This is a genomic window from Paenibacillus sp. Y660 (assembly GCF_057221575.1).
Window position 1 is genome coordinate 69,463 of the sequence record NZ_JBXBBJ010000011.1, and the last position, 57,671, is coordinate 127,133.

At 45.9% G+C, this 57,671-nt stretch carries 58 protein-coding genes and 3 pseudogenes (2 of these 61 only partly in view); 12 read left to right on the top strand and 49 right to left on the bottom strand.

What is annotated here, in order from left to right; genetic code table 11:
* Positions 1 to 991 carry the 5' portion of a tetratricopeptide repeat protein gene (locus AC2TDN_RS14665; RefSeq protein WP_484688509.1) on the bottom strand. It extends 545 nt beyond the left edge of the window, so only the first 991 of its 1,536 coding nucleotides appear in the window; its start codon is at positions 989 to 991; its stop codon lies off the left edge, out of view.
* Positions 992 to 1,241: 250 nt separating this feature from the next.
* On the opposite strand from AC2TDN_RS14665, the gene AC2TDN_RS14670 reads away from it, so the two are divergent.
* The 4 genes from AC2TDN_RS14670 to AC2TDN_RS14685 are packed head-to-tail and all read left to right on the top strand — an operon-like array spanning position 1,242 to position 3,909.
* Entirely contained in the window at positions 1,242 to 2,168 is a 927-nt protein-coding gene (locus tag AC2TDN_RS14670; protein ID WP_484688510.1) for an ABC transporter ATP-binding protein, read from the top strand.
* On the top strand, positions 2,165 to 2,911 hold the full coding sequence (locus tag AC2TDN_RS14675) for an ABC transporter permease (protein WP_484688511.1): 747 nt from the start codon (positions 2,165 to 2,167) through the stop codon (positions 2,909 to 2,911). The genes AC2TDN_RS14670 and AC2TDN_RS14675 overlap by 4 nt, the downstream gene beginning before the upstream one ends.
* Before the next feature lie 34 nt (positions 2,912 to 2,945).
* Positions 2,946 to 3,545: a hypothetical protein gene (locus tag AC2TDN_RS14680; protein WP_484688512.1), complete on the top strand. Its 600-nt coding sequence runs from the start codon at positions 2,946 to 2,948 to the stop codon at positions 3,543 to 3,545.
* Positions 3,538 to 3,909: a winged helix-turn-helix domain-containing protein gene (locus AC2TDN_RS14685; RefSeq protein ID WP_484688513.1), complete on the top strand. Its 372-nt coding sequence runs from the start codon at positions 3,538 to 3,540 to the stop codon at positions 3,907 to 3,909. The genes AC2TDN_RS14680 and AC2TDN_RS14685 overlap by 8 nt, the downstream gene beginning before the upstream one ends.
* A gap of 28 nt (positions 3,910 to 3,937) precedes the next feature.
* Here the strand turns inward: AC2TDN_RS14685 and AC2TDN_RS14690 are convergent, their stop codons facing one another.
* Positions 3,938 to 5,494, bottom strand: a complete 1,557-nt coding sequence (locus tag AC2TDN_RS14690; protein ID WP_482068756.1) for an ABC-F family ATP-binding cassette domain-containing protein — start codon at positions 5,492 to 5,494, stop codon at positions 3,938 to 3,940.
* Positions 5,495 to 5,865: 371 nt separating this feature from the next.
* Here AC2TDN_RS14690 and AC2TDN_RS14695 point away from each other — a divergent pair, with 371 nt between their 5' ends.
* A complete protein-coding gene (locus tag AC2TDN_RS14695) occupies positions 5,866 to 6,315 on the top strand; it encodes a YdeI/OmpD-associated family protein (RefSeq protein WP_484688514.1) in 450 nt (149 codons plus the stop codon).
* 140 nt (positions 6,316 to 6,455) lie between these two features.
* Here AC2TDN_RS14695 and AC2TDN_RS14700 read toward each other — a convergent pair whose 3' ends face one another.
* The 7 genes and pseudogenes from AC2TDN_RS14700 to AC2TDN_RS14730 all read right to left on the bottom strand — a co-directional run bounded on the left by AC2TDN_RS14700 (position 6,456) and on the right by AC2TDN_RS14730 (position 10,255).
* Entirely contained in the window at positions 6,456 to 7,001 is a 546-nt protein-coding gene (locus tag AC2TDN_RS14700; RefSeq protein ID WP_484688515.1) for a GNAT family N-acetyltransferase, read from the bottom strand.
* Between the two features lie 146 nt (positions 7,002 to 7,147).
* Positions 7,148 to 7,480, bottom strand: a complete 333-nt coding sequence (locus tag AC2TDN_RS14705; RefSeq protein WP_484688516.1) for a hypothetical protein — start codon at positions 7,478 to 7,480, stop codon at positions 7,148 to 7,150.
* A 148-nt stretch (positions 7,481 to 7,628) separates the two neighbouring features.
* Positions 7,629 to 7,879, bottom strand: a pseudogene (locus AC2TDN_RS14710) (HAD hydrolase family protein); the annotation flags it as partial.
* Positions 7,880 to 7,923: 44 nt separating this feature from the next.
* Complete coding sequence (locus AC2TDN_RS14715) at positions 7,924 to 8,244, bottom strand: hypothetical protein (protein WP_484688517.1); 321 nt, start codon at positions 8,242 to 8,244, stop codon at positions 7,924 to 7,926.
* Between the two features lie 270 nt (positions 8,245 to 8,514).
* On the bottom strand, positions 8,515 to 9,303 hold the full coding sequence (locus AC2TDN_RS14720) for an arylamine N-acetyltransferase family protein (protein ID WP_484688518.1): 789 nt from the start codon (positions 9,301 to 9,303) through the stop codon (positions 8,515 to 8,517).
* A gap of 31 nt (positions 9,304 to 9,334) precedes the next feature.
* Positions 9,335 to 9,657: pseudogene (locus tag AC2TDN_RS14725) on the bottom strand (histidine phosphatase family protein).
* Positions 9,658 to 9,838: 181 nt separating this feature from the next.
* Positions 9,839 to 10,255, bottom strand: coding sequence for a hypothetical protein (locus AC2TDN_RS14730; protein WP_484688519.1), 417 nt, complete (start codon positions 10,253 to 10,255; stop codon positions 9,839 to 9,841).
* Positions 10,256 to 10,693: 438 nt separating this feature from the next.
* Between AC2TDN_RS14730 and AC2TDN_RS14735 the strand changes: the two genes are divergently transcribed.
* The 3 genes from AC2TDN_RS14735 (at position 10,694) to AC2TDN_RS14745 (ending at position 12,166) form a co-directional block, all read left to right on the top strand.
* Positions 10,694 to 10,885: a DUF2568 domain-containing protein gene (locus AC2TDN_RS14735; protein ID WP_484688520.1), complete on the top strand. Its 192-nt coding sequence runs from the start codon at positions 10,694 to 10,696 to the stop codon at positions 10,883 to 10,885.
* A 45-nt stretch (positions 10,886 to 10,930) separates the two neighbouring features.
* Positions 10,931 to 11,437, top strand: coding sequence for a metallophosphoesterase family protein (locus AC2TDN_RS14740; protein ID WP_484688521.1), 507 nt, complete (start codon positions 10,931 to 10,933; stop codon positions 11,435 to 11,437).
* Positions 11,438 to 11,671: 234 nt separating this feature from the next.
* A complete protein-coding gene (locus tag AC2TDN_RS14745; protein ID WP_484688522.1) occupies positions 11,672 to 12,166 on the top strand; it encodes a DinB family protein in 495 nt (164 codons plus the stop codon).
* Between the two features lie 115 nt (positions 12,167 to 12,281).
* On the opposite strand, the gene AC2TDN_RS14750 is transcribed toward AC2TDN_RS14745, so the two are convergent.
* The 6 genes from AC2TDN_RS14750 to AC2TDN_RS14775 form a co-directional block, all read right to left on the bottom strand.
* Positions 12,282 to 12,587 carry a GNAT family N-acetyltransferase gene (locus AC2TDN_RS14750; protein ID WP_484688523.1) on the bottom strand — a complete coding sequence of 102 codons (306 nt, stop codon included), beginning with the start codon at positions 12,585 to 12,587 and terminating at the stop codon, positions 12,282 to 12,284.
* 583 nt (positions 12,588 to 13,170) lie between these two features.
* Positions 13,171 to 13,518 (bottom strand): hypothetical protein, encoded by a 348-nt coding sequence (locus AC2TDN_RS14755; protein ID WP_484688524.1) that lies wholly within the window; start codon positions 13,516 to 13,518, stop codon positions 13,171 to 13,173.
* 58 nt (positions 13,519 to 13,576) lie between these two features.
* Positions 13,577 to 13,828, bottom strand: a complete 252-nt coding sequence (locus tag AC2TDN_RS14760) for a hypothetical protein (RefSeq protein ID WP_484688525.1) — start codon at positions 13,826 to 13,828, stop codon at positions 13,577 to 13,579.
* Positions 13,829 to 14,197: 369 nt separating this feature from the next.
* Positions 14,198 to 14,611, bottom strand: coding sequence for a hypothetical protein (locus tag AC2TDN_RS14765; protein WP_484688526.1), 414 nt, complete (start codon positions 14,609 to 14,611; stop codon positions 14,198 to 14,200).
* 71 nt (positions 14,612 to 14,682) lie between these two features.
* On the bottom strand, positions 14,683 to 15,117 hold the full coding sequence (locus AC2TDN_RS14770) for an NUDIX hydrolase (RefSeq protein WP_484688527.1): 435 nt from the start codon (positions 15,115 to 15,117) through the stop codon (positions 14,683 to 14,685).
* A gap of 281 nt (positions 15,118 to 15,398) precedes the next feature.
* A complete protein-coding gene (locus tag AC2TDN_RS14775) occupies positions 15,399 to 15,863 on the bottom strand; it encodes a VOC family protein (protein WP_484688528.1) in 465 nt (154 codons plus the stop codon).
* Positions 15,864 to 16,037: 174 nt separating this feature from the next.
* Here AC2TDN_RS14775 and AC2TDN_RS14780 point away from each other — a divergent pair.
* Positions 16,038 to 16,944 (top strand): annotated as a pseudogene (locus AC2TDN_RS14780) (helix-turn-helix transcriptional regulator).
* Between the two features lie 209 nt (positions 16,945 to 17,153).
* Here AC2TDN_RS14780 and AC2TDN_RS14785 read toward each other — a convergent pair.
* Together AC2TDN_RS14785 and AC2TDN_RS14790 are read right to left on the bottom strand one after the other, a co-directional pair.
* Positions 17,154 to 17,657: a hypothetical protein gene (locus tag AC2TDN_RS14785; RefSeq protein ID WP_484688529.1), complete on the bottom strand. Its 504-nt coding sequence runs from the start codon at positions 17,655 to 17,657 to the stop codon at positions 17,154 to 17,156.
* Positions 17,658 to 18,014: 357 nt separating this feature from the next.
* Positions 18,015 to 18,902: an alpha/beta fold hydrolase gene (locus AC2TDN_RS14790; RefSeq protein WP_484688530.1), complete on the bottom strand. Its 888-nt coding sequence runs from the start codon at positions 18,900 to 18,902 to the stop codon at positions 18,015 to 18,017.
* A 288-nt stretch (positions 18,903 to 19,190) separates the two neighbouring features.
* Between AC2TDN_RS14790 and AC2TDN_RS14795 the strand changes: the two genes are divergently transcribed.
* Positions 19,191 to 20,042, top strand: coding sequence for an Rpn family recombination-promoting nuclease/putative transposase (locus AC2TDN_RS14795; RefSeq protein WP_484688531.1), 852 nt, complete (start codon positions 19,191 to 19,193; stop codon positions 20,040 to 20,042).
* Positions 20,043 to 20,403: 361 nt separating this feature from the next.
* On the opposite strand, the gene AC2TDN_RS14800 is transcribed toward AC2TDN_RS14795, so the two are convergent.
* The 16 genes from AC2TDN_RS14800 to AC2TDN_RS14875 all read right to left on the bottom strand — a co-directional run bounded on the left by AC2TDN_RS14800 (position 20,404) and on the right by AC2TDN_RS14875 (position 36,917).
* The gene (locus tag AC2TDN_RS14800) at positions 20,404 to 20,916 is read right to left on the bottom strand and encodes a C40 family peptidase (RefSeq protein WP_484688532.1); all 513 of its coding nucleotides are present in this window, start codon (positions 20,914 to 20,916) and stop codon (positions 20,404 to 20,406) included.
* A gap of 418 nt (positions 20,917 to 21,334) precedes the next feature.
* Complete coding sequence (locus AC2TDN_RS14805; protein ID WP_484688533.1) at positions 21,335 to 22,408, bottom strand: Fe(3+) ABC transporter substrate-binding protein; 1,074 nt, start codon at positions 22,406 to 22,408, stop codon at positions 21,335 to 21,337.
* Positions 22,409 to 22,444: 36 nt separating this feature from the next.
* Positions 22,445 to 23,857: a HAMP domain-containing sensor histidine kinase gene (locus AC2TDN_RS14810; RefSeq protein ID WP_484688534.1), complete on the bottom strand. Its 1,413-nt coding sequence runs from the start codon at positions 23,855 to 23,857 to the stop codon at positions 22,445 to 22,447.
* Positions 23,858 to 23,859: 2 nt separating this feature from the next.
* Positions 23,860 to 24,549 (bottom strand): response regulator transcription factor, encoded by a 690-nt coding sequence (locus AC2TDN_RS14815; RefSeq protein ID WP_484688535.1) that lies wholly within the window; start codon positions 24,547 to 24,549, stop codon positions 23,860 to 23,862.
* A 131-nt stretch (positions 24,550 to 24,680) separates the two neighbouring features.
* Positions 24,681 to 25,445: a Rossmann-fold NAD(P)-binding domain-containing protein gene (locus AC2TDN_RS14820; RefSeq protein ID WP_484688536.1), complete on the bottom strand. Its 765-nt coding sequence runs from the start codon at positions 25,443 to 25,445 to the stop codon at positions 24,681 to 24,683.
* Between the two features lie 14 nt (positions 25,446 to 25,459).
* On the bottom strand, positions 25,460 to 26,374 hold the full coding sequence (locus AC2TDN_RS14825; RefSeq protein WP_484688537.1) for an FTR1 family iron permease: 915 nt from the start codon (positions 26,372 to 26,374) through the stop codon (positions 25,460 to 25,462).
* Positions 26,375 to 26,461: 87 nt separating this feature from the next.
* Entirely contained in the window at positions 26,462 to 27,943 is a 1,482-nt protein-coding gene (locus AC2TDN_RS14830; protein ID WP_484688538.1) for a stalk domain-containing protein, read from the bottom strand.
* 27 nt (positions 27,944 to 27,970) lie between these two features.
* The gene (locus AC2TDN_RS14835) at positions 27,971 to 29,071 is read right to left on the bottom strand and encodes a hypothetical protein (RefSeq protein WP_484688539.1); all 1,101 of its coding nucleotides are present in this window, start codon (positions 29,069 to 29,071) and stop codon (positions 27,971 to 27,973) included.
* Positions 29,072 to 29,091: 20 nt separating this feature from the next.
* The gene (locus AC2TDN_RS14840; RefSeq protein WP_484688540.1) at positions 29,092 to 30,657 is read right to left on the bottom strand and encodes a nucleoporin-interacting protein; all 1,566 of its coding nucleotides are present in this window, start codon (positions 30,655 to 30,657) and stop codon (positions 29,092 to 29,094) included.
* Between the two features lie 25 nt (positions 30,658 to 30,682).
* Positions 30,683 to 31,456, bottom strand: coding sequence for a glycosyltransferase family 2 protein (locus AC2TDN_RS14845; protein ID WP_484688541.1), 774 nt, complete (start codon positions 31,454 to 31,456; stop codon positions 30,683 to 30,685).
* A 59-nt stretch (positions 31,457 to 31,515) separates the two neighbouring features.
* Positions 31,516 to 32,988, bottom strand: a complete 1,473-nt coding sequence (locus AC2TDN_RS14850) for an alkaline phosphatase family protein (protein WP_482068868.1) — start codon at positions 32,986 to 32,988, stop codon at positions 31,516 to 31,518.
* Entirely contained in the window at positions 32,988 to 33,950 is a 963-nt protein-coding gene (locus AC2TDN_RS14855) for a lysylphosphatidylglycerol synthase transmembrane domain-containing protein (RefSeq protein WP_484688542.1), read from the bottom strand. Before AC2TDN_RS14855 ends, AC2TDN_RS14850 begins: the two co-directional genes overlap by 1 nt.
* On the bottom strand, positions 33,947 to 34,309 hold the full coding sequence (locus AC2TDN_RS14860; protein WP_484688543.1) for a MarR family transcriptional regulator: 363 nt from the start codon (positions 34,307 to 34,309) through the stop codon (positions 33,947 to 33,949). The genes AC2TDN_RS14855 and AC2TDN_RS14860 overlap by 4 nt, the downstream gene beginning before the upstream one ends.
* Positions 34,310 to 34,638: 329 nt before the next feature.
* On the bottom strand, positions 34,639 to 35,742 hold the full coding sequence (locus tag AC2TDN_RS14865) for a PAS domain-containing sensor histidine kinase (protein WP_484688544.1): 1,104 nt from the start codon (positions 35,740 to 35,742) through the stop codon (positions 34,639 to 34,641).
* A complete protein-coding gene (locus AC2TDN_RS14870) occupies positions 35,735 to 36,388 on the bottom strand; it encodes a response regulator (protein WP_482068889.1) in 654 nt (217 codons plus the stop codon). Before AC2TDN_RS14870 ends, AC2TDN_RS14865 begins: the two co-directional genes overlap by 8 nt.
* A gap of 82 nt (positions 36,389 to 36,470) precedes the next feature.
* Positions 36,471 to 36,917: a GAF domain-containing protein gene (locus tag AC2TDN_RS14875; RefSeq protein ID WP_484688545.1), complete on the bottom strand. Its 447-nt coding sequence runs from the start codon at positions 36,915 to 36,917 to the stop codon at positions 36,471 to 36,473.
* 360 nt (positions 36,918 to 37,277) lie between these two features.
* On the opposite strand from AC2TDN_RS14875, the gene AC2TDN_RS14880 reads away from it, so the two are divergent.
* Positions 37,278 to 37,955, top strand: coding sequence for a Crp/Fnr family transcriptional regulator (locus AC2TDN_RS14880; protein ID WP_484688581.1), 678 nt, complete (start codon positions 37,278 to 37,280; stop codon positions 37,953 to 37,955).
* A gap of 82 nt (positions 37,956 to 38,037) precedes the next feature.
* Here AC2TDN_RS14880 and nirD read toward each other — a convergent pair whose 3' ends face one another.
* From nirD to mobA, 8 genes are all read right to left on the bottom strand, one after another.
* Entirely contained in the window at positions 38,038 to 38,391 is a 354-nt protein-coding gene (gene nirD, locus AC2TDN_RS14885; protein WP_484688546.1) for a nitrite reductase small subunit NirD, read from the bottom strand.
* A gap of 13 nt (positions 38,392 to 38,404) precedes the next feature.
* Positions 38,405 to 40,846 (bottom strand): nitrite reductase large subunit NirB, encoded by a 2,442-nt coding sequence (nirB, locus tag AC2TDN_RS14890; protein ID WP_484688547.1) that lies wholly within the window; start codon positions 40,844 to 40,846, stop codon positions 38,405 to 38,407.
* A 197-nt stretch (positions 40,847 to 41,043) separates the two neighbouring features.
* Positions 41,044 to 42,072, bottom strand: a complete 1,029-nt coding sequence (gene moaA, locus AC2TDN_RS14895; RefSeq protein ID WP_484688548.1) for a GTP 3',8-cyclase MoaA — start codon at positions 42,070 to 42,072, stop codon at positions 41,044 to 41,046.
* 16 nt (positions 42,073 to 42,088) lie between these two features.
* Entirely contained in the window at positions 42,089 to 43,366 is a 1,278-nt protein-coding gene (locus tag AC2TDN_RS14900; protein WP_484688549.1) for a molybdopterin molybdotransferase MoeA, read from the bottom strand.
* Between the two features lie 136 nt (positions 43,367 to 43,502).
* The gene (gene pflA / locus AC2TDN_RS14905; RefSeq protein WP_484688550.1) at positions 43,503 to 44,246 is read right to left on the bottom strand and encodes a pyruvate formate-lyase-activating protein; all 744 of its coding nucleotides are present in this window, start codon (positions 44,244 to 44,246) and stop codon (positions 43,503 to 43,505) included.
* 24 nt (positions 44,247 to 44,270) lie between these two features.
* Positions 44,271 to 46,526 (bottom strand): formate C-acetyltransferase, encoded by a 2,256-nt coding sequence (gene pflB / locus AC2TDN_RS14910; protein ID WP_484688551.1) that lies wholly within the window; start codon positions 46,524 to 46,526, stop codon positions 44,271 to 44,273.
* A 27-nt stretch (positions 46,527 to 46,553) separates the two neighbouring features.
* Positions 46,554 to 49,163, bottom strand: coding sequence for a bifunctional acetaldehyde-CoA/alcohol dehydrogenase (adhE, locus tag AC2TDN_RS14915; RefSeq protein ID WP_482068858.1), 2,610 nt, complete (start codon positions 49,161 to 49,163; stop codon positions 46,554 to 46,556).
* 250 nt (positions 49,164 to 49,413) lie between these two features.
* Positions 49,414 to 50,019: a molybdenum cofactor guanylyltransferase gene (gene mobA / locus AC2TDN_RS14920; protein WP_482068857.1), complete on the bottom strand. Its 606-nt coding sequence runs from the start codon at positions 50,017 to 50,019 to the stop codon at positions 49,414 to 49,416.
* 180 nt (positions 50,020 to 50,199) lie between these two features.
* Here mobA and AC2TDN_RS14925 point away from each other — a divergent pair, with 180 nt between their 5' ends.
* Positions 50,200 to 50,919, top strand: coding sequence for a Crp/Fnr family transcriptional regulator (locus AC2TDN_RS14925; protein WP_484688552.1), 720 nt, complete (start codon positions 50,200 to 50,202; stop codon positions 50,917 to 50,919).
* A gap of 94 nt (positions 50,920 to 51,013) precedes the next feature.
* Here AC2TDN_RS14925 and AC2TDN_RS14930 read toward each other — a convergent pair whose 3' ends face one another.
* The 8 genes from AC2TDN_RS14930 to AC2TDN_RS14965 all read right to left on the bottom strand — a co-directional run.
* The gene (locus tag AC2TDN_RS14930) at positions 51,014 to 52,513 is read right to left on the bottom strand and encodes a nitrate/nitrite transporter (RefSeq protein WP_482068855.1); all 1,500 of its coding nucleotides are present in this window, start codon (positions 52,511 to 52,513) and stop codon (positions 51,014 to 51,016) included.
* 265 nt (positions 52,514 to 52,778) lie between these two features.
* The gene (locus AC2TDN_RS14935) at positions 52,779 to 53,090 is read right to left on the bottom strand and encodes a hypothetical protein (protein WP_482068854.1); all 312 of its coding nucleotides are present in this window, start codon (positions 53,088 to 53,090) and stop codon (positions 52,779 to 52,781) included.
* 21 nt (positions 53,091 to 53,111) lie between these two features.
* Positions 53,112 to 53,441, bottom strand: coding sequence for a hypothetical protein (locus AC2TDN_RS14940; protein ID WP_482068853.1), 330 nt, complete (start codon positions 53,439 to 53,441; stop codon positions 53,112 to 53,114).
* Positions 53,438 to 53,626, bottom strand: coding sequence for a hypothetical protein (locus tag AC2TDN_RS14945; protein WP_482068852.1), 189 nt, complete (start codon positions 53,624 to 53,626; stop codon positions 53,438 to 53,440). The genes AC2TDN_RS14940 and AC2TDN_RS14945 overlap by 4 nt, the downstream gene beginning before the upstream one ends.
* The gene (locus AC2TDN_RS14950; RefSeq protein ID WP_484688553.1) at positions 53,616 to 54,149 is read right to left on the bottom strand and encodes a QcrA and Rieske domain-containing protein; all 534 of its coding nucleotides are present in this window, start codon (positions 54,147 to 54,149) and stop codon (positions 53,616 to 53,618) included. Before AC2TDN_RS14950 ends, AC2TDN_RS14945 begins: the two co-directional genes overlap by 11 nt.
* 13 nt (positions 54,150 to 54,162) lie before the next feature.
* Positions 54,163 to 54,726 (bottom strand): 4Fe-4S dicluster domain-containing protein, encoded by a 564-nt coding sequence (locus AC2TDN_RS14955; RefSeq protein ID WP_482068850.1) that lies wholly within the window; start codon positions 54,724 to 54,726, stop codon positions 54,163 to 54,165.
* On the bottom strand, positions 54,723 to 56,897 hold the full coding sequence (locus AC2TDN_RS14960; protein WP_482068849.1) for a molybdopterin oxidoreductase family protein: 2,175 nt from the start codon (positions 56,895 to 56,897) through the stop codon (positions 54,723 to 54,725). Before AC2TDN_RS14960 ends, AC2TDN_RS14955 begins: the two co-directional genes overlap by 4 nt.
* On the bottom strand, positions 56,884 to 57,671 hold the 3' portion of the coding sequence (locus AC2TDN_RS14965) for a hypothetical protein (RefSeq protein ID WP_484688554.1). It continues 253 nt past the right edge of the window; only the last 788 of its 1,041 coding nucleotides appear in the window; the start codon falls outside the window, past its right edge — the gene reads right to left on this strand; the stop codon is at positions 56,884 to 56,886. The genes AC2TDN_RS14960 and AC2TDN_RS14965 overlap by 14 nt, the downstream gene beginning before the upstream one ends.

Consider the following 57,671-nt stretch of genomic DNA (forward strand, 5'->3'; position numbering starts at 1 on the left):
TCAAGTTTTTATAATGATGCTCGGTAAAATGGGACCAAGCTCCCTTTTGCTGAAAAGCATGCTGGATCGCATGATAATTAGCCGTCAATGAGAAGCTGCCGTGATGAATGAGCTTAGGCGGCTCGGCAAACGCCCAATTGTCCAAGCGATGGTCTCCTTTGTCCGCGGTAAGCAGCACAAAGCCCTCCTGCGATAACTGGCCAAGCCGCTCCAAACAGTTCAGCCCAATCTCCGGGAAGAGAATGTGCGAATCCTCAAGCTTATGCTTATACAGCTCGATCACATCCAGGTAAGGATACGAATTCTGCTCATATTCAGCGGCTCTGCGGTAATGATATTCGGGCTCCATTCTCTCCAGCATATTCGTAACAGCAGTTGCGTCCGCCTCATCAGGCAACGTCAAGGAAACTCTGCATTCAAAAATGCTGCCTTCATCCACATAAAGCAATTCCTGCGGGATGCTGTCAAAAAAGTAGTTGGCGATAATCAGCAATGGCTGCTTCAAGCCAGCTTGCCTTATTGTGTCGCCTGATTGCGTCAAATGCAGCTCCGCATCATGCACCGCATCAAACTTAGCGAAATCCAGCATCCCTTGCTGAATGAAGGGCTGCAGGCTTGGATGCTGCTGCCAATAGGCTACATTTTTGACTGGCAAATCACTCATCACATACCGGTATGGCGGAAGCGCAATGGCTGCATAATCGATCAGTTCGCCCAACTCCTTCAGCACTTGGAAGGCTAAGCGGCCCGAGCCCGCTCCAAGCTCAAGGATCGTCAACGGCTCCGCTTCGCTGCCCAGCCTTGCTCTATCCTGAAGAAATCCAAATATCATTTCCGCGTACGCCGTTGCAATGACTGGGTTATTTGTAATGTATTGCGGTACTTCCTCGTTCTGCCATGCCTCGATGCCCTGTTCTTCGAAATAAGCACGCTGCAGCTCCCAAATAGGCGCTTCACTAAAACGGTAAATCGGCTGATCGCTATTATTCATTCTAATAAACCTACTTTGCTCTATGTAATAAAAGGATTTAATCGATGCCCTATCAAGTATGCTAGGTCTAATCCACCAGATTTAAACCTAGCATCTGAAAGCAGCGTTGTCTATACACATCATTTATTGGCTAGCTTATCCGATTTGTCATCGCCCAATTTCAAATACAGTTATTGACAACCATTTCAATTCAGATCACTCTGGATTACAGAGTAATCTGAATGAATATGTTTTTGAGAGGAATGAAGCCATGCAAGCCGTAATTCAGCTTGATCAAGTATGCAAGCAGTATGGAACTACAGTTGCTGTCGATCATATAACGATGCAAGTGAATAAGGGAGAAATCTTTGGCATCGTAGGTCCCAATGGTGCTGGAAAAACAACATTAATCGAAATTCTCGAAGGCTTGCGAAATGCAGACAGCGGCGTTGCAACGGTATTAGGCAAGGACATCCGCAAGCATGCTCAGGAGATCAAGCAGCGAATTGGCGTGCTGCTGCAATCCACCGCCATTCCGGAGAAGGCGAAGATCAAAGAAGTGCTGCACATGTTCGGGTCGCTATACAAGAAAACCGCCGATCCTAGTGAGATTGCAGCCTTTCTCGGTCTTGAGGATAAGCAGAACGCCTACATCAAATCGCTGTCCGGCGGGTGGAAGCAGCGCGTGTCGCTGGCACTCGCGTTAATCAATGATCCGGAAATTATTTTTCTCGACGAGCCCAGCATGGGCTTGGACCCGAATGCCCGCAGCGAGATGTGGGAAATGATTCATCGGCTTAAGAAGCAAGGACGAACGATTGTCGTAACGACCCACTACATGGAGGAAGCTGAATATTTGTGCGACCGGATTGCGGTAATCAGCCGCGGGCGGCTGGTCGCTCTCGATACGCCTCAGAAGCTAATCTCCATGCTGGGCGGTACGAAGCGCATCAGCTTCAAGAATCCCGGCACTTCGGGCGAATCGCGCTTTGCGAAGCTGGCGCATGTCACCCATGTCGAATACGGAGCTGATATGATCAAGCTGCATTCGAGCCATATCGATGAGACGCTAAAGCAGCTTTTCCACTTGGCTGCACAGGAAAATTGGATGGTTAGCGGGCTCCGGCTCGAGGATGCATCAATGAACGATGTCTTTACCGAAATGACCCTGCAAGGCAAGAAGGAGGCTGCGCGATGAATGCTCTAATTCGGCTTATTGCTTTTGATTTCCGCTTGTATTTGCGCGATTGGCTGACGATATTTTGGATGCTTGTCTATCCGATTCTGATGCTGCTTATCTTTGGTTCCGTATTCGGCAACCAGCCAGGAGCGCTGGAAGGCGCTACATTCATTGATTCCTATATTCCCGCGTTATGCGCGATGAATGTTATCTCTGTATCCGTATTCACGTTAAATATTAATATGATTACACAACGGGAGAGCGGTATTTTGCGAAGATACCGGGTTAGCCCTATCCGCTCAGGAGCGGTCCTGCTGTCCCATTCCATTCAGGGCATCATTCTTGTACTTGCAGGTGCGGTCGAAATTATCGTCATTGCCAGTTTAGTTTGGGATATTCAGTTCTCTGTATCATCGCTGCTCATGCTCTTTGCTTGCCTGTTGTTTGGTTGTCTCAGCTTCTTTCCACTTGGGTTTGCCTTGTCGGGACTTACCAATACGCCTGGAGCTGCCAGCGGTTTGGCAATGGCCGTATTCTTCCCTTCCCTCTTTCTATCCGGAATTGCAATGCCAGTCGATATTTTGCCAACGTTCATGCAGAGAGTAAGCGACTGGCTGCCCATGTCCTATTTCGTTGAGCTTGCCCGCGGGTTGTGGCTGGGAGAGTCAATCGCTTCGTTTGGGCTTGCCACTACGATCATGGCTGGATTCGCCGTTGTTTGCTGGGTGCTGGCGTTCTTCCTTTTCAGATGGGAGAAATAAGGATAAAATGGTTTTAGGTTAAGGAGTGGTTGGGTTGAAAAAGGAACAAGACTTGGCGCATGCCACAGAGTCTCTGCAGGCTTTGCGCGACATTGATTTCATTAAGCAAATCATTACACGGAACGAGAAGAAAATGGATTATTCCCCGCCCTACTTGTTCATTTGGGGCACTTTCCTGATGCTCGGGATGATCGGCATGCATTTCGACAGCGCAACATGGCCGATGTGGTATTGGCCGATTGGCTCGGTCCTCGGCAGCGTTCTTTCCGCCGTTACCGGCATTCGGCAATCTCGTCATTTGACTAAAAAGGCAGGTGGCGGCACGAACGGATGGATGTTTGGGCTGCCTTTCCTTGTAATGATGGTCGCCGGCTTTTTTATGATGGCAACGGGAATGGTGAAGGCCGAATATATCCCTCTATTCTGGTTCATGCTCGTAGGGATTCTCTATGTGTCCATGGGGGCGCTCTTGGGAAAAGGGCCCGTGATGATCGGCATTTGGTTTATTGTGCTAGCCGCTGCGACAAGGCTCTTTTTTCTCGACTATCAGTTTATGGTTCTAGGACTGCTGGGCGGCGGGAGTCTTGTCTTAGCAGGGGTATTGCTTCAGCGCCGGAGAGGGCGTCATGAGTGACAATCTGCTGGATGCCATCGACGATACGATACATGCCAAAGCTCGCTTAGGCATTATGAGCATGCTTATGGTACACGGCGAATGCGACTTCAGCTTCCTGCGCGGTGAACTGAGCCTGACCGAAGGAAATCTGGGCAATCATATCCGCGTGCTGGAGGAAGCCGCCTATATTCAGGTGGAAAAGACGTTCGCCGGCAGGCGGCCCAAGACGATCTGCTCCCCCACGCAGCTTGGGCTAGACATGTTCCAGCAATATATTGAGGGATTGGAAAAAATCATTCAATGGCGCGCTCCACAAAGAAAGACCCCGAGCAGCAAGCGTGACGCACAAACCAAAAAAAGCCTATCTGACCCTAACGGTTAGATAGGCTTTTTTGACATTGCAGGACGAATTAAAATACTTTTGTCGTCCATGACTCACAGTTCCAAGTATCTGTAACGACATCGCGATAAAATTCCGGTTCATGGGAAATGAGCAGAATGCTGCCTTTGTACGCCTTAAGGGCGCGCTTCAGCTCGTCCTTCGCATCCACGTCCAAGTGGTTGGTCGGCTCATCGAGCACTAGCAGATTCGTCTCGCTGTTGATCAGTTTGCAGAGGCGCACCTTAGCCTTCTCGCCACCGCTTAGGACAGCGATTTTGCTCTCGATATGCTTGGTCGTGAGTCCGCACTTCGCTAGTGCCGCACGCACTTCAAACTGCGATAAGGAAGGGAACTCCTTCCATACTTCCTCGATGCAAGTATTGTAATTGGCATCCTTTATTTCCTGTTGGAAATAGCCGACCTGTTGGTGCTCCCCGCGTTGAACCGAGCCGGATAACGCCTGAATCTCGCCTAAAATGCTGCGCAGCAGCGTCGTTTTCCCAATTCCGTTCGCGCCGACAAGCGCAATCTTCTGCCCGCGCTCCATACGGAGGTCGAGCGGTCTCGATAGCGGGCTGTCATAGCCGATTACAAGCTCCTTTGTTTCGAAAATAAGCTTGCCGGAGGTTCTTCCATCCTTGAAGTTAAACTGCGGCTTCGGCTTTTCCTTCGCAATCTCGATGACATCCATTTTATCGAGCTTCTTCTGCCGGGACATCGCCATATTTCTCGTCGCAACGCTCGCTTTGTTCCGGGCTACGAAATCTTTAAGATCAGCAATTTCCTGCTGTTGGCGCTTAAAAGCAGATTCCAGCTGCTGCTTCTTCATCTCGTGAACCTGCTGGAAATATTCATAATCGCCAACATAACGGTTAAGCTCTTGATTTTCCATATGATAAATCAGGTTAATGACGCTGTTAAGGAACGGAATGTCATGTGAAATAAGAATAAAGGCATTCTCATACTCCTGCAGGTAACGCTTCAACCATTCGATATGCTGCTCATCCAAATAGTTCGTAGGCTCATCCAGGAGCAAAATGTCCGGCTTTTCTAGCAAAAGCTTTGCCAGCAGCACCTTCGTCCGCTGTCCGCCGCTCAGATCGTTAACATCTTTGTCCAATCCAATATCGGTAAGCCCGAGACCGCGGGCTGTCTCTTCGATCTTCGCGTCGATCAAGTAAAAATCTTGATTTGTCAGCGTATCCTGTATCGTTCCGACATCCTCAAGCAGCTGTTCAAGCTCCTCCGGCGTGACATCGCCCATAATGCCATACTTGTCGTTCATTTCCTGTTCCATATCGAACAGATACTGAAAGGCACCTTTCAGCACGTCGCGGATCGTGGACCCTTTGCTCAGCACCGCATGCTGGTCAAGATAGCCAACGCGCATCCGCTTGGACCACTCCACCTTGCCGTCATCCGGCTGAAGCTTTCCTGTAATGATGTTCATGAAAGTGGACTTGCCCTCGCCGTTCGCGCCGATCAGTCCGATGTGCTCGCCCTTAAGCAGGCGGAAGGATACGTCAGTGAAGATCGCACGATCTCCAAAGCCATGACTTAGTCGTTCTACGTTTAATATGCTCATGAATGACACCTTTTCTTTTGGAATATTCTCGTTATATTATAAACGTTATGGTACCAACAACTCAATGTAGGATTCTGGTTTCGGTAAAAAGGCCATCCCCCGAGGCGATAAACCTTGGGAGATGACCATTTTCAAATGAAAATGATGAACTGGGACTGGTTGGTTATTCCCTTCTACAGGCCCGGCATATCCCCGCTTCCAGGGCCTGCTTCTCGGGAAAGATCACCTTTTTTTCTCGCAAAACGTTCGTTGCGGCTGCTTCTTTATTGGTTTATCCTTTATGTAGCAAGCATCTATAAGCAAACTGCCTCAGTTGATTATCCATATTAAATAACCGGCTATCGGAGCATATGAAAGAGGAGGGTCATTCCATGAAATTCCAAGCAAGCATTCTGCTTAGCGGCAAGACGGCAACTGGTATTCGTGTTCCAGAAGAAATCGTCGCAGCTCTCGGGACGAGCAAGAAGCCGCCTGTCAAAATTACGATCAATGATTTTACCTACAGAAGTACTGTGGCATCGATGGGCGGACATTTCATGATCCCCGTCAGTGCGGAGATACGCAAGGGTGCCGGCGTTGAGGCAGGAGATGAAGTGGAAGTTGATGTTGAGTTGGATACCGAGACTCGTGAGGTTGTCGTACCGGCGGACTTTCTAAATGCACTTGAAAATGAAACAGAGGCAAAGCAATTTTTCGACGGCTTGTCCTACAGCAACAAGCGGCGCTTGGTGCTAGCCATCGAGGATGCCAAGACTGCCGAAACGCGGCAACGACGTATAGACAAAACAACAGCTATGCTGAGAGAAGGACGAGCCCAGTAGCAAAGTCAAACTTACGCTGCGAGCCAAGCTGTCATTATTGTTTTAAAGCAATGACAGCTTGGCATAAAATCACCCTATTCTCCAAGTTAGCAGCAACTCAACTACAATCCCAGACTGTGCATAAGCATTCAAATTCAACCTTACAGCTCCCCATATTCATTACTCGTTAAACCAAAAATATATTCATCGAAGTGTTGTCCGTTCGTAAAAATCATATTCCTAAGCTTTCCTTCTTCACGGAAACCGAGATGCTTATGAAGTGCGATCGAACCCTCGTTAAAAGCATAAATATGTGCATTAACCTTCTGATAACGCAATTCCTCAAAGTAATACCGCAGCAATATCATGATTGCTTCTGCAGCGTAGCCTTTACGCCAATGCTCTCTAAAAATAGCAGCGCCATACTTAAACGTTCCATGCCGCGGATCACAGCTATGCGTGCTTATGCTGCCAACGAGCACACCATCCAACTTTTCAATGGCGAGCATGACGCTATCGCCTTCCGGCGCCTTGGATGCCTGATGATCTGCCCAAGCTTTTGTCCCTTCTCCCGATCTTGGAAAATGGATCACATCGCATGCTCTAGCACATTCAGAGTCGTAATCATTATGATGGAACCTTTCCCAATCGCCAGGGACAATGGCACGCAATCTAATTTTGCTGCCTGACCATACATTATTGTTCATTTTGATCCTCCAGAAAGGGTTTTCTTTCATAGCAGATGCGATTTTACGTTCATTTTCATTTGCACTCTGTTCTAACCGAATGGAATCCCGTATATTAGACTTCCATTAATACACCGTAATCGAAATCCCCTTGGGCTCAACCGGGGCTACCCCGTGAAATATCCTACGATGCATTTACGCTGCGGAGTATGGAATGGCGTGAGCTCGTCTTCAACTGGGAACGGGAATAGCGGGCCAGATTTTCCGGTGGCATCGATTAATAGCTCATAAGACTCAGCCAATGTCTCAATCTCGTTCTGGGCTACGCGGCCTTTGCGAAAGCCCACTCCTTCCTGCGTCAAATCTTCCATCGCTTTGGAGAAGGCCATGCGCTGATCGACAGAAACGGCTTCGCCCGTCAGCCTCCCAACAAATAGCTTTTGCTGGCCCATGCTAAAGTGGATCGTTTGGATGGGAGGAGCTGCATCTGTTGCCGGCATGTGAAAGCGCTGCTCCCGGTCCTGCGTCGGATGAAAATGAACCTGGGTCGATTGGATTCTTCCACGTCGAATCTCATCTTCCCCTTTGAAAGGTTTCTATTAGAATATCGAAAATCTTCTTCAACCAAAAGTAAATAATTACCTACTGTTAAATTATGCTAAATTGTTTTAACGCGTAAAAAACCCCGCCTTCGCTTGCCTTTTTGGTGACGAAGTCCGCTTGTTGCTTTAGCCTTTCCTCACCATTTCCCATCGATAGAGGCCTACATGCTCCAGCATGTCGATGTCATTTCCGCCGTCGCCAAAAGCGATGGCTTCTGACTTGCAAATGCTGTAATAGTCCAATATTTTTTTAATCGCAGCCGATTTGGAAACTTCCGTTTCTTCCAGCACGTTTAGGCCTTACAGGAATGTTTAAAATAGCAATCTACTTTTGCTTTGATTTATTTAGATGCTTTTTTGTATTCCCCGTCTAATTCAACCGCAATGGCTTCAATGGGATCTATCCCCTTGATCTCGTATAATTTACTTCCCACTGGAATAAAGTTTGATTCTTCATTCTTTTTTGGCATTGGATCAACTTGTCGTTTCACTGCACCGACTTGATTTCCAATCTTATCAAGTGTGACTTTCTCCACTGATAAATGATATTGGGTGTTGTTAAAAATAATAACTATTGGGTATTCTGCTGCTGTTTTAGTTGAACATCCTGCCAACACAATAACAAGTAGTGTAGTCATTACAATAAAAAGACACTTTTTCAAATCGTTCCCCTCCCTTATACAGGATTAAACGTACCAAATAAAAATTAAGTTACACATCCTAATTATACTCGCAGAAGAAGCATTTCGGTGCCACAAGCAAGAAAGCGTCTCCCGTTCATAAAAGGAGACATTTCGAACCACCCAAAAAAAAATGAAGCTACCTGAAAGCAACCTCAAATTGAGTCATGTTGTATGTTATGGATATCAGTTCTGTAGAAAGTAGCAGAGCTCCTAGTTTCATTATGGCAGCCCTTTATTCAATAACTCTCTTTAATTATTTATGCTAATTCCAAAATGAGTCCGCAAAGCTTCTGCATATTCTTCTTTCGTCTTTGGCGTGAAGGCCTTAACGCCCTCTTCGGTGAATATTCGAAACTCCTCGCCTGCTATCGTATTTCTCCCCGCGCTTGTCCGAATGGCCACCATGGCATCTTTTACAAAAATAGAATCAGGGGCATTTTCACACCAATAAGACGTCATCAGAAAATCTTTAGGCAGCTGAGGCTCCTCCGTAAAAGAGTAGAGACGGCTCCACTGCCCCTTCTTCCTCTCATTTAAGATCCACCCGAAATAATCGTCCCGCTCCAGTTTGTAGGCCTCGTCTATTTGCTCATGAACGACATTTTCGATCATATGAATTGGGCTCCGGGGTGCAATGCCACCCACTCCCACATCGCACAAATACAGTTCTCCATCGGCTTCTACCTGCAAAATATGATGTCTGCGTTTAGGCGGTGTATCCGTCTCGTCGCGCCAAAATCTGGCGAAATAATTAGTCACCTTAAAGCCTAACTCCATTAACAACCATCCGAAAAGAGCATTCAGCTCAAAGCAGTAGCCACCGCGGCGACGGGTAACGATTTTATCTAATAAGTCAGGAACCTCCAAAGATAATGGCACCCGGTTTAAAATATCAAAATTTTCATAGGGAACGGTATGCACATGACACTCTTGGAGCTTATTAAGCGTCGCAATGCTAGTGTCAATGGGTCCGCTATATCCAATCCGTTCAAGATAAGCTAATACTTCTGGCTTCAAATTGTTGCTGTTAATTTTCATTTTCTCTACTCCTCGCTGTTAGTAGATTTAATTAGTTCCATACCCTCTCCAATTGATTCGAACGAAATGTTATCTTATAGATGTCCGGCATTGATGTCGAATCCCAAAATTCAAAGCCATATTTATCGTCATAATAATTCATAATGATCGTCATGATATTTCCATGCTGTATTGAATGGTCTGTACTGCCCTTGTGTACGGACTAGATGCCATATAATGAACGTCCACATCAGCGAAAAAATCGGCAACTCGCTTCGCTGCCGCAAAGCCTTCCGTCGAAAGTCCTCGCGTTCTCTCTTGTCCAAATTCATAAGTTGATTCCGCATGCCTTACCATATAGACTGTCGTTTTCATGTATCCTCCAAGGGAATTCGAGTTTCTAATAGTTATGAATTCCACAATTTATTTCTTTATTCTTCCCGCTCATTTCCGTAGTAATAAAAGATGCCATCTGTATAGACTTATAAAGCTAACCCCTACAAAGTAATAACTCATAGGCAAAATTACAAAAAAATAAACTCCCACTCCCCGTCAGTTAAAAATCGACCTTATGGTTTTTAGTAGTTAATTTTAAAATCAATGATGTTAAAATAGAGATTGTTATTACCGAAATCATTGATATTAAACTGGCAACAAATAAATCGTCACTATACTCATTAATCTTCATTCCTAAAGTTAAAGGCATTCCATCTTCATTTCCAGTTGGAAAGAAATACATGATATGGTCCGCTATTAAATCAATTAATCCTAATACTAAGCAAAATAAAAATCCTATTATGGCTGAACTACCTAAAATTACACTAAACCTACTCTGCTGTTTGTTGAATATTATAGATATAGCTGATAATGAACCAACTATGATAAATAACTCTGTCCGTTCTACATAAAGCGATTTCGTTACAAAAAGTAAAATCGTTGTTAATACAACAACCAAACCTATAATTTTTTTCATTGCAACCCCTCCTTATTATTTGTATGTATATTACCATAAAAAACCAATTAAGCAACTATCCTACCTTTTAATGAGGCATTTGTCTCACAAATATCTTCAAATCTTGAGAGTATACTTCGAGCCTTTTCCTCTGTATTCACTTTGAAAACGCATGCCAATGAATGCTTTTATGCATTTAAATCCCCCTACTGCTGTGCTCTTTTAAGTAATTATTCTATAAGGATAATACACCTGTTATCCTACCAGTTAGCTTGATAAGGAGGAAGAACGTACCGTTTGCGTTATAATACTTGAAGCATCAAAATAATAGGCTTTTCTATGATGTTAAAATGGCCAGAATATGTTCATATCCCTTGCCTAAACTAACACCATTAGTTAAACTACAACTAATGACATTAGTTTCATGTGAGGGGAAAATAAGTTGATCATATTTCAAAGGTGTTCTGGGGACTCTTCGTAGCACCCAAAGCAACCTACCCCGTTACCATTCCTGTTCGTCACCTGCTTCAGATAGCGGTTTTCTCGTTGGCTAGTTTAGCACTTTATGCATCTGGACAGAAAACAATAGCAGTCGGTTTTTTCGTTTTTGCATTGATTGTTGTCTTATTGGTCTATTTGATGAAAATATGAAATACGAATGTAGGATATGAAGACAAGGAATCGAGGTCGGTGAGGATGAAAATCGTCGTCGTATCTGATACGCATATGCCCAAAATGAACAAGAAACTGCCGGATCGATTGCTTCGCGAGCTAAAAACGGCGAAAGCTATCATTCATGCAGGTGATTGGACGAACCTATCCGTGTACGAGGCTTTGGCAGCATTCGCCCCGATCTACGGTGTCGCAGGTAACAATGATGGAGCAGACATTATCCGCAAGTTTGGATCGCAGAGGCAAGTAGAATTCGAAGGTGTAAGAATGGGTATTGTTCACGGACATGGTGATGGGAAAAGAATAAATACGGAAGCGCGTGCGTTACAATCCTTCAAGAATGTTCATTTGAATGTGCTGATCTATGGCCATTCCCATATTCCAGTACTTAAGCACTCAGGTGGCCTGCTGGTATTTAATCCCGGGTCGCCAACTGATAAGAGGAGGCAGCCCATGTATTCGTTCGGCATTTTTCAACTTGCTGGTGGAACAGTATCTGCCAAGCATATATTTTACAATGACAAATCGTAGGATTATAGCCGTTTCTGGCTTAAGGTACCCATCACAGCGAACTTAATTCGCAGAGGCTTATTTTAATGGGATTATTACAAAAGGCGGTTCTTCCTCCTCGGGAAAGCCGCCTTTTCACTTGCCTTATCCTCAGCTCGCGGGCAGAATAGCGCAATATCATAGCCGGTTAACCAGATAGAATTCCGAACAAATGGAATTTATGGTATGATAAACCACAAGAGAGGAGATGGATTTATGGTTAAACAACTGATCATCGGCGACGCAACGCATGAACTGGAAACTACGCGACGCATTCTGGAACGCTTGCCCGAGGAGCATATGACATGGAAGCCACATGAGAAATCGATGACGTTTGGCGGACTGGCCACGCACCTGATCAACCTGCTGAACTGGCAAATCGCCATTTTTCAATACCCAGAGCTCGATCTTTCGACCGTTCCGCTGCGGCGGGAGCCTTTGGAGAAACGCGCTGACGTTCTGGAGGAGTTCGACGCGAACGTCAGCAAGGTTAAAAAGCTGTTTACCGAATGCGACGAGAAAGCACTTGGCGAGGAATGGACGCTGCGCCACGGCGACCATATCATCCTCCGCGAGCCGCGGGCGATCGCTCTCCGCACCTTCGGATTAAGCCACATGGTCCACCACCGGGCGCAGCTCGGGGTATACTTGCGGCTTCTCGATATTCCGGTGCCGGGCCTCTACGGTCCCTCGGCCGACGAGGACGCCTAATGAACTAAGTTTCTCGATCTATGCCGGGCAGGGTGGGATTCTTGTGAATCTTTTAACAAAAGACCACCCTGTCTCCTGAGCGGTCCCTTGTATTTGCATATAATCCTTTTTTCGCTTATGAAACCGAAATTTCTTTTTCCATAATAAAATCATCCATGACGAATCCATTACCGATATCCGCAACTTGTTCTCGTACGGTATTAAAGCCTTTTTTCTCATATACCGCAATAGTGGATTCGTTATGACGATTGACCATCAGCCAAATATGTCTTAGATTTCGGTCTTTGCAAAGCTGTTCAAGAAATGCCGACGCTTGGCTGGCATAACCGCGTCCCCGGTGCTCCTTCCCAATATAAAACTTGTCAGGAAGAGCTTCCCCTCTTCTAATATTCTCGCCATATTTCTGCCGCCAATCGAGCAACCTCAGCGATTTCTTCTGCTGTATTCACGATTGAAAAAATAAGCTTCATGACTTGTGTCCGCCTTTCCTTGATCTCTCACTTCAAGCTTTCAATAGAATATTATAATTTTCAGCAGAGGGTTAGTCGCTATTAGCGGAGCAAAAGGAAGCTGACCAATCAGATCGGCTGCCTTCGCCTCAACGGATAATATCAATTAACTTATTCAAAACGATGTATTCCAACACGACTATCCCTATGCAAATAAGTATATAAAACTGAAGTCTCACTGTGTTTATTCTATCCTTCCAGTATTCCTCTCTAAATAATGAGATTATATTAGGAGTGAAAGCATGCCTAATAGATTCGTTATAATCATTTTCATCTTCAAATACGGAACAGAAATTTATATATTGGAATATTTAAAAGCAGTAAAACAATGATCATAATCAGTTCATAAGTCATACTGCTTTCCTCCAAAAGTATATTTACCCTTATTTTAAAATATATGATTTTATTTGAACATAACTACCTGTTATCTGAAAAGAGTCTGCACCTGACAGCGCAGCCACGCCTTCATTATTGAACTATCGTTCTCCGGTTAGTTCAATGGCTTATAGTCCTTTTTGCAGTTGGAAACTCCACAATTTGAATGTTGAATAGATCGAAAACCGCAATAATTGCCAACGCAAAACCACTGTTCCATAACGCATGAATCCAATTTTCTTCAAATTTCTTCTTGCATTCATTAATAACAGATTGATTGATAATAATAGGAAGTGTTACAGCCATCTCTGAGTAGAGATGTTCTTTTAACACCAACTTATCAACCATCCATTTTAGCCCTGCTTTTATCCCCTGATCGGTTTCAACTGTAGCCTTCTCATGTGAGGCTATCCAGTCAAACAACTGATCTTTTCGCTCCTGAGTCATCTCTACAGTAACAGTGAACATAAAATCATCACTCTTTATAGTTTAGTTTGAAACCCCATTAGTTGAATAACTGTTGCTATTATTTCATTTGTTCAGTTATTTTAAATGCCTGATTTAAACAAGCAAGATGATTTAGTTTTACACTCATTTTGTCGTTGAACACTGTGTAAATAAGTTTCGCAAAGTCTGTTTCAGACTTACACAAGGAGCATTGCTCTGCAATTTCCCTTATTTCAATACTGTATTCGTCTTCTGGAGCTCCTCCTTCTAAAAGACCAATAGGGTCCCAGTTATTAATAACTTTCGTTAAAACCTTCAAGTCAATGCGCACCTATTTATCCACCTTTTTTGGAATTAGCAACAGGTATTATTCTGCCAGTTACTTCAATGCAGCAATGGAGCAGCCATTTGATATGCTCCCTTGTGACGTTCAACTATCATGTCCCGTTAGTTCAGCGAATTGTTCCATTCTAATCTATATCTTTTTCTCCACCCAATCTTTTCACTTCATTTTCCAAATAGTTCAGACGTCTGTGTATTCTATATATTATTGATGTGTAAGCAAGCACAATAAGTAGTATCCATGTCATGATGAATTCCCCCGCTCAATTATTTTGAATCCTTTCCTTAAAGGTTAGCAGAGCTTCAAATAATTGTCATGATATTTCAACAATTCTGCCCGTTCAACGAATATCACTCTTTAGACCCAATAAACATCTTTTAGTATTTTTTGACTTGCTTCATCAAAACCAGCAAAAACAGCCTCTTTACACGGAAATCGACCATAATTAGATATGTGTACTGGTGAAATGGTAGGACTGCTTCCGTCGCTTGAGCAAGGGAAGGTAAGAATTCTAAAACTATTTTCATCAAAACAATACACAGCGATTAACCAGTGCGATGCAAAGGAGTAATCACTTACTTGGGTTTCTTCATTCCAATATTCACTATTTAAGGATTTGTAGTCATGTTCACCAATCGGTAAAAAACTATATCTTAAAACATACCAACATGAGTTTTTATGTTTCTTGCGACTTAACCGAATGGTCTTTAGTAAGACGTTATACCTTTGTATCCAGGGTAATCTCAATTTTTTTCTCAATCTTTTCTTCATGGTTTCCCTCTTTTTCGTAACTTTGATTATGTCATGAATTATATCATTTTATATTGAGCATGACTGAAAAGTTAGTCTAAAGACTTACACCACTCAAGGGCTGCCAAGTCGACTTCATCAATGTAGCCAACATCATCGGTTAAATTCCAGAAAAAAAATTTATCTATTTCATCATTTTCTTTAATCGGAACTATGTATTCCAGATCAGCAAAGTAAATCGGATTATACTTAATTGCTCTATCTGGTTTCCTAACCTTCAGTAAACCTTTAAAATCCATATCGTGGACAACCTGCGTTGTTTCCTCTATAAGCTCTCGTATCGCGCATTCTTTAGCTGTTTCACCATCATCTATTCCCCGGCTGGCACTTCCCACTGTTTTCTCCATATCATAGAAGCTAACCACTGCGTATGAACTTGCCAACGGCTTATAATTTATTAGTTCATGTTCATTCATTGACATGCACTCTAAAAACTCGTAGCCATGTTTATTAATAATAGATGTCAATTAATACCCTCCATCATTCCAAATTGCACCATAGGTTTTTTTGAGCTTTCTTGACAAGAAGTATATCACCTATCATTATCGTAAAGTTCCCAGTTAGTTGAACGACGAGCCAGGTTACTTGTGTGAAAAAAATATGCATATCCAGGCGGCTTTTCAAATAGTAAAACCGTCAGTCGTAAAATAAGTATTAGACTGGCCCCAACTATAAAAACAGCGGTAGCCTTGGACTAGAAAATAGAGCCCAAGACTGCCGCTATTGAAAGACCATTTTTTTGAATGAGTTACTGTTTGTTGGATATAACTCTATCAAGAAACTTATCTGCGTCACTATTGAACTTCCAAACAACACCAAATTTATCAACCAACATTCCAAAGCAGGAAGACCAAGGCATTTCTGATAACGGCATGATAACATAACCACCTTCAGACAAATTAGAAAAGTAATTTTCCAGTGTCTGTTTATCATCAATAACGATACTAATTAGTATATTGTTGCCTATAACCAACTCGCCCGTTACCTTTTTCATCGAAGGCAGAATATCCGACATCATTATTTTTCCACCAGCGAATTCTAAAGATGACTCCATAATCAAATTCAACTCATTTTCTGGCAAAGGGTAGTTTGGATCTTGTGGAATATCCTTAAATTTCACTTTTTTTACTTTACTTGAATTCAGAGCCTCTGAATAAAACGCAATGACCTGCTCTGTATTCCCATCAAAGTTTAAATATGCAATAACTGACATGAAAAAACCTCCTTCTTGTAATACATGAAGTATAAGCTATAATAGGTGACAGCTTATTTGTCACCTATTATAGCTTTGTATAAATTTATTTTTTTGTCTAAAAAGGATTCTCAGAAGGTTTTGTGAGTTTTCATAAATGGGTTGGCTTATTACGGTTCGAGCCGGAGGGATAATATGGAGAAAATCGAAAGGTTAATATCTATAGTAATGATTTTGCTGCAAAAGGATGTTGTTTCAACGACCGAGTTCTCACAATTATTTAACATGTCTAAAAGAACGATTCTACGTGATATGGAAACCCTGAGTCTTTCTAATATACCTATTTATTCTATAAATGGAGTTCACGGCGGCTACGGGATTATGGATGAATACAAATTAGACAAACGGCTTTTAAGCAGTAAAGACTTAGAAAATATCTTAACAGCACTGGGTGGATTGGGACAAGTTCTATTTAGTGATGAAGTAGAACTAACTCTTAAAAAAATGGAAGCGATGATAGGCTCAGCATCCTGGAAAAGTTCCATTAACATGTCATTTTATGATTGGGAGGGTCGGTCTGAGATTCTTCAAACCTTGCAGACATGTCAAGAATCAATATTAAAGAGAAAGTTAATTTCATTTGATTATATTGATAAAAATGGCATTAAAACGAATAGAATTGTCGAGCCATATCAGCTTCATTTTAGCGAAACGAGTTGGTATTTGAAGGGATTCTGTTTACATCGTCAGAAATATAGAACATTTAAATTATATAGGATTGCTAATCTTAATATGGATGAAAAAACATTTAACCCTAGAGATTATCTATTAGAACAAGAGCATGAAGCAAGTTATCAACCGCAACTAGTCGCTATTAAGGCGTTGATTTCACCTAGCGTAAAAGATCAATTCATTCAAAGGTACGGTCGAAATAGTATTGAAAACTATAGTTCTGAATATTTCTTAGCAACAATTTATGTTCCTCAAAATTGGATTTCAATTTTTAGCAAGTTTCGGTACAAATCTAGAAATAGTAGAGCCCAAAACATATGTTGAAGAATTTCGAGATTATTTAAATAAAATGATAGATAAATATTCTTAATAAGGCCACATGAGAAATCGATGACGCTCTCCTTCCCATGAGAGGTTATCCAGTCAAGTAACTGATCTTTTCGCTCCTGAGTCATCTCCACAGTAACAGTGAACATAAAATCATCACGCTTTTATAGTTTAGTTTGAAACCCATTAGACTTAGTAGTACGTGATTATTGAACTATACTTCCAGTTAGTTTAGAGACTGTGCTATACTCTTTATTTGTTAACTAAAAAGGGAACCGTCTTCATACTTACTTTTTTATTTTCAGATTCTATCTTAAATAATAGTTCTTCCTTTGCTGCTGTAAAAATTCGAATTGGGTTACGCATAGAAACGAATAGCTCGCCTTCAGAATTCGGCTTAAATAATACTTCATCTTCCAGTGATCCAACCCTTATATTTACGTTCTCTATTGGACCAAACATCACTCCAGAAGAGATACCATTATCTACTATTAGAGAAACTGTATATTTTTCTCCAGGATTCAATCCTTCCGCGTAAATAATACAATCAGCACCACTTTCTTCAAAAATAATAATTGCTCGTCCTATTCCACTTTCAAAAGGTAGTTCTTGCAACTGCTGAGGCTTTGATAATTTTAAGACTTCATTTTTCGTTGTTTTTTCAACCTTAGGTTCCGTATTGGAACATCCAATAGAAACTACCAATAATGCTACTATAACTAATAGCCGAAGTGTTATTTTATAAGTTGTTTGCATTTATAGACTTCCTATCATATTTTGTAAGTATAGTCGTATTAAAACAAAGCCTAGTTGCGTCCTGACTTGGTATATATATGTAACGGTCTCATCCATTTGAATTTCAATTTCATTTATTAGATCATCTAATTTTACCGCTGCTTTTTCTTCATTTCACACCTGTCCTTTCATTGATATCCCTTACAGTTTATTCAATATACCTGAATAAATCAAAGAGGAGATGCTTTTAGAAAATGCAACTCCTCCTGACTATTGTTATCCCTTAGCTTAGCAGTTACCTTTTCGATCATTTCACGAATCTTGGCGGATTACGGATCGATCTTGCTCTGTCCACACAATAAAATGCTCTTCAGCACGTCAGTCCCGGCCCGCCTCGTAAAACTTCTGAGCCACCATCTCCGGCCTTGTGCGAGTATCCGTAATGTGGTCCCCATCACCAACGATAAGGCGGAATTGGCCGAGCCGTGTGGACATATGCGGATGCCAGCCGAAGCCCTCTCCTTGTGGCAATGCATTATCTTGATAAAAATATACATAACTTCTCGGTATAGGCAACTCATAGAACGCTTTAAGATCCAGCTTCTCGAAAAACGGTCTAGCCGGTTCCGGAGTGACACCTGCATACATCCGTCTGGCTTCCTCCAATGTGGCCGTATTGACGAACAAATCCCGAAACAGCGGAAACGGAAGCATGATCGTATCATCCTTCGAGCCGGCTCTGAGTTGCTCGAATCCTTGTCTCGTTTGAGGCGGTAACTCGTCGGCAAGAGATTCACCATCTTTCAGTACGAACGCGTCCCAGAAGACGAGGCGCTTGATGCGATCCGGTACCTGTTCTGCAACCTTTTGGATGACAGTTCCGCCGAAGCTGTGCCCGACGAGAACGAAGTTGCGTAGGTTCAGTTTCGTTATGAAATCAACGACGGACTTCGTGATCATCGCATGCGTAACATCTTTGTTCGGATCTTTGCCGTGACCTGCGTATTCCGGCGTATAGACGGCATGCCCTTGACTGCGCAGCACCGCCGCTACGCCGTCCCAGAAGTGAGAGTCAGACCAAGAGCCATGTACAAGCACGAAGGTAAGCCGTTGTTGTGCGGGTACACGGTATCTTTCATCCCATTCGAGGCCACCATTGCTCCTGAGCCACCATCCTTCAGAATAAGGGGAATTATAATAACGGCGGGGCGTAAACCAATAATCAGGATTGGGGAATTGATGAATTTCTTGGAGATAAGGAAACATGTACAAGACATCCTCTCAAATCGACATATATAATCAGCTTATGCCCATTGCGTTTGGGAGGTTCCCACACTCGATCCGCCGAAAAAAAGCCGCCACCCGACCCCAACCACCAGTGTGATATGGCTCACCGCAACGATTGATATGGTAAACTCGGATGGTTCATATATTTCCTTACAATAGCTTATAACTGATCAAGCAGATACGCGAATTCACTAACAAGCGTGTCTGCTTGATGTGTCTAAGAACTTTGCTACGTGATATACTAATAATGAATGAAGTTGATTACGGATGAACAGACTGCTCGATCCTCGAAATGATTTTTTATTCAAACGCATCTTCGGTAGTGAAGAAAACCGGGATGTGTTGCTTGCATTCTTAAACACAACATTTATCGATGCTGGTAGGCCGCCGCTAACCGAAATCATTCTGTTGAATCCTTATACCGAAAAGGACGCTCCCCGTGATAAGCAGTCCATTCTTGACATGCGTGGTAAAACAGCCGAAGGTGAACTCATCAATGTTGAGATGCAACTGTTCAACAAATATGACACTGAGAAACGAACCATGTTTTATTGGAGCAAGCTATACAGCGGACAGTTACAAGAGAGCCAATCCTATAAAGTGTTGAAAAAATGCGTGACCATCAACATATTAAATTATTCATTCCTGCCAAACGATCAATATCATAATGTGTTTCATTTACGTGAAGACCGTACTGGCATTCCACTTATTGATGATATAGAACTACATTTTCTCGAATTGCCAAAGCTCGGTGAGCACGCTGCCCCCGTCGAAAGCGGCGGATTGATAAATTGGTTACTGTTCTTGAAGGGTGTCGATAAATCCAATTGGGAGGTGCTGACGATGAACGAACCAGTATTGAAAAAGGCTATGGATACGTTAGAATTTCTTAGTCAGGATGCAGAGGCCCGCAGATTGTATGAAGACAGACAGAAATACCTGCATGATGAGGCTTCTATGATTGAAGGGGCACTAGCTGAAGGCCAAGCTCGTGGTGAACGAAGAAAAACAGTTGAAATGGCTTTAGAGCTTCTCTCTCATGGTGTCGAAATCTCCATAATCGCTAAAGCCTCAGGGTTATCTGAGTCTGAAATCTTGGCTATGAAGAAGCACAATTAAATAGCCTGCCCGAAAAGAGCCGTTTAACAAAAACAGGCTCTTTTATTATGCTAAAGTTCTCATAAAACGGTTACCATTCCCGCAGCTCCCAGATCCGAAAAATCCGGAAACGCTAGACAAGCTGTTGCCTTGGTCAACATCACTACCGCTGACTTGCCACGTGTTTAAATCTTAATCCAGCTTATCCTAGCTCTCATCTGATGACAAGGTGGGGGCTATTTGACGCTTACATCTATATAGACTATTAATTTCCCCGTTCTAATCCTTCTTATTCGGAAAATAAAAACGAAAAAAATCACTCCTAATCCCATTTGAGGATTGAGTGATCTTTTTTCCTTCAAATCTTAAAGATATCGCGCTCCTACTTAATTACCCGTCTTGCTACAATAAATCTATCTTTGTAATAGTTGTTTTTATAAATGTTTGTAATAATAACATCTCTCTTGGCGGTAATGTTATGAATCATTTTTCCGTCGCCAATGTAGATTCCAACATGACCGACATCCTTTTTGTTTTTACTGTTGAGCCAAAAGAAAACCAGGTCGCCTTTTTTTAAGTTTCTCCATGAAACCTTCTGACCAACTCTTGCTTGATCGTCATCATCTTTATTAACAAGTTTGACACCGACATTTGCAAGTCTGTACGCAAGATATGTGAAGCCCGAACAGTCTGTTCTATATGGTGCACGGGTTTCTTGTCTATTTTTCCAGTTTACATATTCGACCTTATTTTTCAAAGACAGTGCTGTTTGGACAACCTTATTTCTTTTGGCATCTACAGATGAAGCAGCATCGACACTCGCTAATAATGAGGAAGCTGGCAAACTGACGGCTAACATCAAGATTGCGATTTTTGTTTTAAATCCTTTTTTCATAATCTATTATCTCTCCCTTTTGTTAGTCTCATATGTATTATAAATATCTTTTATAAGAGCATTAAACCAGCAAAAATTGGTATGTAAACGTCTTCTATGTGTTAATGGTTAGAAAAAACCAGCAGTAATGCACCTTTTATTCTTTTTAGGGAGAGTTGGCATTAAGGATGAATATTTTCTTTCTTGTTGTATACTTTACGGTGTGTTACAATGAAATACTTTGTGGTGAATGGTATCAATTTTTAAATAGCGAGGTCTACTACTACTAGCTCGAGGCGTTCAAAGGATTAGGGCAACTGACCTGCTCGTAAGTTAAAAAAAACGGCAGCCATTATGTCGGCAGCCGTTTCTTATGTTTATTGAGCAATCGTAACCCGTTTAGCGTCTGATAAACGCCATGTTCCACCTAATTACGTCATCAAGTCCAATTCACTCTTTTAAAGATTTCAATCGCCTTTTGCCGGTAAACTTCCATATCAGCGAAATCAAGCTGCTGCGACTTGAAAGCCCCCCAGGATTTGATAGGCGCTGGCACCTCTGCTTCTTCATTGACCGGGAATTCATAACTCCCATGCACCAATAGCGTTTGGCCTTCCTTACTAGTCATATATTCAACCAGCTTTAATGCATTGTCTCTGTTCTTCGAATGGCGAACGAGCCCGATCCCGCTGATGTTGAGATGTGTACCCGTCGTCTCCTGATTGGGAAAAAAAACACCCAAGCCTTCCGCTATTCGTACTTCTTCGGCATCTTTAGAGGCGGCAAGCTGCCCCACATAATAAGTATTCATAATAGCCACATCACCGATGCCTTCAGCAATGGCACTAGCTTGGTCGCGATCCCCGCCTTCCGGCTTACGCGCGAAGTTGTTCACGATTCCTCTGGCCCACTGCTCTGCTTGCTCTTCTCCGTTTATAGAAATAAATGAAGCAAGCAATGACTGGTTGTATAGATTGGAATACGATCTAACCAGCACTTTGCCCTTCCACTTTTCTTCAGTCAAGCTTTCGTATGTCGATAATTCTTCCGGCTTAACCCTATCCTTCGCATACACGATGACCCGGGCCCGCGTAGCAACGCCAATCCAGACATCTTCCGGATCACGCCACTTGGCCGGTACTTGCTGGTCAATAACTTTGGAGCGCAGCGGCTGCAGCACATTCTCGCCCTTGGCATAGTTTAAGACGCCTCCGTCAACGGTAAAGAACAAATCCGCCTCGGAATCCTCTCCCTCCTGCTTTATCCGAGCTACCAATTCCTCCGCCGTGCCTTTGATTTCATTGACCTTTATTCCTGTTTTCTCCGTAAAAGCCTCGAACATGACAGAATCGGCCTCATAATGCCTAGCCGTATATACCGTGACATCGCCGTGTTCCTTATCTGTCTCGTGTACAATTGGCTCGGAATGATTTTGAGGTTCCCCGCTGCCGCCTCCAAGCCCGCATGCCGTACAGACGATAGAAAGAAATAATACGATCAACAACTTTCTCAAGCTTCTTCCTCCTCAATCATTTACCGTACCCGGTTTCTATTCGTGAACTAGACTAGGCAAGCTGATGGTTACCGTTGTACCGGAAAGCTCCTCGGAACGGAGGGCAAGCGTACCCTGATAGCGGTCAATTAATCTCTTGGCAATTGCAAGACCTAGCCCATTGCCGCCCTGATCACGGCATCTTGCTTTATCTACTCGATAGAACCTGTCCGTAACGTACGGTAAATCCTTAGCAGGAATCCCCATGCCATAATCGACGATTTCAATATCCATCTGTTGCTCACTCGCGTAGGCTTTGACGGATATGACTTTATGCTGCAGAGAGTATTTAACGGCATTGTCTAAAATAATGAGTAAAATTTGCTCCAGATGCTCGTTGGAAATCATCAAGCTCGTGCCAGCAATCCGCTCCAAATCGGTTTCCAGTTCGAAATCAGGATGAATCAGAGCGAAGCGATCTACAATTCTTTCTATTACTTTCGAAGGATTGGTCAGCAATGACTCGTAGACATGAATATCCTGCTCAGCGCGAGATAAGGCCAGCAATTCCAAGACAAGCCCCTTTAGCCTTGCAAACTCTTGAAGTGAGGCATCAAGCGATTCGCTCAAAATAACAGGGTCTTCCTTCCCCCATCTGCGCAGCAGAGCTAGATGGCCTTCGATGATGGCCACTGGCGTCCTCAGCTCGTGGGAAGCATCCTCGACAAACCTGCTTTGCTGACGGAATGAATCCTCTACCTGGTCCATCATATCGTTAAACATCATCATTAATGTTGATATTTCATCTCCATTTAAAGCAGGCCGCATTCTTTCCTGCATCCCCTTGTTCTTGATGTCTCTCATAGTCTGAGCCATCGCCTGCAGCGGCTTAAGCATACTTCGCGTAAGCAGCCAACCGACCAAAAAACTTAACAAGACTGCGCCTAAAGCGAAATAAAACATAACCCGTGATATTGTCTTTGTTAAATCCTCGAATTGTGCCAAGCTCTTTACAATTTCCACTGAGCCGGAAAACTCGAATATCGTTAGAGGACTTTTCATGACCAATAAGGAGTATCCGTCCTGCCTGTAAATACTAATCTCTTGCTGCGAGTTTGATTGGTGCTTCATCCAATCGTCCGGCACGTTATTGGTTATCGTTATGAGGGGAATATTATCGGCTCCAATGATGCGAATCCGTTGATCGTCTCGATTTATTTTATCCAAATAATTCCTTATATTCACCTTGTTTTCGGGCTTAAATTCCTCTTCCTGTTCGAGAAAATAGTTCAAAATTTCATTCATGCTGTTCTGCACGTTCTTCTTCTCGCGATGAATAATCCATTTCTCCATAATGACGTACTGCAGCGTGTTATATCCGACGAACAGCACCATAATGAGCACGGTTGACCATAATGTCAGCTTGAACTTAATCGGCATTCGAAAGAAGAAGCTCGTCCATTTTTTCAAGCTCATTTTCTCATCACGTATCCGATCCCTCTCAAGGTTTGTATATAGCTGGTTTCACCCGGATAGTCGATCTTGCGACGCAAATATCTAACGTATACATCCACAACATTCGTATCAACAGCTACCTCAAAGCCCCATACTTTATCCAACAATGTCTCACGGTTAAGCACCCGGTTCGTATTGCTTAAAAACACCGTGAGCAGATCATATTCGCGTTTGGTCAGTTCGATCGGCATACCCGCTCGGCAAACCATTCTTCTATTGGGATCCAGGCTCAAATCCAAATAGGCGAGGATGGGAAGCCGATCCTTCTCATCTTCCTTGTACAATTCCCGCTGTCTTCGAAACACTACCCTCATCCGTGCCAGCAGCTCTTCTATAGCAAACGGTTTTGGCAAATAATCGTCAGCTCCGCAGTCCAGTCCGTGTACACGTTCCGATACGCTGTCTCTTGCGCTTAACATAATAATAGGCGTGTATTTATGGGAACGAACCCGCCGGCATATCTCGAGACCATCCATGCCAGGCAGCATAATATCGAGGAGAATAATATCCCAATCTTCAGTGAGCGCAAAGTTCAGCCCTACATGGCCTTCAGAAGCAACCGTTACAGAGAAAGACTCGTGCTGAAGTTCAAGCTCGATAAATCGCGACATATTTTTCTCGTCTTCAATTAGCAATACTTTTTTCATTACGCCTTTTCCCCCCGCAAGACTAAAGCCATGTCCTGATATTGGCCGTAACATTTGTATAGGTTATACTTTCCTTTTATTGAAAATGATTATCATTATTATATATATTTTATTCGATAACCGTATGCCATTCAATCATTATTTTTAATAAATTGTTCATTTCTAAGCCGCAGAGACCGCATTAATCCTACATTTATGCCTTTCTCGTCCGCTTGATGGAGAATCGCGTTCAAGTCCTTAGGAAGACACTTTCCGGAGAAGCCGCGATTGTCCTCATAGACGAAGGTGTGGCTTCTGCCTATTCTTGGATCTTCCAGCCACACTTCCCTCAGCCTGGAGTAATCGACATCAAAAGCTTGCGCAATATCGTAAAATTCATTGCAAAAAGTTACCTTCAGCGCCAAATAGCAATTTTCCATATATTTCGCCAGCTCCGCGGTACGAGCCTCCGTTAGCACGAATTTAACCTCCGCGTTGCATACGCTTTGATAAGCTTTTACGGCAAGGTTAACATCCCCTGATGAACCGCCAAGCGTCAGCCAGCTTCTCGCAGCGAGGTCCGTGAACGGATGCGCTGCCGTTTCTCCGTAATATTCGGGCTGAAAGACAATCCTTTTGCCTGTTGCCTCAATCTGACTGTCGGTGAAACCAACGGGGACGGTAGATCGAATAATAATAACCGAGGCATCCAGCCAAGTTAGTACTTCCTTCACAGTAGCGGTGTCGCAGCTGCCGTCTGCTGCTTCAGGCGTGGGCACGCATATAAATGCGGCATCGCAGCAGGAAAGCTCCTCCCGGCTCCCCATTCCCAAAGGCCCGTCGTAAACCGTCGCATCCGGGAATAGTTTGAACATCGCTTTACCGACATGGCCAAAGCCTATGATTCCGATTTTCATCTTCCCCACGCTCCTTATAGAGACTCTGTAGACTGCGTGCTCTCGTATCGTTTTTTCTGCAAACCAAGCAGAATGAGTATTATCAGATAATATGCCCAGTATAGGACAAATTCTTCAATGGACGGATTTTGTGTATAGCCGAGAAATGCTTTAAAGAAAATGCCAACTTGCCCGTTAATCAAGGGGTGCTCGCCGTTATCGCGAATATACTGCATTTCGTCAAGAGGATGCTCAGGCATGAACGCAGTCAGGTTGTAAATCTCGCCAACCTCGCCGCCAGGCGTTTTGAAGAGCGTGCCCATCATTCCGATATCCTGCATGATCCCGACAGCTTGTACAAGCAGTCCTCCTGCAATCATGACCAGGAATATGCTGGTGATACGGAAAAAGGTTTTAAGCTGAATTTTTTTCGTTCCTTTAAAAAATAAATAGCCTACAACGAAAGCTAATATGAGCCCGAACAACGCCCCCCAGCTTTGCAACGCTAATTGGATATCTCCGCCTGTAATCGCAGCGAAAAAAAACACGGTTTCCACGCCTTCCCTTACGACAACCAGGAAGGAATGGATAATCATATTCAGCACCCCGCCGACGGTAAGGATCGAGGCTATTTTATTCTCGACCTGTCCTTGCAAATTCCGGCTTTGCTGGCTCATGAATAAGACCATATGAGATAGAAGTACGCAGGAGACGAGCATAATGCCAATCTTCAAATAATTTTGGCTGCCCATCGTTCCGAATCCGGTTAATACCGTTTGAAACACTAATGCGGTGCCATAGCTCGCCGCCAGCGCGAGGACAACTCCGACCCAAACCCATTTGTTCCACTGCGTCTGGCCAATCCTCTTTAGATAGGTCATGATAACACCCACAATTAAAATGGCTTCGAGCGCTTCACGAAACGTAATCAGAAAGGACTGCAAATTCATCTTTAAGCCCCCGTTCTTTTTGTAAAATATAATGGCGGAAGACACCTGCGTTATATGCGCAGGCGTCTCCCGTTACGAGATTATGAATTATCTGAGAATAATGATTTCATTCTTTTCGTAGAAAACGCCTTTTCCGAACAACTCAGCGACTGCGCGCAGTGGAATAAACGAGCTGCCTTTCTCCACAACGACCGACTGGTCCAGCTTAACCGTTTCGTTAAGTTTACCGTCTTGAACGATTTGATCGGAACCAACCTTCAGCTCGGTCTTTTTGCCGTCTTTTACAATCGTAACCGTCTTCGTATTATTCGCGTAGCTTACTTCAGCATTGATCGCATCTGCAATTAAGCGAACGGGAACCAGTGTCCGGGAAGTCTTCTTATTGATATAAGGGGCGCTTACCGCCGTACGGGACTGTCCATCGACCTTATACGTTTTTTCATTGACTGCAATTTGAGTGCCGTCTTTCACTACAAGGTACTTCAGCATTTTAAAGGAAGCAGCTTTGGCTGAAGGAAGATCCGACTTATCGATAGCGTCAGCGAACTTCTGTGCATACGCCGCTGCTGCTGCATATTCTTCCTTCGTGAAGAATACTTCCTGTGTAGACAAGAACATATTGCCTTCCATTGCATAGCCGCGTGCGCCTTGCAGATCACCGTCAGCTAATTTCGCAAATGCATTCGTTACGTACTCAGATACTTTGCCAATCATCGTACGCTGTAGAGCTGCCTGAATTTTTTCTTTATCCACTTTACTAGCATCTCCAGATGCGAATGCATTCAAAACGTAATTTGCATCCTCCACGCTTCCTCCTCTTAAATAGGTGTATACAGGGAGGAAAAGGAAGTAGCCTTCCGTAACGGCAGTCGGCTGGTCAGCGACAGGCTTGGTAGGAATGTTCGTTGCATAAGTAAAGGTTGCAAGCGTGTAAGTTTTGATTATTGTTTTATCCAAAACTTGCCGATGCACGTTGAAATCATTTACATTCTTATCTTCTAGATCCTTCAGCAGCTGCTCGATTGTTCCTTTCAGAATGCCGACCATGTCTAGTCCGTACGCACTATCCCGTTTGGTTACTGTACTTTGAATGACACCTTCATAAATTTGCACGACCTTGTAAAATTCAGTCTTTGCGGAATTGAAATCTTCTTTCGCCAGTGCCGGTCTTACATTCTTGCTGATCAAATCACGTAAACTGAAGTAGAAGTACCATTGGAGCCCTTTATCTACAGCTTGCTTAGCTTGACCCGCAGAAAGCGTTCCTTTAATGGCATTGTCCAGCACAAAAGAAATATTCTCATCGATCTTAGGATCGTCAGGCTTGATTGTAGCGTCAATTCGTTTAACATCCGTTTGGAACTTATCCACGTAAAATTGTTGAACTGCTTTAAGATCCGTCTTGTCCGTGAACAAAGCCTTGATTTCCGTAAAAGCCTTTATTTTTGCGGCGATATCCGCATCCTCAGTAATTTTGAATTTCGATTCCGCGCTAACCGCGGAAGCCAACATAAAGAAGGAAGAAAGAACCAATGATAGACTGACTAAGATGGATAATAATTTACGCATTTTCATCTCTCCTAAATAAAGTTTTTTTTACAATAAACCTTTTTTACGAATAAACCATATAACCCCGGCACCAACAATAATGACGCCCGCGATAGCGAATAGCGTAACGAATGAATTCGTTTTGTCCGTCCGCTCCATCGGAGCATGCCCCTCTTCCTGCGCCGCTTGCTCAGATGCAGCAACCGTTGAATCGGAGGAGCTCGGCTCATCTAACACTTCCTCCGATGTTCCTTGGTTAACGGTTGCGTCGGATGCTGCAGGTTCTTCCCCTGATCCCTCGGTTGCCGGTGCCTCAGCCGTTGGTTCTGCCTCCGGGCTTGCCGATACCAATTGCTCCGGATTGGAGCTTGGAGCTGTGCTCGGTGTTGGCGAGGCTGCTGCCGCTTCTTCTTCTACAGCAGCAGCCTTCTCGCTCGGGGAAGGCTTAACAGTAGATACTGGTGCCTTGCTTGCTGTCGGTTTCTGTGTAGCGATAGGTTTCGGAGCAGCAGCAGGTTCCTTAACGGGCTTCTCCTTGCCTAGTTCTGCAGCTGCCGGCTTAACATACGCCTTGTAAGGAAACTGCGGCTTAACCTTCCCGTAAATAAAGTTTACCTTTTGTTTAAAGGTTTCCGGATCGGCCTCCTTCTCTCCTACCCCGAACAAACCGGGATTGCCGAGCGCCTCCAAGGCTTCATCGAAAGCATGATTGAGATCATCCGTGCCGGATTCCATATAGGGCGATAACGTATCAAAGGTTGCCTTCGCTTTGGCCAGAAGCAGCTTGGCACCGGCATAGTCGCTCACATCCTTCAGCGCATACGTGAATCGGCGATCCAAATTCATAACTAGAACGGCTTTGTAGTTAGCCGTTAATAGCTTGCTGTCCTTCGCTTCAACATTTTTGTCGAGCGTAATCGCAACGGCTTCGCCAAAATGCGATTTGATCTCCGAGCGCCTTACTTTATGAGCCTCTTCGATACTTTTCCAATCAGGATTACTCCCGCTTGCTGAACTGACGATGAGCTTGAAGGTCTCGGCAACATCCTCCGTATTAGCATCCCCATAGGAGTACGCCGAAACCTGAGCCGGTGAGAGCCATAGCAATAATACAACCACCGCCAGCCCGCATCGAAACCATTTTGACACTTGTACACTCTCCTTCTGTCTTACTCGTTTTTCATTTGTTGCTCCCCCGGTCTCATCCATTCATAAAGGGTAATCCGTGAATAAACCGGGTCAAATAAATCCTCTGACACAAATTCGGCAATAGGAATGACTTGCAAACCCGCACCTTCATGCTGCTGCACAAAACCTTCCAACACATGATCCGTCAAAAACACCCGTTGCCTTGTTCCCGTCTGAGCTAGCGAATGAAAATAATCGAAGGTCAAAATCTTCCGATGCTCGTAGCTCGCTTGCAAGTAGCGGAGTACCCGCGTTTCTTCCCAAGTGTACAGAACGAGCGGTTGCTTCAACGATTCCATATAGTCGTTCAATTGATAGACAGCAGGCTTTTGCTCGGCTTGAAGCTTAAGCAGATGTGCTCCAACCGCGAATTGAATGGCGATTACGGCAGCTAAGGCCAGATAGATCGCTGCCGCTGCAGCCTTGCCCCACTGCCAGCCTCGGATGCCGTCCGAAGCTCTGCTTAATAATTGCGCCGTTCTAAAAGCTGCAGTATAAAGGACCAGAAGCATTGGACCAGCAACTGGTGCAATATGGCGGGGCTTTTCAATATTTTGGCCTAATAAAACCCAAACCCCGTAGGCAATCAGACAAACCAGCAGCCATTTGCCGAATTTTCTATCGGAAAAAGAATTCTCAACGCCGCCTTTTAGCTTCCACATACCCAAACCAGTCAAAGCTAAAAGCAATATATAAAACACAGCCAATACTGCCGAACGGCTAAACCATACATCCCGAATCAGGTGATCGGTGACGAGCGTTACAAATCGTGTGACGATTGGTACTTTCAAGTCTGCGACCCCGCCGCCCCATTCGGAGAAATGTCCCGAAACAAATGCGATGGACAGCTTCCAAAACCCCTGCAGCGTGCCTTCGGACTGGATTAGCCCTGCGATCCAAATGAACTGGGCGCCTCCAGCGGCTGCAATCGCCATAATCAGTCTTCGCAGCCTAGTGCGGCTGTCTGCAAGACTCGTGTATTGGAAGACTAGCAGCAGCACCAAGGCAATGCCAAAAGGGAAGTAAGATAATCGAATTCCCATTAGGATGCTAAATAATAGCAGCACTGCCCCTAGGCGGGCATTGGAATGCGGGCGATCTGCCGCCCATCGCACACTCCAGAGATACCACCATAGCACGGCGATTCCCGCACATTCTGACATGGGACGCGAGCCCATAAGCCACAAGTACGGCAAGGATAGAATACCTACAGCTGTCCAGATTGCAGGGGCCAGCCCTATGTATCGCCTGGCTAGCCAAGTAATAGGAAGCGCTGCGCTTAAAGCTAATGCTGCATTCCAAATCATCAAGGATTGAACTGGGTCCGTCACCCACTTATGAACCAGCTTTGCTCCTGCAATGAAATACGGGTACCCCGGAAAATGAGGCTGCATGGCCAGCAAGTCGTACCGATCCACCGCGAGTACAAAATCCACTTCGTCCCATGAGCGTACAAAAGGGCTGGCAAAAAACAAATTAGAACAGAAGATTATAATAAGGAAAATAGAAGCTGCACTTATCGATAAATGGCGGACGAGTCGATGCACGATTTCCTGACCTCCTCTAGTCCGGTTACCGCAACGCTTGCTGACTCGGAGCTTCATGCACTTGCCTGTTCGGTGCAACATAGGTGGTGCGAAGGGCAGGACGCTTCATTTCCTTATAAATAGCCGGTATGACGGATGTGACATATTGACGAAATTTAATGAAGGACTGTCCCTGTGTCCTCACCCTGTAAGCAATAGGAACCTCTTGGAGACGGAAGCCCTTCCTCAGCAAATTCAAAGTCAGCACTTGGGCATAGTTGTAATCGTGAATAATTTCCGCGCATTCCATCGCTTCCCGAGAAAAGCCTCTCATGCCGGACTGGCCGTCATATATCCATTTGCGCAGCAGCACGGACTGGAGCAGCGTAAACAAGTAATTGCCTAGCCTGCGATGCAGCTTCATCCCTGCAATGCTCCCTTTAAACCGCGAACCGAATGTGTAGTCTGCCACTCTATCTATAATTGGAGCGACAACCTCAGGAATTTGCTCGGGCGGATACTCGTTGTCTGCATCAATCATCAAGCCAATATCCGCATCCAGCAGGCAGCATTGCCTAAGTCCCTCTCTAACGGCAGCCCCTAATCCCCTGTTCGTTCCAAAAGAATATACATAATCAGCTCCAGCCTGCCTAGCCACCGCTACTGTTCGGTCCTTCGATCCATCGTCGATAATGACGACTTGCACGTCATAGCTCGGATGGAAGTGTCTCGGGACGCGCTCAATGACGCTCGCAATATTGTCTTCTTCATTATGCGCAGGTATAAATACGATGAGCTTCTTGTTACGGGTGGATTTCATAGCATTCCTCTTTTCATTAAGCCATTTCCTTGAGGCTGAGGTTAAGGTGAAGCCCCGGATTAACGCTTGAACGCATCCGTCAACACTTGTCCCCGGCTAGCGCCTGGATAAGGAGCGCCTAATAAATAGGCGAGCGTCGGCGCCATAGAAATTAAGGAGTGTCTCTCATCGACTCTGCAGCCTTGGCGTATGGTTGGACCATGCAGGAAAAATGGTACAAACCGTTCTCCTTCATCCAGATGACCATGTCCGCCAATACCGTCTGCTTGCCCGTGATCGGCGCATACGATCAACGTTGTATTTTCCATCATGCCTTGGTCTGTCAGCCACAAGGCAAACTCCTCAATCAGCCTATCGGCTTCGGCAATTTTCTGTAAATATTCATCGTATAATACGCCCATGCTGTGACCGGTTTGATCGACAGCGATCATCTGAACAACGAATAAATCCGGATTTTGCTCGGCCATTATTTTTTTGGAGCGGTCAATGATATTGCGGTCGGCTTTGTCATTGTGCATAACAGCCGTTACGCTCTCCACATCGTCGCCCATGGAGTCGATCAGATGAGCGATACCGAGCAAGCGACCTCTCTTTCCTACCTTTCGCAGAGAGTCGAAAATACTTTCCACCCGAATGCCAAGCTTCCATACCATATTGGAACGAATGCCATGGTCTTTAGGATGAGCTCCGGTAAACATGGAAGAAAAACAAACGACCGTTCTTGCCGGATAAACCGTCTCCATCTGCGTGTACTCGGTTCCTTCCAGCCGCAGCTTCTTGAGAAACGGGGCATCGGCTTCTTCAAAGCGCTCCTTGCGCATGCCGTCAATGACAATTACGATGACCTTCTCATTCACAGCCTTTCCCGTCCTATCAGGCGCTTCTGTGAATCCAGTCGTCTCTTTGGGTTTCCAATCGAACAGGTTAGCATGCAAAATCCAGCTATATAGACATAAGCAAGCTGTGAATAGGCCAAGTAAAACAACCTCATCCGCGAACCCGGCAGCGGGCCAAGGACGCTCTCCAGAGAAATACAGCAATCCGTAAAAATAATTCCACAGAAGCAACAGCAGCAGCAGCTTAGGCAGCTGTTCCTGTGCATTGCCGCTAGTCGAATCGCTGTTCTTGAGCACTAGCTTCCAGAAGCGCTTAAAGTTCCACCATGACGTACCGATCCGCATTCGGTAATAAAACGTTCCCCAGAAAAACACGGTAAAGAAGAAATACAATCCAATTGCCGTCGCATGTAGAGAAAGATTGTGGGGTTCCCATAAAAGCAGTGCAGCTACAAGCGGCAGCCACAAATAGCTCCGGAGAAAAAGCGGGAAATCGAAATAATAGAATAAAAAGAACAAAGGTAATATGAGCAGCAGACTTAAGCCGGCACCAGCCCAGAAACGACTGTCCAGCCATTGATCTGACCGATACAGCAAAAATACGGATGCGGCAAAAATCGGCGTAAACGGCTTGCCCTCATTTAGAAGGTTCCAGCATCTAGCAGCGACAATCTCAAAAGGGGAAGCCTGTTTCATCACAATGTCCTTTCGCGCGCATGATTCTTATTTAGAGAAGGCTTTCGCGGTATTTGAATCCACTTCTTGGCTTCGCGCAGACCAATTGGCATTCGGATCAAAGAATAAGAACCTAGAATAAAGGCGACCGCGAATTTAAATGCATGTGTCAGCAAAGCAGTGGCATAGGCTTCTTCCCAGCTAACGCCAAGCACTGCGAGCGAACCGCTTAATGTACTCTCGTAGGTTCCTATTCCACCCGGTGTAACATGAAAGATCTGGCCTGCGATGGTTACGCTATTAACCCAAATCGATGAAGCCGCGCTTAACGGTATGTCACCCATGCGGGCAATACCAAACAAAATTACTGCTTCCAGTATCCAGCTCACTGCAACAAGGATTAGGATATAAGGGCCTTGCTTTGACATTACGATTGCTTTGAGCTGCTCCCAGTGTCGATTTACAAATGGCCAGCGCCGAATCGGCAACCATTTCAAGGCCACTGCTGCAATAATGACCAATGCTCCCATGACAGCAAACGCAAGCCAAGATACAGCCATTCCTAGCCACAACATGCCAAAGGCAGCAATCGCTCCAAGCACAAACATGTCAGTCAAACGCATAATCACGACTGTATGGAGAGCATTATCCCATCTCATGCTCGCCTTTTTCATTAAAATACCTGCCCGTACAAGGTCACCAACCTTGATTGGCAGCAGGTGATTGACCAACAGGCTGTAAAAGATACCATGAAGATAAAGTCCGATTGCGTGTTCACGGCCTGCGTACGCTTGCCAGGCTGCCGCTTTGAGAACAAAGGATAGAAGATAAACGACAAACATGAATATTAGCCAACCCGGCTGAACAAGCACCACGTGTAACCGTTCAAACAGTTGGTGTAGATCGAACAAACGCCAGCTCAGGAGTAAAAAAACAATGAAAAGGAAAAGTCCGGCTAGTCCAGTGAGTTTTCGCCCCATCATCCCACTATGGAGCCATTTGACCGCTTAGGCTCTTGGGCAAAATCGAGATTCGGGTTGCGCTCCAGCCACTTTAGCCGCTCGCGCTTCGCTTCCTCCCAGACCCGGAATCCGGTTTTCGTAATCTTCATATATTGACCGTCATCCTCTGCTCTCACGATAAAGCCGCTGGCGGTCAGACTCTGAGTCACTTTGCTTACTGCATGTACGTTCATCGTCAGAATATCCGCGAGTTCCTTCGACGTTATCGTTCCTCTTTCAATGAGGATTTCCAGAACTCTGTATTTGCTGCGTTGTGAACGTGGTTTCCTTTGTGCATGTTTTTGATACTTTCCGGCCTTGATTAGCGTCTGAGCGTTCAACCCTCCACCTCCTTCAAAGCTTACCTTCCGGGCATGTCTACCTATGTTTTGATAATGATTATCATTCCGAAGTCATTTGCAATTATATCGAATGAAAATGAGAGAATGATGTGAAAAAATATTTTTTTTGTAATCTACAAATAAACCCTCGGAAATACAAAAAGTCCCGATGCCTTAATACTCATCGGGACTTTCCTATTAATAATCAAATTTTCGTCATTTATGTAATAAATGTTTGACGTGTAATCGTAATAATCTCATATAATTGTTTGCTAAGCGCTAGATTGCTCGGCTTGATCAGTTACAAGCTTTATTATTCGTTATAATATTTATCTCGGTATCGTCAAAACTACTGTTGTGCCTTTCCCTACTTCTGAAGAGATGTCCATCTTGCCGCCAATGCTCTTGGCTCTTTCCTCCATACTAAAGAGACCGACACCTTTGGAACTGCTATTTCTCGCAAAGCCATTCCCTTTATCCTCAATTCGTACCTCTATATATGATTCCTTGTCGCGAACGGCCACATTGGCCTCTGACACGTCTGCATACTTCGCAATATTCGTAAGAGCTTCCTGGATGACTCTATAGATCGTTGATTCTTCAAGAGCCCCTAACCGCTTGTGCAAGCTGTTTTCCAGTTTTACACTTATGCCATAGTGGCCTGTATAATTTTCGATATAAGTACGAATGGCAGGGAGAACGCCTAAATCATCCAATACGGAAGGACGAATTTGCCACGCAAGACTTCGTACTTCTTCAATGATGCTGGAAACATTTTGCCGGAGCTGCGCTATTTCCGAATCAGGTTCCTCTATGATCAATCTGTCCATCTGAATTAATAGGGAAAACAAACTCTGCCCAATACCATCATGCAGCTCGCGAGAGAACTTTCTACGTTCCTCTTCCTGAATTTGCAGCACCTTCGACATCATAATCTGCAGTTCTTCCTCTACCCGCTTCAGCTCCGTCACTTCATTACGAATCGCCAAATATTGGTATGGTTTTCCTTCCGCATCGACAAAAGGCACAATCGTTGTATCTACCCAATAGAAAGATCCATCTTTCGCCTTGTTTTTGATCTCTCCGCGCCACACCTTGCCTGAAGAAATAGATTTCCATAAGTCCGACATAAACGCTTTGTCATGATGACTGGAATTAATGATTCTGTGGTCATTCCCCAAAAGCTCTTTACGAGGATATTTGGAAATTTCGCAAAATTTATCGTTAACGTATTGAATATTCCCTTTAGCGTCAGTGACTGCAACTATGGAAGACTCGTCAAGCGCAAACTTCACATCGGATAGCTGCTTAAGGGATTGTTTCAGGTCTTGAAGAAGCGCGGTCTCCGAAATATGATTGTCTAGACGAGCTAGCAATTGGTTAACATTCTCGCCAATCACTTCCGGATAGTGGCTTTCCTGATCCTTATTCAAAGTTCAACAATCCCTTCCTTGCCGCATACTTCACCAATTCCGGCCTTGTTTTCAGTTCTAACTTTTCCATAACATTGCTTTTATGGGATTCCACCGTTTTCACACTAATAATCAACTGTTCAGCAATTTCTTTGTTGGAAAAACCTTTCGCAATGAGAGCCAATATTTCCCTCTCGCGTTCCGAAAGCGTTTCAAACGTATCCCTATTCTCACCATTCTTAATCCGGTCCATATATTCATTCATCAGCCTCTTGGTGGCTGTAGGGTATAGATATGCATTTCCTGCTGCGACAGAGCGAATAGCTGTCAACAACTCGTCATGCGGGGCGCTTTTCAATATATATCCTGAAGCTCCGACATGTATGGCTCTAAATAAGTACTCATCATCATCATGCATAGTGAGAATAAGAATAGCCAAATCGGGCATCAATTGACGTAATTTTTCCGTAGCCATTAAGCCATCCATGCCAAGAGGCATGTTCAGATCCATTAATACAACATCCGGTTTAAGCAATTGCGCAGCCTGTATGCCTGCTTCGCCATCAGCCGCTTCCCCAATGACTTCTATATTATGTTTCCCGTTCAGCAGCATCATAAGTCCTGATCTTACGACAGCATGATCGTCCACTACCAAAATTTTCAGCATTCCATCCTCCATTTCGACGCGGCTCATTCCGCACATTTCGTGTCTTAATCATAACAAAAAAAATGAATTCCGTTAATGGAATTCATTTCGTCATATCTTCGTTATGTTCTTCTATATATGACATCAGTATGCGGAGGCTTTCCTGGGCTGCACGTATTTCATCTTCTTCATATCTGGCTCGTGTTCGCTTTCCGATAAACAGCAACCCTCTCATTAGGGAACTATCGTTAATGATTGACGGAAAGACGGTTGCCGCTTGTAATTGTTCAGCTAACATAACCGGGCATTCGCGTCTTTCTTGAACAAGCTTCGGATTCGCATCATCGAGCTTCACCCATCTGCCCAGGCGCAGCGCGGCTCCAGCCAATCCTTGCCCCGACTTGATCACCATATGCTGATAGCGATTGTTGCTGTTGCCCACAGCGTACTTCCATTTCAAAGGTGCGGTTTTATCTATAAAAGGAGCCAATGCGACAAAATCGCTCGAAGTTAGTTTTCGTATCTGTTCTAATTCTTCTATAATGTTCATCCTAGTGCTTCCCATCCCGGCCACTTCCAATTTTTTAAGCCATGCCAAACTCCCTCACTAACCATTGTAGACGATTATTAATTTCTTGTAAGTCAGGGAAAACCCTGATTTACGCATCAGGGTTTTTACTTATCGGAGGCTCGGGAAAGTAAGGGTTTGAACTGTGATATTCCTCACACCTTCGTAGGGAATATCGCTGCAAAAGATCAGTGGAACTCCCGATTAACAAAAATAGTAAAAACTCTTATCATAAAAGTAGCAAACAATGTTGAGGAGTTGGTCCACATGGCCATGAATATTCCGGTAATAGAAGAAAAGAAAGCAACCACTAAATCAGGAACCGTTCATCATAAAGGGATTATGGCATTTTTCTCAGAAACAAATTTTGATAAATTAAAGAGTATTATGTACCTCAAGCAAGCAAAGAAAGAAGAGCATTTATTCTGGGAAGGCGACACCGCGGACAGATTGTATTATGTCGTAAAGGGCGGCGTACGCATCACGAAGATGTCGGAGACGGGTAAAAGCTTTATCTTGTATCTGCATCAAGCAGGAGATTTATTCGGTCAAATCGATCCCTTTCAAGATTCTGTCCACAGTTTTAGCGCTGAAGTGACCGCAGATTGCGAAATAGGCGTTATTTTGCGCAAAGATCTTGAAGTTCTATTATGGCAGCATGGAGATTTAGCTATCGAATTTATGAGATGGATGGGTCTTGTTCATCGAATGACCGAAACAAAGTTTCGCGATTTAATGATGTACGGCAAACCAGGCGCGCTTTGTTCCTTACTGATCAGGATGAGCAACTCCTACGGCGTTCCAAAAGGCGAGCATGTGCTGATCGATTATAAAATCAACAATACGGAAATGGCCGATATGATCGGCTCCACCCGTGAAAACGTAAATCGGATGTTAAGCGATATGCGTAAGGAAGCTGTGGTCGAATTTCAAAATGGCCATATTGTCATTAAAGATATTGCCTACCTCCGCAATATTTGCCATTGCGAAAATTGCCCTTCGGAAATATGCAGAATGTAATGAAATACGTTTTTCCTATATGAGAAGGGACTCCAGCGTTAGCGGGGTCCCTTCTGTGCATAACTGGATCTCAAGGGTTCAGCTATTCAGCTGACACCTCGATACCGACAAGGACGATATCTCCTTCTATACGTACAGGGAACGTATTCACCTGTCCGGTGTCCGGAAGCTGAACCTCTCCCGTCAACAAGCTTATTTTACAGTCGCGAAGCGGACAATATACATAGTCCCCGCTTATAAGACCCTCGGCGAGAGGGCCTCCCTTCTTATGTCCCGTTCTATTCTCGAGTGCGTATACGGTGCGTTCGGACAAACGGAATATGGCGATCTCCGGTTCACCGCCGAGCTTAACGACTTTCCCCAAATGCAGTGGGAAATCCGCAAGATTTCCCACCGGGTAATAGCTCGCACTACCTTTACTCCTCATGGCTTCCATACTGTTGCCTCCCTCACTTCACATGAATGTGCTCGTATAATTGATGCCTCAGCTCTTCCCTCTCCACAACTTCACCCCAAGGATCGTGCAGCCCTTGCAGGGCCAGTTCAATTCTAGCCACGAGCTCTTTCCGGCGCTCTTTGTTCTCGACAATCTCTTGGACAATCGCAGGCAGGCCCAGTCTTTCGATCCAATCCGATGTCCGCTCCCCGTACTTTCCGGTTTCCCGATAAAATTGGATGAAAGCACCCGCAAGCTCGATAAGCTCTTCATCCGTTTTCACCTTGCATAATAGATCCGCAGCTCTTAGCTTCACCCCGCCGTTGCCGCCTACATAGATTTCCCAGCCTCCATCGTTGCCGATGATGCCGAAGTCCTTAATCTCCGCCTCGGCGCAGTTACGCGGGCAGCCGTTAACGGCCATTTTAAACTTGGCTGGCATCCAGAGCCGTTCGAACTTCTTCTCCAGCAGTATTCCCATACCAATGGAGTCCTGCGTGCCAAATCGGCAAAATGTAGAGCCGACACATGTTTTCACTGTTCGGATGGCCTTGGCGTACGCATATCCCGATGGCATGCCGAGCTCTTCCCATACGCGAGGAAGATCCTCCTTCTCCACGCCCAGAAGATCGAGACGCTGTCCACCCGTTACCTTGACCATTTTCACTTTGAATTTGTCGGCGACGTCGGCTATTTTGCGAAGCTGCTCCGGTGTCGTAACGCCGCCGTACATGCGAGGTACAACCGAGTATGTGCCGTCCTTTTGAATATTGGCATGCAGCCTCTCGTTGACAAACCGGGAATCCTTCTCGTCTTCAAAAGCCTCCGGCCAAACCATGCCGATGTAATAGTTGATCGCCGGTCTGCACTTCGTGCAGCCTTCCGGGTTGTGCCACTCCAGCACGTTCATCACTTCGCGAACATGGGTCAGGCGCTTATCCCGAATGGCCGCTATCACATCCTCCCGGCTATGGGTCGTACAGCCGCAAAGCGACTCGGCACCTTGATGGTTGGCCTCAAATTGATCACCCAGCGTCAGAGCAAGGATCTGCTCTACCATCGGTTTACAGCCTCCGCATGACCGGCTGGCACCCGTACTACTCTTGATTTCTTCTACTGTAGTGAGGCCTTTATCCGCAATCGCTTGGATGATCATGCCTTTGGTAACCCCGTTGCACCCGCAAACAATTTCATCGGACGGCATAGCGGCAACAAAAGCTAGCGGATCCGTGCCCTCTGCATGCGTCGAACCCACAAGCTGTTCATGAATGTCCCTCGTCATCGGTTCATGCGCCTTCACCCATTTGAACAGCTGGGCCGAATCCGTAATATCTCCGAACAGCACGCAGCCGACGATACGATTATCGCGAAGAAGGACCTTTTTATACGTCTTATTCCAATTGTCCTGCATGCGGATAACATCCAGCCCGGAAGCATCTTGAAACTCCCCTGCAGAGAAAACATCGACGCCGGATATTTTCAGCTTGGTCGAGACGATCGAGCCTTGGTAAGGCTCCACAGGCAGACCACACAGCTGTTTGGCTAACACAGCTCCCTGTTCAAACAGCGGCGCTACAAGCCCGTAGCTGACGCCACGATGCTGATTGCACTCGCCAACCGCATATACATCAGGCGCGCTTGTCTGCATGAAGTCGTCTACGATAATGCCTCTTGCTGTCTCTATGCCGCAATCGCGAGCCAGTGCGGTCTCCGGAGCAATGCCTACCGCCATCACGAGGAAATCCGTTTCGAGCGATGAGCCGTCTTCAAACTGCAAGCTTTCAACACGCGCTCCACCGCCGATTGACACCGTCTTCTTCTTTAGAAGGAACCGAATTCCCTGCTCCTCAAGCTCCGTTTGCAGCATGGCGGAGGCGGCTGGGTCGAGCTGCCGTTCCATCAAATCCGGGAATAAATGAACGACTGTTACCTCCATTCCCAGTTTCAGCAGTCCCTTCGCGGCCTCAAGCCCGAGCAAGCCTCCGCCGATGACCGCAGCCTTCTTCCATGTACGCGCCGCTCTGGTCATTCGCTCACAGTCCTGCACGTCCCGGAAGCTGACGATCCCTTCTTTATCTACACCTGGAATCGGAAGCATAACGGGTTTGGATCCTGTCGCAATGATCAGCTTGTCATAGGCGCTGAATGAACCATCGCTCAATTGCACTTGCTTGGAGTCGATATCGATCTGCGCTGCCTCGATCCCGGCGAACAATGTAATTCCGTGCTGCCCGTACCAGGAATAATCATTCAAAATCATTTCATCGAAAGACTTGCTGCCTTCCAATAGGTAGGACAATTGAATACGGTTATAATTGGGATGCGGCTCCTTACCGATGACCGTAATGTTGTACTTGTCCGGCGCCAGCTTCAATATTTGCTCAATCGTGTTGATTCCCGCCATGCCGTTGCCGATTAGTATAAGCTTCTCACGTTTATCTCCATGGATAGTCATATTAGTTCCTCCTCCAATGCTGTCTCAATTCTCTTAATCCTTATGCTTTAATCATAAAGAGAATCGTCCGGCAAGGATGTGAATTTTATCACAGAACCTCCAAATTACACGTGCATAAAAACAAGCCCGCAGCATCCATTCGCCACGGGCTCTTCTATATATGAAAACAATCATCTCTGATCGTGCGGCACAACAGACTATCCGCCGATATGGGACATTTCAACCTTATGCTTAGGAGTTGTCTGTGTAAGTCTCGTTTCGGAATAACGGTCCATACGATTGCCCCAAATTTGAGCAATGAACGATCTTACCTCATCATCGCTGGCGCCGCCCCTGATCATACCTAGCAGATCGGTCTTCTCTGAAGCAAACAAACACGTATACAAGTGGCCTTCCGCAGAAAGCCTGGCTCTCGTGCAAGAACTGCAGAACGCCTGGCTTACAGAGGAAATCAAGCCGATCTCTTCCTGAGAACCAATATAACGATACCGTGTCGCAACCTCGCCGAAATAGTTTGATCCTGCAGGCTCGAGAGGCATTTCTTTGTGAATGATTTCGTAAACGCTTTGGCTCGGAACGACATGCTTCAAATTCCATCCATTGCTATTCCCGACATCCATAAACTCAACAAATCGCAGACTATGACCTCTTTCGCGGAAGTATCGGGCCATCGGAACAATATCCTGTTCATTGATACCTTTCTGGACGACCATATTTACCTTTACGGACAATCCGGCAGCCGCCGCGGCATCAATGCCTTCCAATACTCTTTTTGCCGAAAAACCTCTCCCGTTCATGGCTCCGAACCGGTCATCGTCCAAACTATCCAAACTCACGGTAATTCGCTCCAGCCCGGCGTCTTTTAATGCCTTGGCTTTCGACTTTAATAGCGAACCGTTCGTTGTAACAGCCAAATCTTTGACGCCTTCTATTCGGCGAATACGCATAATAATGTTGGCGATATCTTTATTTAACAGGGGCTCCCCGCCTGTAATCCGTATTTTCGAAACGCCAAGCGAAACAAAAATACGCGTTAGCCTCTCAATCTCTTGAGGAGAAAGCAGCTTATCCTGCCCTAAAAACCGAAAATTGGGGCCAAACACTTCCTCCGGCATGCAATAGCGGCACCTGAAATTGCAGCGGTCGGTTATCGATATACGAAGATCGCGAAGAGGCCTTTGAAAAGCATCCACGACCTTGGAATCTTGTTTGTTCTGATTTTCCATTGTCCACCTCGCTTCACTACTTGGTTATTTCATAAGGAAGAGTGATCACTTTAACGATCTGACCGGCTGAGACACCTTTGGATCCCGATGGGATCTGAATGAGGCAATTGGCATCTTGAATAGATACTAGCATACTTGAACTGTTCTTCTCCAACACACTCACCGTTACTTGCTCCTGGGAGTATGTCATTTTTCCCCGAATGTATCGATCGTGCGGACATCCTTTATTGTAATCGTTTGTTATAGTCGCTTGAATACTGGATGGGAGAGGATTTTCTTTACCTTGCATCGCAAGCAGAGCGGGGCGCACAAACAGCTCAAAACCAACAAAGCAAGCGCCGGGATTGCCGGATAGACCGAAGACGAGCTTCTTATTCATGACGGCAGCCGAGGTTGGACTTCCAGGCCGCATGGCCACTTTATTGAAGAGCAGCTCGGCTTCGTTCCCGTTCGTTGCAGCAAAAAATTCCGCCATGACATCATAATCGCCGACGGATACCCCGCCGCTGACAATGAGCATATCGCATTTCTCCAGCGCTGCATGAATCGTACTCGCCACTTTATCTATATGATCCGGAACTGTGCCATAGTTGACAACAAGCCCGCCATATTGCTCTATTTGCGCTGCAAGCATGTAAGCATTGCTATTACGTATTTTCCCCGGCTGAAGCGGCTCCCCCACTGCGATTAGTTCACTTCCGGTCGTTAATACACCCACGATAGGGCGCCGGTAAACAGGAACATTATCATAACCTAATGAAGCGAGCAGTGCAATTTGTCCTGGGCCGATTCGAGTGCCTGCGCCCATAAGCAGCTGTCCGGTCTTTAACTCGTCACCCGGCTTGGCAACGTTTTGCCCATACGCGACTTTATGCTTAATCCGGATACACTCATACCCCTCCTGTTGAAACTCCTCCGTTTGCTCGAACATGACAACAGCATCCGCGCCATCCGGAACCGCTGATCCCGTCATGACGCGAATCGCAGTTCCGGGAACCACCGTTTTACTTGAAACGGATCCGGCAGGCACTTCATCGATCACCCTAAGATATGCTGGATCTTGTGGAGATGCAAACTCGGCCTCTTCACTCAAAACGGCATAGCCGTCCAACCCCGACCTGGGGAAATGAGGCATATTTTCCTTCGAAAACAAAGTTTCCGATATTGTTCTATGCAAACATGAATCTATCGATGTATACTCGCTGTTCATTTGCCGAATATGCTGGCTGATTACATGCTGTGCGTAATCAACTTTTACTGCTCTGCGGACATATTTCCGGCTGCGGTTTTTCATTGCTTAACAATCCTTTCATCCAGCCCTTATTAGTTGAATCATAAATCATTATGCCATAGACAGATGTGACATTAGTCACATTTATAAGCACGAACAAAAATACCACCTCGGCTCTACGGCTAAGGTGGTATTTTATTTACTGGGCCAGTGCTTTTCGCCCCGCTTCAATGCCTTGATCAATAATCATTCTAGCTCTGGCTGCCTCTCGGTCTGTCGGCTCCGGACACCGATCAAGCGGATATTCCTTCCCCATCTGCTGCCATTTATAAACGCCCATTCTGTGATAAGGCAGCAGTTCCATTTTCCTCACATTGCTAAGTGCCCCGATGAACTCCCCGAGTTCAAATAAATCCTTATAGTCATCCGTCCAACCGGGAACTAGCACGTGGCGAATCCAGACAGGCTTCTTCCTTTCATTTAAAAAAGTCGCGAATCGCTTAATACGGTCATTTGGCTGCGCCGTAAGCGCGATGTGCTTTTCCGGATTGATCTGCTTCAGATCCAGCAGCACCAAATCGGTTGCACTTAATAGCTCCTCCGCATGACTAGGTTCGCAGAAACCGTTCGAATCCAGCACGGTATGGAGTCCCCAGCGCCGTTTGCACTCGGCAAACAAGCGGGCCACGAAGGGAGCCTGCAGCGTTGGCTCTCCTCCCGTTACCGTAATGCCCCCGCCTGAACGGCGATAGTACTCCAGGAACGGCTCCACCTCCCGGAGAATCTCATCGACACCCATCTGCCTGCCGGCATTCATTTCCCATGAATCCGGATTATGGCAGTAATGGCACTTCAGCGCGCAGCCCTGCATGAAAAGGACAAAGCGGATGCCCGGACCGTCAACGGTGCCAAACGTATCGAAGGAATGTATGCGTCCTTTCATCGGTCTGCACCCCCTCTCATTCATTTACATCGTGCCGTGGAACGTACGATGGATCACATCAAGCTGCTGTTCACGGGTCAGCTTGATAAAGTTTACGGCGTAGCCCGACACCCGAATCGTAAGCTGCGGATACTGTTCCGGATGTTCCATGGCATCCAGAAGCTGTGCACGGTCGAATACATTAATATTTAGATGATGACCTTGATTCGCCATATAGCCATCGAGCAGCGATACCAGATTCGTGATGCGAGCCTCTTCCTCGCGTCCCAAAGCTTTAGGCACGATGGAGAACGTATTGGATATACCGTCCAGGCAATGCTCGTAAGGAATCTTAGCTACGGTGGCGAGCGATGCAAGCGCTCCTTTCCGGTCGCGTCCATGCATGGGATTGGCGCCTGGCGCGAAGGGTTCGCCGGCTTTGCGGCCATCCGGTGTGCTGCCTGTTTTCTTGCCATACACAACGTTCGAGGTGATGGTCAATACAGACATCGTCGGCACGGATTCGCGATACATCTTATGCTTGCGAATCTTGTTCATGAACGTTTCGGTCAATTGAACGGCGATAGTGTCTACACGATCGTCATTGTTGCCGTACTGCGGATATTCGCCTTCAATTTCAAAATCGATGGCGATTCCTTTGTCATTGCGAATTGGACGGACCTTCGCATATTTGATCGCGCTTAGCGAGTCGGCGACCACCGAAAGTCCTGCAATGCCCGTAGCCATCGTACGAACAATTTCACGGTCATGAAGCGCCATCTCCAGACGTTCATAGCAGTACTTATCATGCATGTAGTGAATGACGTTCAACGTGTTCACATACAGCTTCGCCAGCCATTCCATAATGATGTCGAATTTCTCGGCGACTTCTTCGTAATCGAGCACCTCGGATGTAATCGGCGCAAGCTCCGGTCCAACCTGCAATCCAAGCTTCTCGTCTACCCCGCCGTTGATCGCATAGAGCAGCGCTTTGGCCAAGTTGGCGCGAGCACCAAAGAACTGCATCTGCTTGCCGATCCGCATCGCGGATACGCAGCAGGCGATTCCGTAATCATCCCCGTAGTACGGGCGCATCAGGTCATCGTTTTCGTACTGGATCGAGCTGGTCTCCGCCGACACCTTCGCGCAGTACTTTTTAAATCCTTCCGGCAGCGCTGTCGACCACAGCACAGTCAGATTCGGCTCTGGAGCAGGTCCCAGATTGTACAAGGTGTGCAGGAAGCGGAACGAGTTCTTCGTTACGCGCGCCCGGCCGTCCAGCCCCATTCCCCCAATGGACTCCGTCACCCATGTAGGGTCTCCGCTGAACAGCTCGTTATAGTCCGGCGTACGAAGGAATTTAACGATTCGAAGCTTCATGACAAAATGGTCGATCAGCTCCTGTGCCGCTTCTTCGGTAAGCGTACCCTCCCGTAAATCCCGCTCCATGTAGATATCGAGAAAGCTCGATACGCGTCCCAAGCTCATTGCCGCGCCATTCTGCTCCTTAGTCGCCGCCAAATAGGCAAAGTATAACCATTGTACGGCTTCGGCGGCATTCACAGCCGGCTCCGATATATCGCAGCCATACGTTTTGGCCATTTGCTTCAGCTCATCCAGGCTGCGAATCTGTTCGGAAATCTCTTCGCGCAGCCGAATGATATCTTCGGTTATCGAATCGACCTCCAGTTGAAGGAGCTCCTTCTGCTTCGCCTCGATCAGACGATTGACCCCATAGAGGGCTACGCGTCTGTAGTCGCCGATAATGCGCCCGCGGCCGTAAGCATCCGGCAGCCCTGTAATGATAGCCGCTTTACGCGCCGTCTTCATCTCCGTCGTGTAGGCATCGAACACGCCCTGGTTATGCGTTTTGCGAATATCGGTAAACACCTGTATCATTTCTTGCGGAAGCTTGAATCCATACGCATCGCAAGCATCGATCACCATGCGGATTCCTCCGTAGGGCTGAACGGAACGCTTCAGCGGGGCATCCGTTTGCAGTCCTACGATCTTCTCCATCTCCTTGGCAATATAGCCGGGGGCGTGCGATGTAATCGTGGATACGGTATCGACATCGACGTCCAGCACGCCGCCATTTTCCCGTTCTTTAGTGGTGAGAACGCTGATCATACGCCAAAGCTCTGCCGTCGCCTCCGTAGGTCCTGCAAGGAATGCATGATCATCTGTATAGACCGTGATGTTTTTATCGATAAAGTCCTTAACGTCAATGCTCTTGCTCCACTCGCCACCGACAAAGCCTCTCCAGCTTTCCATCTTAACAGCAGTTTCTTGTATGGCCATGATGACACCTCCTGAATGTACTTGAACTTAATCAAATTTCCCGTAAAAAGCGTTCCGGTATACGTCCGCCAGTTCTATGACTAACGGCATCCGCGGATTGGCGGTTGTGCATTGATCCTCGAACGCCCGGTCCGCCAAATAATCTACACGCGATTCGAACTGCTCGGCCTGGAAGCCCAGGTCCTGAAACTTCTCGGGAATGCCAAGCGTTTTGTTCAACTTGCGAACCGCTTCGATCAGGCTGTTCACGCCTTCCTCCGTCGTCTTCGCAGGGAGCCCCAGCATACGGGCAATCTCGGCATATCGCCGATCTGCAATAAAGTGATCGTATTTAGGGAACGAAGTAAACTTCGTCGGTTTCTTAGCATTGTAGCGTATGACATGCGGCATTAAAATCGCATTCGTGCGTCCATGCGCCGTGTGGTATTCACCGCCCCATTTATGGGCCAAGCTATGATTGATCCCAAGGAAAGCGTTAGCGAATGCCATTCCGGCAATCGTCGATGCGTTATGCATCTTCTCGCGGGCGATCGGATCTCCAGTCGCAAAGGACTTCTCCAGGTTCTGGAACACCAGCTCAATCGCCTTCATCGCCAAGCCGTCCGAGTAATCGTTAGCCATGACCGATACGTAAGCTTCTATCGCATGGGTAAGGACGTCCATGCCCGTATCGGCTACCGCTGTTTTCGGAAGGCTGTATACATAATCCGGATCTATGATCGCTACATCCGGCGTCAGCTCATAATCGGCAAGCGGATACTTCGTGTTCCCTTTTTCCTTATCTGTGATGACAGCGAAAGAAGTGACTTCCGAGCCCGTGCCCGATGTCGTTGGAATCGCGACGAACTTCGCCTTGCGCCCCAGCCGCGGATATTTGTAAACCCGTTTCCGGATATCCATGAATTTCTGCTTCAGTGCATCAAAGCTCGTATCCGGATATTCATAGAACAGCCACATCGCTTTGGCAGCATCCATCGGTGACCCGCCGCCCAGTGCGATAATGCAATCCGGGTTAAAGCTGGCCATCTGCGCCCGGCCCCGTTCAACCGTTTCTACCGACGGATCGGGCTCCACATCCGAGAATACTTCGATGTAAACCGGGAGCTGGCGTTTGCGAAGATAATACTCCACCCGCTCTACGTAGCCGAGCTTCACCATCATCGGATCCGTAACAATCATGACCCGCGTAATGTCCGGCATTTTCTCCAGATACTGCGTTGCTCCTTTTTCAAAATAAATTTTTGGCGGTATTTTAAACCACTGCATATTGACGGTCCGGTAAGCGACCCGTTTCAAGTTAATCAAATTAACCGCACTGACGTTAGAAGTCGTGGAGTTATGTCCATAAGAACCGCAGCCCAGTGTCAGAGAAGGCAGGTTCGTGTTGTAAATATCGCCGATCGCTCCGTGCGTGGAAGGCGAATTCACAATAATGCGTCCTGTTTGCAGTTTATCGGAGAAGGCCCCGATGACTTTTTCGTTCTGCGAATGAATGACCGATGAATGTCCCATTCCGCCAAACTTGACGATCTCTACGGCCCTCTCAATGCCTTGCTCTGCATTCTTCACTTTGTAGCAAGCGAGTACAGGACTTAACTTCTCGGCCGATAATGGGAAGGCCTCGCCTACGCCCGCTAATTCAGCCACTAATATTTTGGTTGCCGATGGAACGTTGATGCCCGCCATTTCGGCGATTTTAACAGCGGATTGGCCTACGATAATCGCGTTAACCGCACATTTTTCAGTGTTAATCACCAGCCCCGAGACAGCTTCCGTTTCTTCTTTGTTCAAAAAATAGCAACCTTGCTCAGTCATCAGCTTTTTGGTATCCACAAATATCGATTCTTCAATAATAACAGCCTGCTCCGATGCGCAAATCATGCCGTTGTCGAACGTTTTGGAAAGGATCAAATCGTTGACAGCCTGCTGCAAATTGGCCGATTTTTCAATGAAACACGGCACATTGCCTGGTCCTACCCCCAGAGCCGGTTTGCCGGTACTGTAAGCCGCCTTTACCATGGATGATCCCCCCGTGGCAAGCACCAGGGCAACATCCGGGTGGTTCATCAGGAGCTGCGTAGCCTCTACGGATGGATGTACAACCCATTGCATGCAATGCTCAGGCGCACCAGCTTTCACAGCCGCATCAAGCAATGTTGCTGCTGCCGCAGCGCTTGATTGTTGAGCCGAGGGGTGAAAGGCGAAAATGATAGGATTCCGGGTTTTCGTCGCGATTAACGACTTGAACATGGTCGTTGATGTCGGGTTCGTGACAGGCGTTACCCCAGCGATAACCCCAACCGGTTCAGCAACCATCTGATAGTTCTCGTACGAGTTTTCTTCAATAACGCCTACCGTTTTATTGTTTTTAATGCTGTGATAAATGTATTCCGTAGCGAACAGATTTTTCGTAATCTTGTCTTCGTAGACGCCGCGTCCCGTTTCCTCCACAGCCAGCTTTGCGAGTGCCATATGCCGATCGACGCCGGCCAGCGCCATCTGTTGAACGATGTGATCGACTTGCGCTTGATCCAGCTTCAGAAATTGCTGCTGAGCTTGTTTAGCTCGAGCCACCAGTTGATTGACTTCTTCCCCGGCCGAGATTTTTTCGGTTGCTTTCGCTTCTTTCGTTGCCATACGCCATCCACTCCTTTATATTGTCAAAAATGTGTGCCATGCTTTGTTGTTATGCTTTTAGCTTAAGCCGAATCGAAATCCCAAACTATGATTAATGTCACAGTTGGTAACCGTTCTTCATGAACAATTTGTGAATATTTTCACAATATAATTGATGAGAAATCCTCTAGCGAGGCTTATCCAGGATAGGCGACAGTTTGAGTTATCAATCCTGCCGCCGCTTTTACCCAAAAAAGCACCGAATCACTTGTTACTGCTTCGAAGCTTCCCACCGGCTCATTGCCTCAAAATCCTCAATCGACTTTATACTGGACACAAAATTCAAGTCGACACCGTTCTCGTACAAAAACCGGTCATCCTGTTCGCTCCAAAAGACATGCTTCAGCAAAGCAGAGATCTGCGTTTCCCCCTGATGAAGAAGCGGAACGATATGCGAGGCGCACATCCGATCATAAACGGCGTGTAAAGGATAAATCTCCCCAGCGATCAAAGGCACTACAGCTTCAAAACCATCACGCTTCCTTTCCAGCATTAACTCCGCCGCTTTACTGGAAATGAATGGCATATCGCACCCAACTACCCACACAGAAGCGTGCTTCGCAAGAGACAATGCAGCGTGCAGCCCTCCAAGAGGGCCATGACCTTCATAAAAGTCGGTAATAATTCGTACCGATCGATTAACTATATTTAAAAAAGGCTTAGGATCATGGGTAACAACAATCAATTCGTCACATAAATCCCGCATACGATCCAATTGCCTCGCAATCATTGGTTTTCCGCCAAAAGGAAGGAGTGCCTTCAGCTCTCCCTTCATTTGACGATTTGTTCCACCTGCCAAAACAACTCCTGAAAGCATCGCCATCACTTCTCCTTTTCTGATTCGTATAGTTTCACCTTAGACAAAATAATGGACTGTGTAAGTGAAGAATGTCACACTGCCGACAAATGTGATTGTGATGTAAATCACATCGATAGATAGGAAAGATGGATATACTATATTAACTATTAATGATTTAGGAACGGAGCGATCATGCCAATGAATATATCGAACAGTTCAACTGAATCCAATGTCCGGAACACGGAATGTTTTTCTGCTGACAACCTCATGAAATTGCAGCAAATTATGTACGAGACCAAAGCTGTTAGCGGTTCGCATTTATTTTGGGAAGGCGACCCTGCCGACAAGTTGTATTTCATTAAAAGCGGGAGAATTAAAATGACAAAATCTTCGGATGAAGGCAGACAATTCATCTTATATATGTATCAGGAAGGTGACATGTTCGGACAAATAGATCCATTTCGCAAGTCTTCCCATGTGTTTAACGCAGTCATTATCGAAGATAGTATAGTTGGAGTTATCCTTCAGAAAGATTTGGAAGTACTGCTGTGGCAAAACGGGGACCTTGCAGTGGAATTCATGAAATGGATGGGGCTTGTTCATCGTATGACCCAGACTAAATTCCGTGATTTAATGATGTTCGGCAAGCAAGGCGCACTCTGTTCACTGCTGATCAGGCTGGCCAATACCTACGGTGTTGAACATGAGAACCACATTTGGATATCAAAGACTCACACAAACACCGAATTCGCCGATATGATCGGGGCTACCCGGGAGAGTGTGAATCGGATCCTGAGTGAATTGCGTAGAGAAAATGCGATTGCGATTGAGAATGGTCACATTGTTGTAAAAGACCTACCATACTTGCGCGACATATGTCACTGCGAGGGATGCCCTAAGGATATTTGCAGAATGTAATAACCGCATCTAAACGTTAGTCACCCTTCCAAAAACATCCCCTGCCCCATGCGCTGTTGCGCATAAAGCAAGGGATGTTTTCAAACACCTATGGCTATCTTCTTGTTTTAGTCATATCGCTGAACATGGCGGCAAAGCATTTGATTTCTCCTGCATCGTTACGGATACTATTAATGGTTAGCCATTCTAGATATACTTCTCCATTTTTGCGCCGGTTCCATATTTCCCCCTGCCAGCTTCCGGTATTTGTCAAAGATGCCCACATGCCCGTGTAAAAAGCAGCATCCTGCTTACCCGATTTCAGTAAGCTCGGCGATTTACCAACAGCCTCTTCAGCCATGTATCCGGTAACTTCGGTAAATGGGCCGTTTACAGATTGAATAACGCCTTTAGCATCAGTGACCATTATTCCTTGGGATGTTTGATCCAAAATGCTTAAGGTTAAACTCATCTTCTCCTGATAGAACATCCAGATCACAAGAATTAAGCTTGCCAGAGCCACCTCGGACAACGCCATAAATCCGATCGCATAATGCCCGGTCAATTTGAAGATCGCCGATAAGATTAGCGGTGGAAAAAACCCGCCTAAGCCTCCCATAGCCGAAATAAGTCCATTCGCAATTCCCGCTTGCTTCGAGAAGTACAGCGGAACAAGCTTGAAAATGGTGCCGTTCCCTGTTCCCGCGCACAGTGCTATTGTTAAACATCCTACCGTATAGATTTCAATTGACGGAGCAAATGATAAGATAACGGCCGACAGGGTTAATCCACCAAAAACAATCATCAGGATTTTGAATGGGTTCCATCTGTCTCCCATCCAGCCGCCAACAGGTCTCATGATGGTAGCCAGAACAATGAATCCGGCTGTGCGGATGCCTGCATCTACTTTGGTTAATTCGAAATGGGTAACTAGAAAGTTAGGCAAATAGACGGTAAATGCGACAAACGAGCCGAAGGTAATGAAGTAAAATAAGCATAATAGCCATAATCTTTCGTTTCGGTAAACCCCTTTAATCTGGTCCGACAAAGAAGTGACGATTTTAGGCTCCTTCTTATCCCCCAAGATAAAGTTAATGGCTATAAAGATACCAAGAAGCAAGCCATACATAAGGACTGTCTTTTCCCAGCCAATATAATTTGCAACCACCGGCGCTGAGAAAGCGGTTATCGCGGTGCCCAAATTTCCTATCCCATAGATCCCGTTCACAAGCCCATGCTTCTCTTTCGGGTAGTACTTCGGCAGAGAGGTAACCCCAACGGAAAATACCGCTCCGCCAATTCCTAGAACCATCCCCCCCATAATCAGGTCTATGAAGGAGTCCGCTATGCTAAGCCAGTATATCGGTGCCAGCAGCAGCAGAAAACTAATGACGAACAACTTGCGAGCGCCGTACCGATTGGTCCAATAACCCACCGGAATACGCAACAAGGAACCAAACAGTATGGGTGTGGCTGTAACCCAGGCTAACTGACCGGCACTTAATGAAATGTCCTCTTTAATAAATGAGATCAAAGAAGACAGTATGACCCAAACCATAAAACCTAGAATAAGACTGAGTGTCTGAACTGATAATTGAAGTTTATTACCGTTCATGGTTAATCCCTTCCCTTCTGTGCAGATGCGAATTTTGTTTACCTGACTTGTAAGCTTATTAAACCATCCAAAGCGCATAAGCCGCAGTGACCTTTATCACACGGGAATGGCTGAATCGGAAACCTGCCATTTAGCCCAGAATGAAGACGATCGATCTTTAGTGGCATGAACTAATAATGGAATTGGCAATGACAAAAAAGGAGAAATTAAATAATTCCCCCTGGATGATGCGCTTGACCATATGATCTTGAGCTAGTCCAATGAGTTACTCTACTGAAGCGTCCTCAAAAAATATCCAATAGGTTAGCTTGCCTTTGAGATCATGAGAAACAAAATGATGTCTTCCGTCGCCGCTTTGTTCCAGCTTTGTTGCGTTTTCATCAAATACAGGGACGGCTAAGAACTGCGAAGGCTTCAAATAAAACTGCACGAAATTTCGGTCGTCTGATACCCTCGCTTCAAACAAGGATGGATACGGCTTTGGTTTCGTTTGCTCTTCTCCCGAATGATCTTCAATCCACACCTCTATTGGACGTCCCAAATACGAGGATAAGCCTTTTTCCCATTCCCATTCCATAATGATCCCTCTGATTCCATTTCAATTTTTGCCGCAATGGCTGCAGCTTTCATGAGCTTCTTTGATATCGAGCTGAATCCGGTAGCCTTGCAGCCAGGCCATGAATTGCGGCCCTGCATTCGCTTCTAAATAAGCAACGATATCCTCCTCACACTGCCACTTCGCCATACCTTTAACTTCCGCTACAACAATATCTACTTGGTCATTTTCTTGCTTCCCTTCCGTATACCAGCTTCCCATGCCGGAAAAAAGACGATCTAATTGCTGCTGAACGGCCTGCTCGAAATGGTGTTCCGGTTCCGGTTCATGTTCGCGTATAAAGCATAAATCCAAAAAGAACTCCGCGTTCATTTTGCTTTACCTTCCTTCTTATAAATGTATAAAGCAATAGGGAACAGAACAATATTCAATACCGAAAACAAAATAACCAGCTCGTATTTTTGATGGAAATAATGATTGACCACATATTGGGTACAGACGATATTTAAAAATAGGATCATACACAACAATATGACGCCTCTGTAGCTACGCTTCATAGCGCTTCACTCCCGTTGCAAATACGGCATCGTTTTCTACAGCTATAACAATTTCGGGAAGCGGCCTTCTAGGCGGGCCTGCCGTCGGCTTGCCCGATTTCGGATCAAAGTAACCATGATGACAAGGGCAGACCATTTTCTCTTCCTCGCCGCTCCAGAAGACGGGGCATTTCAAATGCGTACAAGCATTCTGATACGCCTTGTACTCGTTTTCTCCCAATCGAATGAGCAAAGCGGATTCATGTTCGCTCGGATACGAAAATTCAACCGCTTCGCCTATTGGCAAGGAAGCAATATCGACAATCTTCTTTTTCGCATGGCTTTTTGTGCTAAGTCCCATCAGTTCTTTGGCCGCCAATCCGCCCCAAGGCAGGGTGGAAACCGCGAATACGCCCGCTGCGCCAACCATCGTCTTCATAAACCCGCGCCGATCCAGAAGCCGTTCATTCTGTTTATGGATGTTATGGGTGTAATTATCTTCATCAAACGGAATCTTATTATTTTTGCCTTTATCCTTTTCCATTTGCTAATCCCCCTTAAAATAGCTTTTGTTTACCTTGCAAAATACCGGGGAGACTGATCTTCACATTCGTCTCTCCTTCCAGCGGATCGAAAGGCTGATGGCTGGAGAGCCATTTTCCAAGACGGTGCTGCTCTTGTTTCATCGCCAGTTCATCCTCTGTGATCCATTGCAGCGTATTTGTCGGACACACGGATGCGCACATAGGAGGTATTCCTTCTTTGGTCCGGTCATAGCAGAGGTCGCACTTGTACATCAAATTCTGCTCTTCGTCAAATTTCGGGATACCGTACGGACAAGCAATCGTACAGTTCTGGCAGCCGATGCATTTCTCTACCATCGCGGACAATACGGCGCCTTCCGGTGTAATCTGTATGGCTTGCGCCGGACAGCTTCTGGCACACGCAGGATTAACGCAGTGCAGGCACATAAGCGGTATCGTTTGCCGATTCACCAGCGGATTGACATCATATACATAATTGCGGTTGCGCTCATCATGGCCGCCGCACTGCGTGCATGCCGCCAGACAGCTCCGGCAGCCAATACAGTTGTCCATTTCGATATAAAGTAATTTCTTCACCGTACTGCCTCCCCTCCAACTGCGATTTTTTCAATTTGAGCCGCACAAACCTTAAACTCAGGCATACGGGACATCGGATCCAGAGCAGGAATGGTCAATAAATTAATCGACTGCTCGTGACCGAAATGGTATGGTACGAAAACAGTGTCCTTACGGATCGCTTCTATTATCATCACCTTAAAATGCGCCTCTCCGCGCCGCGTGAACAATCGCACGACTTCATCATGCTCGATGCCGTACTGCCTTGCTGTTTCCGGATGAACCTCCACATAAGGCTCCGGACACATATCATGCAGGAATTGTATTCTTCGTGTCTGATTCCCGGATAGATAGTGATAGACTACCCTTCCCGTCGTTAAGCGAAGCGGATATTGCTCGCAAGGCTCCTCGGCCGGGGGACGGTAGGGAAGCGCGCAAATCAGGGCTTTCCCGTCCGAATGGTAATATTGCTGATCAAGGAACATATATGGCGTTCCCATATCGTCTTTATCCTTGCAGGGCCAGAAAACACCATTTTGCTTCTCGATTTTATCCCATGTCGCGCCGTAGTAATCCGCATATCCGCCTTTGGAGGCTAATCGGAATTCCTCCGCCACCTTTTCGGCCGACGTTAGATGAGAGAAGTATTTGCCACGGCCCAGCCGTTCCGCAAGCTCGACCTCAATTAACCAGTCCGGCTTCGATTCGCCAATTGGCTCCTGGGCTTTGTTGATTTTAATAATTCTGCCTTCCAAATTGGTTACCGTTCCTTCATCCTCCGACCATGTGACGGAAGGAAGCACAACATCGGCGAATTCGGCCGATTCGGATAAGAATATGTCCGCACAAACCATAAAGTCCAAATTTTTCAATGCCGCTTTGACATAATTTAAATTAGGCGCCGATACCGCGGGATTCGAACAGAGCAGGTACAGGCCTCTGATCGTTTTATTTTGCATTAAATCAAACATTTCATAGGCAGATACCCCAGGCTGCGGCATTTCTTCCGGCTCAATCCCCCATACGTTGCATACCTCTCTAACATGCTTCGGATTCGTTATCTTGCGGTAGCCCGGCAGCGCATCCGCCTTCTGGCCATGCTCGCGCCCCCCTTGGCCGTTTCCTTGTCCCGTTAGCGTAGCAACGCCCGATTTAGGACGACCGATCTTCCCCGTAACCAAGCACATATTGGTGTAGGCCGATACATTATCCGATCCTCTGGTCTGCTGCTCGATTCCGCGGGCAAACATAACGATCGCATTCGGCGCCTTTCCGTAAATCTCTGCCGCGCGAATCAATTTGTCAGGCGCTACGCCTGTTATTTCACTCGTATATTCCGGCGTAAACTTGCTGACGAGCTCCTTTGTTTCTTCGAAGCCGTTCGTATGGGCCTGAACGAACGTTTCATCCGCATAACCATTCTGAATGAGAAGATTAACCATACAGTTCGCCAGAGCCAAATCGGTTCCCGGCTTAAGATCCAAATGAATGTCAGCCCGCCTCGCGAGCGGCGTTTCCCTCGGGTCTACAACAATCAGGTAGCCTCCGCGATTTTGCACCTCCCAAACCCGAAACATGGATGTAGGATGACATTCCGCCGTGTTGCTGCCCGCGATAAACAAGCAATCCGTTTCGTGAATATCCGTCCAAGGCAGTGTAGAACCGCGGTCTACACCAAAGCTCCTAAGAAATCCTGCCGCTGCGCTCGACATGCAGAAACGGCCGTTATAATCAATGTAGCGTGTCTGCAAGGCGACCCTTGCAAACTTTCCGGTTAGATAGCACTTTTCATTCGTCATCGACACTCCGCTGTAGACAGATAACGAATCTTTGCCATACTGAGCCTGCAGCGCTTTAAATTTATGCACGATCAGATCGTAAGCCTCTTCCCAGCTTGCTTCCCGAAACCCTTCCTTCGTTCCTTTCTTCGACGCGTCATCCCGGATCAATGGCCGCAGCAAGCGGTCATCATGGTTCGTCTGCTGATAAGCCGTAACGCCTTTGGGACACATTTTGCCCAGTGTCACCGGCCAGTCATATCTGGGCTCCACACCGATGATGGTGTTTTTATCTGTATCTACTCTTAAATTCATACCGCATTGCATGCCGCAATATGAGCAGTGAGTCGGAACTAATTTTTCTTTAGGATGATGGATGTTTGGTATTTCTTTGTAAAATTTATCCTTTAGCATTCTGGTTGGCCTCCTTGACCTTGATCTGGTGGGTTGGGACTCCAGCGAATCTCGACATGCGGTATTTGCGTCTGCAAGGAAGGCACAGCTCAGCCAGGTGAAAACCGTCCTTCATGGCAAACTCGATATCATTTTGCTTCAACACTTGAATGACATCGCTCGATTGCTCCGCAGAAACGAAGCCGGTACCGCACACCTTGCATGCCTTCATCTGCTGCTTGCCATAATGCTCGCGATAGTTTTTAGCGAACACGCTGAGCGGACGGATTGGAATATGCGCCAGCTTGCCGAAAGGCAAATAAATCAGGGTCAGGATGACAGACCACTGGTGAATCAAGGTGATGACCGGATGCCCCCATCCATGAAGGAAGATATTGCTGCCGGTCAGCATTAAACCGGTAATACTGATAAACAGAAGCAAGTATAGCGGAAGAAAGTCGTAAACGAATGTTTGTTCCGCTCTTGCCTGCATATTTTTGATGCGGCGGTACAACGCCATGCATACGCCGGCAATGACCATAAACGCTGTAATATTTAAAGCATTGTAAAAGAGAAAGGCAATCCACCCGTCGGCCTTCACCCTCATTAAATCGAGTCCGAAACCGACAACCGTATACCTGCCGTTATCATCCATCGTGAAATACATCCATCCGAAGACCAGAGGAAAAGTGACGAATGCCGAGAGAATGCAGCCCCAGCCTAGCAGCACATGCTGCGTCCAACGATACACACCGCGATTCCAAATGAAACGATAGGTAGCTAAATGCTCGACTG

Coding starts and splice junctions, on each gene's coding strand:
- AC2TDN_RS14775 (WP_484688528.1), bottom strand. CDS start 15,863: ATGTCAGTTATTGCATATTTAAACTTTGATGGGAATACAGAGCAGGTC.
- moaA (WP_484688548.1), bottom strand. CDS start 42,072: ATGGAAAATCAGAACAAACAAGATTCCAAGGTCGTGGATGCTTTTCAA.
- pflA (WP_484688550.1), bottom strand. CDS start 44,246: ATGAAAGGACGCATACATTCCTTCGATACGTTTGGCACCGTTGACGGT.
- AC2TDN_RS14935 (WP_482068854.1), bottom strand. CDS start 53,090: ATGGAATGGGAATGGGAAAAAGGCTTATCCTCGTATTTGGGACGTCCA.
- AC2TDN_RS14765 (WP_484688526.1), bottom strand. CDS start 14,611: ATGAAGAAAAGATTGAGAAAAAAATTGAGATTACCCTGGATACAAAGG.
- AC2TDN_RS14845 (WP_484688541.1), bottom strand. CDS start 31,456: ATGAAATCCACCCGTAACAAGAAGCTCATCGTATTTATACCTGCGCAT.
- AC2TDN_RS14675 (WP_484688511.1), top strand. CDS start 2,165: ATGAATGCTCTAATTCGGCTTATTGCTTTTGATTTCCGCTTGTATTTG.
- AC2TDN_RS14850 (WP_482068868.1), bottom strand. CDS start 32,988: ATGAAACAGGCTTCCCCTTTTGAGATTGTCGCTGCTAGATGCTGGAAC.
- AC2TDN_RS14820 (WP_484688536.1), bottom strand. CDS start 25,445: ATGAAAATCGGAATCATAGGCTTTGGCCATGTCGGTAAAGCGATGTTC.
- AC2TDN_RS14830 (WP_484688538.1), bottom strand. CDS start 27,943: ATGCGTAAATTATTATCCATCTTAGTCAGTCTATCATTGGTTCTTTCT.
- AC2TDN_RS14880 (WP_484688581.1), top strand. CDS start 37,278: ATGGCATTTTTCTCAGAAACAAATTTTGATAAATTAAAGAGTATTATG.
- nirB (WP_484688547.1), bottom strand. CDS start 40,846: ATGACTATCCATGGAGATAAACGTGAGAAGCTTATACTAATCGGCAAC.
- AC2TDN_RS14695 (WP_484688514.1), top strand. CDS start 5,866: ATGAAATTCCAAGCAAGCATTCTGCTTAGCGGCAAGACGGCAACTGGT.
- AC2TDN_RS14870 (WP_482068889.1), bottom strand. CDS start 36,388: ATGCTGAAAATTTTGGTAGTGGACGATCATGCTGTCGTAAGATCAGGA.
- AC2TDN_RS14745 (WP_484688522.1), top strand. CDS start 11,672: ATGGTTAAACAACTGATCATCGGCGACGCAACGCATGAACTGGAAACT.
- AC2TDN_RS14740 (WP_484688521.1), top strand. CDS start 10,931: ATGAAAATCGTCGTCGTATCTGATACGCATATGCCCAAAATGAACAAG.
- AC2TDN_RS14945 (WP_482068852.1), bottom strand. CDS start 53,626: ATGAAGCGTAGCTACAGAGGCGTCATATTGTTGTGTATGATCCTATTT.
- AC2TDN_RS14825 (WP_484688537.1), bottom strand. CDS start 26,374: ATGAATTTGCAGTCCTTTCTGATTACGTTTCGTGAAGCGCTCGAAGCC.
- AC2TDN_RS14700 (WP_484688515.1), bottom strand. CDS start 7,001: ATGAACAATAATGTATGGTCAGGCAGCAAAATTAGATTGCGTGCCATT.
- AC2TDN_RS14925 (WP_484688552.1), top strand. CDS start 50,200: ATGAATATATCGAACAGTTCAACTGAATCCAATGTCCGGAACACGGAA.
- AC2TDN_RS14730 (WP_484688519.1), bottom strand. CDS start 10,255: ATGAAAAAAATTATAGGTTTGGTTGTTGTATTAACAACGATTTTACTT.
- mobA (WP_482068857.1), bottom strand. CDS start 50,019: ATGCTTTCAGGAGTTGTTTTGGCAGGTGGAACAAATCGTCAAATGAAG.
- AC2TDN_RS14705 (WP_484688516.1), bottom strand. CDS start 7,480: ATGCCGGCAACAGATGCAGCTCCTCCCATCCAAACGATCCACTTTAGC.
- AC2TDN_RS14930 (WP_482068855.1), bottom strand. CDS start 52,513: ATGAACGGTAATAAACTTCAATTATCAGTTCAGACACTCAGTCTTATT.
- AC2TDN_RS14720 (WP_484688518.1), bottom strand. CDS start 9,303: ATGAAAATTAACAGCAACAATTTGAAGCCAGAAGTATTAGCTTATCTT.
- AC2TDN_RS14940 (WP_482068853.1), bottom strand. CDS start 53,441: ATGAACGCGGAGTTCTTTTTGGATTTATGCTTTATACGCGAACATGAA.
- AC2TDN_RS14685 (WP_484688513.1), top strand. CDS start 3,538: ATGAGTGACAATCTGCTGGATGCCATCGACGATACGATACATGCCAAA.
- AC2TDN_RS14670 (WP_484688510.1), top strand. CDS start 1,242: ATGCAAGCCGTAATTCAGCTTGATCAAGTATGCAAGCAGTATGGAACT.
- AC2TDN_RS14790 (WP_484688530.1), bottom strand. CDS start 18,902: ATGTTTCCTTATCTCCAAGAAATTCATCAATTCCCCAATCCTGATTAT.
- AC2TDN_RS14785 (WP_484688529.1), bottom strand. CDS start 17,657: ATGCAAACAACTTATAAAATAACACTTCGGCTATTAGTTATAGTAGCA.
- AC2TDN_RS14690 (WP_482068756.1), bottom strand. CDS start 5,494: ATGAGCATATTAAACGTAGAACGACTAAGTCATGGCTTTGGAGATCGT.
- AC2TDN_RS14960 (WP_482068849.1), bottom strand. CDS start 56,897: ATGCTAAAGGATAAATTTTACAAAGAAATACCAAACATCCATCATCCT.
- AC2TDN_RS14800 (WP_484688532.1), bottom strand. CDS start 20,916: ATGAAAAAAGGATTTAAAACAAAAATCGCAATCTTGATGTTAGCCGTC.
- AC2TDN_RS14755 (WP_484688524.1), bottom strand. CDS start 13,518: ATGTTCACTGTTACTGTAGAGATGACTCAGGAGCGAAAAGATCAGTTG.
- AC2TDN_RS14900 (WP_484688549.1), bottom strand. CDS start 43,366: ATGAAAAACCGCAGCCGGAAATATGTCCGCAGAGCAGTAAAAGTTGAT.
- pflB (WP_484688551.1), bottom strand. CDS start 46,526: ATGGCCATACAAGAAACTGCTGTTAAGATGGAAAGCTGGAGAGGCTTT.
- AC2TDN_RS14855 (WP_484688542.1), bottom strand. CDS start 33,950: ATGATGGGGCGAAAACTCACTGGACTAGCCGGACTTTTCCTTTTCATT.
- AC2TDN_RS14950 (WP_484688553.1), bottom strand. CDS start 54,149: ATGGAAAAGGATAAAGGCAAAAATAATAAGATTCCGTTTGATGAAGAT.
- AC2TDN_RS14815 (WP_484688535.1), bottom strand. CDS start 24,549: ATGAAAAAAGTATTGCTAATTGAAGACGAGAAAAATATGTCGCGATTT.
- adhE (WP_482068858.1), bottom strand. CDS start 49,163: ATGGCAACGAAAGAAGCGAAAGCAACCGAAAAAATCTCGGCCGGGGAA.
- AC2TDN_RS14875 (WP_484688545.1), bottom strand. CDS start 36,917: ATGAACATTATAGAAGAATTAGAACAGATACGAAAACTAACTTCGAGC.
- nirD (WP_484688546.1), bottom strand. CDS start 38,391: ATGGAAGCCATGAGGAGTAAAGGTAGTGCGAGCTATTACCCGGTGGGA.
- AC2TDN_RS14795 (WP_484688531.1), top strand. CDS start 19,191: ATGAACAGACTGCTCGATCCTCGAAATGATTTTTTATTCAAACGCATC.